Genomic DNA, 57,671 nt, shown 5'->3' with positions numbered 1-57,671 from the left:
AAATTATGAAAGCACATAATGAAAATATAAAGCTTATTGCTATACTCAGAGAGCCAATTGATAGAGCATTATCACATCATAATATGAATGTAAGAAGAGGTTACGTTCATGATAACTTCGATAATATAAAGAAAATATTAACTTCTAAAATTGATTCTACACTACCCAATAGGGCCGATAAATCAGAACAGCTACATGAAGTAGAAAATGTTTTTCGGTGGGGATTATACGGAACAATATTAAATGAATATTTAAAATATTTTGAAAAGAAAAATATATTGGTCATAGATTACTCTGAGCTAAGAGATAAACCTGAGCAAGTATTTGAAAACATATGTAAACATATAAATGTAGACACAGATTTTAATCCTAAAAATTTAGGGCGTAAATACCATAAAGGTGGTACGGAAACTATATTACCGAGAGCTGATTATTTTAAGAAGTTTAGGTTCGCTAAGTGGTTATGGCATACTTTACCTAAAAAAACTCGAGAGAAAGTTGGATATTGGTATGAAGTTACAAACGTAAAATCAAAAAAAAGTACTACTCAAGACGTTTTTGTAAAAGATGATTGTTTGGTAAATTTATATAGAGAAGACCTTCAGGGGTGCGAATTAACAAAGCATTTAGTTAGTAAGTGGTACTAAATGCTTAACCCTCTGATAGTAATTTTTATCCCTTATACCCTGGGACTGGTATTATTCTTTTTGCCAAATTCATTATTGAATTTTTGGGTAGGGGAAGATAATCTAGCCCTTTTTAATATTGAATATTTATTTATTTTAACAATGTTTTTTATATCTTATTATTTAGGGTGTAAATCATATTCTTTATTATTGAAAAAAAATGGAAAAAATGGAAAAAATGGAAATCACAGAAGAGGTTCTAAGAAAAATTTAACAATTCTATTCAATGCAATTATAATTTCTTTACTACTTTTTGTACTTATAGATATTTTTACTATTGTAAACTCTTTTTCAATTACAACGATATTAAGTAGTAGAGATTTATTTATAGAAGAATCAAGAGCCCCATCTCTTCTATTTTTGTGCCACCCTTTTATTGTTTATCTATATCTTAATCAAAGTGTTGAAATAAAAAAAAGTAAAGTCATTTTCATTTCGCCATGGTTTTACATATCAATATATATAGTTATTTCTTTTTTGTTAATGCAAAGAACAAATTTATTTTTTCTAGTGCTAAACATAGCAATAATCTATTTTTGGAAAAACTCTCGAGCTGTAGAACTTAGGTTGTTTGTAAAATATGCTTTTTTAGCTGTTTTTGCTTTAGCTGTTTTCAATTTAATTAGTGACTTAAGGGATGATGGTTATACTGAGGAAAATAAACTTATAGGTTATACATTAGGTTCATATAATAGATTTGCAGCAGTTATTGATACCTCTCTAAAATATGAAAGTAGTGGCACTGGTTATTATTCCTTAAGAGCATTGCTCTATCCTCCTATTATAAAAAATAGTGAACCTTTTAAATCTTTGAGAGATTATTTGAATTTTCCTGATGACTTAACCAAACAATGGCAATCACAGTTTCAAAGTGTGAAGAAGATCAACTTAAATCCAAAGTTTGTGTGGGTTACAAGTTTTGGCGCGTTCTGGATTGATTTGGGGCCATTTGCTTTTTTAGTCTTTTTTGTATTAGGTTTTATTTTACAAAGCTTATATATAAAAACAGTATTTCGAAATGATTCTAACTTTCAAATATTCACTTATTCTGCTTTAGTATCTGCCGTTATTTTAGGCTTTGGTCCAAATTTTATTACATTTCCAGGAATTATGTATACATACTATTTCATAATTACTTGGTTTTTTCTTCGTAGGGTGAAAATTAAATGATTGCTTCAGTAACTATACTATATCATCCAAGTGAGCAAATGCTTCCGAACTTTGATACGTATATTCGAAATGTTGATATTGCTATTTTTGTCGATAATAGTGAAAGTGAATACAATGTTAACTTGGTAAAAAGACTAAATGAGCTTGGCGCTATATATTTAAAACAAAACGGTAATCTTGGTATTGCTAAAGGGCTTAATATAGGAATTGAAAAGGCTAAGGTTCTAGGTGCTACTGCTGTATTAACAATGGATCAAGATAGTCGGTTTGAAACATCAATAGATGAGTATATTAAAGCATTTATATCTAACCCCAATGTAGCATTGATGGCACCCTCTTATAAATTAATTACTAATAAGAAAGAAGTTTCAGAATTAGTAAATGGTTTTGTGATGACTTCTGGAAATATTATCAATATATCTGATTTTTATGAGGTAGGAGGTTTCAGCTCCGAGCTCTTTATCGATTTGGTGGATACAGATTTTTGTCACAAACTCTTAATAAATCATAAGACAATAAAGATCAATAAAGAAACTTATCTGAATCATTCCTTAGGTACGCAAGATACTTTTTTCGGGATACCATTTGTAAAGCACCCTCCGATTAGAAATTATTATTTTTGTAGGAATAGTTTTATGCTTTTTAAGCGTTTTCCAAGACTTAAAAGTTATTTAATTAATGAAAATATAAAGAGAATTGTTAAAGCTCTTTTAAAACTTGAATTTAAGAGTATCTATTTTATTTTAAAGGGTTTATGCCATGGTCTCTCTGGAAAGTTTGGTAAATATAACGAGCAGAGTAACTAATTTAAACCGGACTTTGAATTTAAAATTATAGACTATTGTGATAAATAACAGGCTAGAGAGATTTAAATATGATTAGTGTTGTGATGGCAACATATAATGGCGAAAAATACATTAAGATGCAATTGAGCTCGATTTTGGAGCAAATTGGCTCTAGGGATGAGTTAATTATTGTTGACGACTGTTCACAGGATAACACTGCTAAATTAGTTCGATCCCTGAATGATGAGAGAATTAAGTTTATTCAGAATGAAAATAATTTAGGGGTCGTAGCTAATTTTTATAAAGGTTTAACAGAAGCTAAAGGGGATTTTATATTTCTTTCTGATCAAGATGATTATTGGGAAGAAAATAAAGTTAGTCTAATTTCAGAAAGTTTAAAGAACTATGACTTAGTTTGTCATGATTGCAGAGTAACAGATATGAAACTAAACGTTACTGGTGAGAGCTATTTTGAATTTAGAAAATCAGGTAAGGGGCTTTTAAAAAATTTTTTCAAAAATGGTTACATTGGTTGTTGCATGGCATTTAAAAAAGAGGTTTTTGAAGCAGCGCATAAAGGTTTTTTAAATGCTCCAATGCATGATGTCTGGTTAGGGTTAGTTGCTGAGATAAAAGGCTTCAAAGTCAATTTCATTAATGAGAAATTAATTAAATATCGCAGACATGAGAATGTTGTGTCTGAAACAGGAAGAAATACTCAATATATACCAACTCATAAAGCTTTGCGCTCAAGGCTTACATTATTAAAATTAATAATTAATATTTTATATAAAAAGTAGGGAAAACAATGGATATAAGCGCGGAAGAATTAGCAAGTTTAATATATGATAAAATTGAAAAAAATTTAACAAACCTCAAGGCTCAGTTCGAACAATCTAATGATGTAATTAAGTATTTTTATTTAGATGACTTATTACCTATAGAAATAGTCCAAAGAATAAGAAAAGCATTTCCTGATGAATCGGATATGATGCAGAAAAAAAGTTTGCGTGAATTTAAATACATTGCAGCTCAAATGGATCGGTATGATCCTATTTTAGAGAGTGCTATATATGCTTTTCAAGATAAACGAATTATTCAGTTAGTAGAAGAAATTGTTGGAAAGACTAATTTAGTTGCTGATGAGTACTTATATGCGGGTGGTATCTCGTACATGGGTGAGGGAAACTTTTTGAATCCTCATCTAGATAATTCACACGATAGAAACCGTAATTTGTGGCGTGCTTTTAACTTATTGTACTATGTATCTCCAGACTGGAAGTTAAAAGATGGTGGAAATTTGGAGTTATGGCCAGAGGGGCCTAAAGCAAAACAGATCACCATTGAAAGCAAGTTTAATCGGTTAGTTGTCATGATCACTCATAACGAAAGCTGGCATTCAGTAAGCAAAGTAAATAGCTCAGCAGGTCGTTGTTGTGTATCAAACTACTATTTTTGTAAGAATCCTATGAAGGACTCAGACAAGTTTCACGTAACCTCTTTTCGCGGTAGACCAGAACAACCTATTCGAGATGCTTTATTGAATTTTGATATCACACTGAGACAGGGAATTCGAAAAATTTTTAAGAAAGGGGTAGTGAAAAACCCTCATGTTTATAAGAAGTAGAGAAAAATTTTGAAAATATTAGTTACAGGAGGCGCAGGCTTTATTGGCAGTGCCGTAGTAAGACATGTCTTACAAAATACAAATAATAATGTTGTTAACCTAGATGCATTAACTTATGCGGGTAATTTAGAATCTATTCCAGCTGAGCTTCAAACAGAGCGTCATGTATTTGAACAGGTGAATATTTGTGACTTTTCTGAGGTTTATCGCGTATTTAATGAGCACAAACCTGATGCGGTTATGCACTTAGCTGCTGAGTCTCACGTTGACCGCTCGATTGATGGCCCAGCTGAATTTATCAATACCAATGTGGTTGGTACCTTTAATATGCTAGAGTGTGCGCGTGAGTATTGGAATACCTTAGATGATGCTGAAAAATCAGCGTTTCGCTTCCACCACATTTCAACCGATGAAGTATACGGTGACTTAGAAGGTACAGATGACTTATTTACGGAAACGACACCATATGCACCAAGTAGCCCATACTCTGCGTCAAAAGCAGGTTCAGATCACCTAGTTCGAGCTTGGGGTAGAACATACGGTTTCCCAGTTATTGTTACTAATTGTTCAAACAACTATGGTCCATACCACTTTCCTGAGAAACTCATTCCACATGTAATATTAAACGCCCTGCATGGTAAAACATTACCTGTATACGGTGATGGTAGCCAAATTCGTGATTGGTTGTATGTTGAAGATCATGCCAAAGCTTTATATAAAGTGGTTACTGAAGGTGAAGTGGGTGAAACCTACAATATTGGTGGTCATAACGAGAAGAAAAACATTGAAGTTGTGCATACCATTTGTGATTTATTAGAAGAACTTGTACCCAATAAACCTGAAGGCGTTACTAACTACCGCGACTTAATTGAGTTTGTTAAAGACAGACCAGGCCACGATGTACGTTATGCCATTGATGCCGCCAAGATTGATAGAGAACTTGGATGGGTGCCTGAAGAGTCATTTGAAACCGGTATTCGCAAAACAGTACAGTGGTACTTAAACAATAAAACATGGTGGCAACGTGTATTATCGGGTGATTACCAATTAAATCGTTTAGGTGATAAATAAAACCATTAAAAATAAGGGCAGTATTGTGAAAAAGTACAAGGGAATTATCTTAGCAGGAGGCTCTGGCAGTCGCCTTCACCCTATTACCATGGGGGTTTCAAAGCAGCTTTTACCTATTTATGACAAACCAATGATTTATTACCCGCTATCGGTATTAATGTTGGCGGGCATTAAAGATGTTTTGGTTATATCAACACCTAACGACTTACCTGGTTTTCAGCGCCTACTCGGGGATGGTTCTCAATTTGGCGTAAATATTGATTATGCCGAGCAGCCATCACCAGATGGTTTAGCGCAAGCCTTTATTATTGGTGAAGAGTTTATTGGCAATGATAATGTCTGTTTAGTGCTAGGCGATAATATTTTTTATGGCCAAAGCTTCTCTCAACAGTTATCCATAGCAACTCAAAGAGATCAAGGCGCGACGGTATTTGGTTACCATGTGTCAGACCCTGAGCGCTTTGGTGTAGTTGACTTTAATGAAGATGGTATAGCAACCTCTATTGAAGAAAAGCCTGCTCAGCCAAAATCAAACTATGCGGTAACCGGATTATACTTTTACGATAATGACGTTGTTGAAATTGCTAAAAACATTAAGCCATCACCGCGTGGCGAGCTTGAAATTACCGATGTAAATAACGTGTATTTAAAACGAGGTGAGTTAAATGTAAATCTTCTCGGGCGTGGTTTTGCCTGGTTAGATACGGGTACGCACGACTCGTTAATGGAAGCCGGTCACTTTGTTCAAACTATTGAACATCGCCAAGGTTTAAAGGTCGCTTGCCTTGAAGAAATTGCCTATAAAAATGGCTGGTTAAACAAAAAGCAGGTGAAGGAAAGTGCTACAAATCTTGCTAAAACCGGTTATGGTCAGTATTTAAAACGTTTAATTAAAGAATAATTATGAAAATCATCGATACAAAAATTCCAGAAGTAAAAATTATTGAACCAAAAGTGTTTGGTGATGAAAGAGGCTTTTTCTTAGAAACATTTCAAGCAGATCGTTACCAAAGCATTATTGGTGAAGGGCTTAGCTTTGTACAAGATAATCACTCTCGTTCAGCGAGAGGCGTCTTGCGCGGTTTACATTTTCAAAAAACCAAACCACAAGGTAAATTGGTACGTGTTGTGCGCGGTGAAGTGTTTGATGTGGCTGTAGATATTCGTAAAGACTCACCAACATATGGACAGTGGGAAGGTGTTATTTTATCTGAAGAAAACAAGCGCCAATTCTGGGTACCACCAGGGTTTGCTCACGGCTTTGTTGTACTTTCAGATACGGCAGACTTTGAATATAAATGTACTGACTATTATGACCCGTCTGATGAAGGTAGCTTAATTTGGAATGACCAAGACATTGGCATTGAATGGCCAATAACGGACGTTCAGTTATCTGAAAAAGATAAAGTTGCTACCGCATTTAAAGATTTATAAGGGAAAACGATGAACGTTGTTGTTTTTGGCTGCAAAGGCCAGTTAGGGCGCTGTTTGCAAGATAGAGCAAAAGGCTATGTAGAAAAACATGGTTTTAACTTTTTTTTCTTTGACCGAGCACAAGCTGATATTTCTAACTTTGAGCAAGTAAACAAATCCATTGTTGAATCGAACGCTAATATTGTAATTAACGCCGCAGCGTATACTGCCGTAGATAAAGCTGAAACTGAAGTTGAATTAGCATATGCAATTAATGCAACCGGGCCTGAAAATATGGCCAAGGTTTGTAACAAGCTAGACATACCATTAATTCATGTTTCAACCGATTATGTCTTTGACGGTGAAGCAACAAAGCCTTATACGCCAGAGTCCCCAACCAACCCGCAAAGTGTGTACGGTAAAAGTAAACTTGCAGGTGAGCTTGCCATTGAAGACATTCTTAACAAGCATGTGATCATTCGCACCGCTTGGGTATTTAGTGAGTATGGAAATAATTTTGTTAAAACCATGCTTAGACTTGGGCAAGAACGAGATGAGTTAGGGATTGTTGCTGATCAGGTTGGTTGCCCGACTTATGCGGGTGATTTGGCTAATAACATTTTGAATGTTTTACTAGAGATTACAGAGGGTTGTGAAAACTGGGGTGTTTTTCACTATTCTAGCAAAGAAAAAATGTCTTGGTATGATTTTGCACAAACAGTTTTTGATACATCAATGGATTTAGGATTGTATGGTAAAAGCCCAATTGTAAAGCCTATCACTACACAAATGTTTCTGACACCAGCTAAACGACCCAATTATTCAGTTATGGATATTAGTCGTTTTGAAATTAGCTGGAAGGCCTGTGACTTTGATTTTAAACAGTCTTTAAGTTTTGTTTTAAAAGCACTTTGATCTATGAACCAACAAAAGGAATTTTTAAAAAGTTCTTTAGTTGCATTTATAGTTAGAATTTTAGGTGCATTATCAGGTTTCTTGATGAACTTGATAATAGCTCGCAACTTATCTGTCGAACAGTCGGGTTTGTTTTTTCTAGGTTATGCTGTATGCACCTTTTTTTCTACTGTTTGTATGCTAGGGCTTCCGAATGCTTTAATTCGGTTTATTGGTAGTTACTCGACAGAAAATAATTTATCTGTTGTCAAAGGGGTTTTTAATAAGGGCGTTCGTACCAGTTTCTTCTTCACGTTACTTTTTACCATCCTTTTGTATTCTTTTAGTGGTGAAATTTCAAATCAAGTATTTGGAAAAGAAAGCTTTAAAAGTACCTTACAGTTGTTCCTACTTGCTTTACCATTTTATGTGGTTATACAGCTTTTAGGCTTCTCTTTTCAAGGGCTTGGGAAAAGTGTTTTAACAATTATATGTCAAAACATTGCAATACAATTCATAGTTATTCTTTGTATTCTCTTAGCTTGTTTATTATCACCCAATTTAAGCGCTGAAAATATAACTGTATTTTTTCTCTGTTCATGTGTGATGGTTTGTGGAATAGCATTTTATAAATGGCTACGCACATTCAATAATGCTATTAAACCAGATTATTCTGAAACAAAAAATTTAATCGAAAGTGCAAAACCCTTGTGGGTAATGATGCTGGTTTCGGCTTTGGTCGAATGGTCAGGCCAAATAGTGACAGGCATTTATGTTTCTTCTGAACAGGTAGCTTTTTTTTCTGTGGCACAACGAGTGGCAATGCTAACCAGTTTTGTTCTTATTGCTGTGAACTTGGTTGCTGCACCTAGGTTTGCCGCTATTTCTAAAAAAGGTGATCATTCTGAACTTCGCTCACTTTCATTACTTTGTAGTCGTTTAATGATATTTTTGGCTACACCAGTTTTATTGTTTATGCTCTTTTTTCCTGAATTTATATTAGGTTTTTTTGGTGAGGATTATAAGCAGGCTTCAAATATACTTCGGATTCTTGTTTTAGGACAGTTTGTCAATGTTATAACCGGTTCTGTTGGTTATTTACTCAATATGAGTGGTCATGAAAGGGAGATGCGCAATGTCGTATTGTTTTCAGGGCCTTTGGCCTTGATCTTGGCATTTGTTTTAACACCTTTATATGGAACGCTTGGTGCAGCCATTGCGACGGCCGTAGCATTAGCTTGCCAAAACCTTATAGCTGTTTACATTGTTAAAAAACGCCTTGGTTTTAATACATTAAATATAATTGGATAAAAAAATATGAGAATAGGATTAGCCATTCCCACGTACAATGGTGGAAGTCTGTTTAGGCAATGTTTAAAGGCGTTGTCGCAACAAAGTTTGCACATAGATGAGAAGTTGGTTGTAGATTCGTCATCAACCGATGACACTAGAGAGCTTGCAAAAGAGTTTGGTTTTAATGTTATTACAATACGCAAAGATGAGTTTGATCATGGTGGAACCAGAAATTTTGCAATGTCAAAGCTAGATGTTGATATTGTAATTTTTTTAACTCAAGATTCAGTTTTAGCCGATTGCAATGCATTATCTAGCTTAATTAAAAATTTTGAAAAACAACATGTTTCTGCTGCATATGGAAGACAGCTCCCACATCATGATGCAAATTTATTAGCAATTAGTACTCGACTACAAAATTATCCAAATGAAAGCTATGTAACCAACTTAAACTCTGATTACCCTAAAGGCTTCAAGAAAGCTTTCATTTCTAATTCGTTCGCCGCATATGTTAAAAAAGATGTCATGGCATGTGGTGGGTTCCCGAAGAAATTAATTTTAGGTGAGGATTCATATATTGCTGCCAAGTTATTATTAAATAATAAATCTGTAGCATATTGCTCTAATTCTAGGGTTCATCATTCACATAATTACACTATAAAGCAAGAGTTTAAACGTTACTTTGATATAGGGGTTTTTCATCAAACACAAAATTGGATGCTCAAAGAATTGGGATCAATTGAAGGTGAAGGTTTAAAGTTTGCTTTGATACAAATTAAATTTACATTAAATAACAAAAAACTAAATGAAACTATTCGCTCAGTATTTACAACAATAGCTAAGTTTATTGGTTATAAGGCTGGTAAAAAACATCAGTATTTACCATTAATCGTTCGTAAACGATTTGCGATGCATAAAGGCTATTTTGGGAGTTAAAAATGGATATAAAAGAATTAAAACAGGAACACAAAAGTTTTGTATGGCTTTTTCATAAAGCATCAGACTTATTTGCTATTCTAGGAGCTTGGGTTTTAGTCATTTATTTGTATTCAGATTACAGCCTTTTTGATAAAAATATTCAACTATTAATGTTTTCAGGGCTTGCGCTTTCTTTAGCATACTTTGAATTCTTTAAAGTCTATAGACATTGGCGCGGTGAGTCCGCTTTTAAAGAGCTTATCACTGTTTTAATTGCATGGATCAGTACAGTCTTTTCATTGGAATTACTTAGTTATTATTTTGTACAGTCTGTTTTTCAAGAATTAATTTTATATTGGGGAGTTACAGCTGGTTTAACTTTAATGTTCATACGTTTTAGTGTGCGTACTTTTTTAAAGTATGTTCGCTCCCATGGACGTAACCTACGACATGTTGTTCTTATAGGTGATAATGCCGCAGCGGTAAGAGCTTATAAAACCATAAAGCAAGCACCATGGAATGGTTATTCTTTAATTGGTTATTTTTCTTCGAGTAATTCGCTTGGTGAAGGGTTTTTGGGGTCAATAGATAAAATAAATGAATGGTTTGAGCAGAATGGCAAAAATGTTGACCAAATTTGGTTATCAGAGCTTCCATCTCATAATAAAACAAATGAGGTGCTAGAAAGTTTGCAGATACATACTACGAGTGATATTCGCTACTTGCCAGACTTAACATCGTTTAATTTAATAAACCATTCTTTTAGCTCTATAGAGGGGTTAGCTGTTATTAATGTTTGTACTTCGCCATTAAATGGGGTGAATAGGCTTCTTAAATCAATTGAAGACAAGGTTATAGCTGCCATTATTTTACTTTTGATATCGCCTATTATGTTGTTTTTAGCTTTAGGGGTTAAACTTTCTTCCCCAGGCCCTATTTTCTACCGTCAAGAGCGGGTTGGTTTGAATGGTAAAACATTTCAAATGTTAAAGTTTCGCTCTATGGGGGTCGATTCAGAAAAGAATGGTGTTCAGTGGGGGGGGGCAGCAACAATGAGCGTAACACCCTTTGGAAGATTTATTCGTTCAACCAGTTTGGATGAACTGCCTCAATTCATAAATGTATTGAAAGGAGATATGTCTATTGTTGGGCCGCGACCAGAAAGGACCGTGTTTGTAGAGCAGTTTAAGCATGAAATACCTAATTATATGCAAAAACATATGGTAAAAGCAGGTATTACAGGCCTTGCTCAAATTCAAGGTTGGCGTGGTGATACCGATTTAAATAAACGTATCGAAAGTGATATAGAGTACATTAGAAATTGGAGTGTTCTTCTCGACCTAAAAATCATATTCTTAACGATTTTTAAAGGGTTTATAAACCCAAATGCGAAATAACTTTAATAATTTTGTTTTCCTTCCATTTATTAGTCATTAATTAAAAAAGATAAAATCATGAACTTAACACACCTTAAACAGCTAGAAGCTGAATCTATTCATATCATCAGGGAAGTGGCTGCCGAGTTTGACAACCCGGTTATGCTTTATTCAATTGGTAAAGATTCTGCCGTTATGCTTCATTTAGCCATGAAAGCATTTTTCCCTGCAAAACCACCATTTCCATTAATGCACGTGAACACCACGTGGAAATTTAAAGAAATGATCGAATTTCGTGACCAAATCGCTGAAAAATATGGCATGGACTTGATTTCTTATACCAATGAAGAAGGTGTAGCGGCAGGTATTAACCCGTTTGATCACGGTAGTGCTAAGTATACTGACATCATGAAAACTCAAGCACTTAAACAAGCATTAGACAAATACCAGTTTGATGCAGCATTTGGTGGTGCTCGTCGTGATGAAGAAAAGTCTCGTGCAAAAGAGCGTGTATATTCATTTCGTGATAAAAACCATCGCTGGGATCCTAAATCACAACGTCCAGAGTTATGGGATACCTACAACGGTAAGGTGAATAAAGGCGAAAGTATTCGTGTTTTCCCATTATCAAACTGGACCGAGTTAGATATTTGGCAATACATCTACCTAGAGAACATTGATATTGTTCCTTTATACCTATCTGCAGAGCGCCCTGTTGTAGAGCGTGATGGTACTTTAATTATGGTTGATGATGACCGTATGCCACTTCGCGAGGGCGAAGTACCAGAAATGAAGAGTGTGCGTTTTAGAACATTAGGCTGTTACCCATTAACTGGTGCGGTTGAGTCTGAAGCGAAAACGCTACCTGAGGTTATTCAGGAAATGCTACTAACAAAAACATCAGAACGCCAAGGCCGAGTAATTGACCATGATTCTTCAGGCTCTATGGAGAAGAAGAAGATGGAAGGTTATTTCTAAAAATCGAATATTTTTAGAAGAAGTTATTAGCTTTAGGCTGCAAGCTACAAAATTGAGAATTAAGCCTCAAAATTTGCTCAGCAAGAGAGTTGTGATTATTAAACGTGGATACTAGGCTTTTAATTCATTAGTAAACAAAAGGATTTGTTATGAATTATGAAAAACTTAACGTTTGGCAACAGTCTGTTCATTTATCTGCGGTATTATATAAATATTTAAAGCCATTGAAGGATTATGGTTTTAAAGATCAAATCACTCGCTCGGGCCTGTCGGTTGCAAGTAACATTGCTGAAGGCATGGCCAGGTACTCAATTAAAGAAAAAGCTCACTTTTTAGCAATAGCAAAAGGCTCCTGTGCAGAACTTCGCACTCAGATTTATATTGGTATTGAAATAGGTTATATCGAACAGGCTATTGGCCTGACTTGGCTGCAAAATGCAAGCTCTATCGATGCCATGTTAACCGGATTAAGAAATAAAATATTAAAGCAGAATTTAGCTTCAAAGTAGCTGCAATAAATTTCAGCAGACAGGCTTTACCTTGTAGCATGAAGCTTTTAGCACATTTTGCTTTTAAAGGAATAAACAATGATTTCAGAACAAGTATTATTAGAAAACGATATTGAAGAATATTTAAAAGTGCATGAGCACAAAGACATGCTGCGTTTTTTAACCTGCGGTAACGTGGATGATGGTAAATCAACCTTAATTGGCCGTTTATTACACGACTCAAAATTAATTTTTGAAGATCACATGGCGGCAATTAAATCAGACTCAAAAAAGTTTAACACCACCAACGAAGAGTTTGACTTAGCATTATTGGTAGACGGCTTACAGTCTGAACGTGAACAAGGTATTACCATTGATGTAGCTTACCGTTACTTTGCTACCGAAAAGCGTAAGTTTATTATTGCTGACTGTCCAGGCCATGAACAATACACTCGCAACATGGCAACGGGTGCATCTAACTGTGACCTAGCAATTGTAATGATTGATGCGCGTTACGGCGTGCAAACTCAAACTAAACGTCATAGCTATATTGCATCACTTCTAGGTATTAAACACATTATTGTTGCGGTAAATAAAATGGACTTGGTCAACTACAGCCAAGACGAATACCGCAAAATTAAAGAAGAATACCGTGCCTTTGCTGACGAGTTAAACATTCCTGATGTGCGCTTTGTGCCTATTTCAGCACTTAAAGGTGATAATGTTGTAAATCGCTCTGAAGCGATGGACTGGTACCCAGGTGCTACCCTAATGGGTCTTTTAGATACGGTTAAAATTGACGACGACAAAAACGTTGATACTTTCCGTATGCCAGTACAATACGTTACTCGCCCTAACCTAGATTTTCGTGGGTTCTGCGGTACTGTTGCTGGTGGTGTAATTAACATTGGTGATGTGATCACCGCCTTACCTTCAGGTAAAACATCAACGGTAAAATCTATAGTTACGGCAGATGGCGATTTAGAGTCTGCACACGTTGGTCAAGCCATTACCATTACTTTAAACGATGAAATAGATGTTTCGCGTGGTGATGTGATTGTTCGCTCTAACCAACCTGCAGATGTATCTGACAACTTTGAAGCGACCATTGTTTGGATGAGCGAAGCCGCTATGCAGCCAGGCAAAGAATACGAATTTAAAATTGGTGCTAAAAACACTTACGGTCGTATCAACCAAATCAATCACCGAATTGATGTAAACACCCTTGAGCATATTGCCGAAGATGAAATGAAGTTAAATGAAATTTCATCATGTAATATTGCTACTACCTCGCCAGTTGTGATTGACACCTATGCCAATATTCAAGGCACAGGTTCGTTTATTATTATTGACCGTTTAACTAACATTACTGTTGGTGCGGGGATGATCAGCAAAACTAAGGTAGTAGACGCTACCGATCTTCCTGAGCGTGAATACAGTGCAACGGATATCGCTTTAAATGCGTTTATTCGTGAAAACTACCCAGAGTGGAACTGTAAAGCCATTTAATGGATGTTAATAACACCCCAAACAAGCTTTGCTTGTTTGGGGTTTCTTTGTGCCGCTAAGATTTAACTCAACCTATGTTATTAACGACCATGCTATCGGTGCTCTTTTCTGAGCAAGGGATAATGATAGGCATTTTTATCGCCACCTTGTTTGGCTTAATTAAGTTTCAGCAATACCCTGAACGGGTGTTTGCTTTTTCTATTTTGGCCTGCTTAGTGACCTCATTAGTCAATACCGATGAGTTCTTAAATAATGCGGTAAATCCAGGGCTTGTTACCCTACTCTTATTAATCACGTGTTCTTTTGCCTTAGAGCGCACCAGTTTTTTGCGCAATGTGTCAACTAAGTTGATAACCCAAGGTAAAAAACGATCTTATATAAGAGTTTTATTAAGCAGTGCCTTTGCTTCGGCGATATTAAATAATACCGCCGTTGTCGCTACCTTAATTACGCCCATAAAAAACAATAAGTTTATTAACCCAGGTAAACTGCTTTTACCCTTATCGTACGCGGCTATTTTAGGGGGTACATTAACGCTTGTTGGCACATCAACCAACTTAATTGTTAATTCGATGGTGATTGACAATGGCATGCCAAGCTTACAGTTTTTTGACTTTACCCTTATTGGGCTAGCCGCGCTGTTTGCTTGTTTATTGGTGCTGATTTTACAATTAAAAGCGCTACCTAAGTCAGAAATTAAAAACCAAGATAATGCCGACTACTTTGTTGAAGCTGAAGTACAAGCCGACTCAAAGTTAATTGGCAAAACCATTGAAGAAAATGGTCTTCGTAATCTTGAGTCGTTTTTCTTGGTTGAAATTATTCGAAGTGGTTATTTAATCTCACCCGTTGCTCGCGATGAGCACTTACAAGCTGGCGATAAGCTCATATTCACTGGTGATATTTCAAAGGTACTGGTGTTACAGCAATTTGATGGTTTAACCTTGTATGCTGAAAAAGACGGCTTGCTTCGAGATAACTTAACCGAAGTTTTGGTAAAGCCTGGTGCCACAATTATTGGTTTAAACTTAAAACAAGCAAGTTTTAGAGCGCGTTTTGACGCCGCCGTTGTAGCCATTCGCCGTGAAGGTTCAACCATTTCTGGTAAGTTAGGTGATCTGGTATTGCAATCGGGGGATTTTTTAGTATTAGCGGTGGGTAACGACTTTGCTTCACGTTCAAACCTAACCAAAAACTTTTTTGTGCTTTCAGGGGTAAAGCCAGAAAACATGTTATCGGGTGGGCGAAATAACTATAGTCTTTTCGGGTTTTTAGCGGCCATTGGTTGTTCGATTGCTTTTAACATTACATTGTTAAAGGCGTTGATGTTTTACCTTGCCGGTTTGTTTGTCTTTAAGTGTTTGTCGCTTAATGAAGTAAAACGCCGTTTTCCACTAGAGCTTTGGTTAATTGTTGCAGGCGCATTAACCCTATCGACGGGGCTTGAAAATTCGGGCGTTGCTCAACTAATTGCCAGTGGAGTACAAAATGGTTTAAATGGCCATTCCGTATTTGTTGCCTTTGTGGCGATTTATTTAATCACTTTGTTATTAACCGAAATTATTACCAACAATGCAGCTGCCGCGCTTATATTCCCTATTGCGTATAACATGGCATTGGGTTTAGGCGTAGATCCCCTACCCTTTATTATGGCGGTGGCTTTTGCAGCCAGCGGCAGCTTTATAAGCCCTTATGGTTATCAAACCAATATAATGGTGTATAACGCTGGTAATTATAAATTAAAAGACTTTTTACGAGTAGGCACGCCAGTATCAATTACTTACAGCTTGGTTGTGATAAGCATGATACCTATGGTGTTTCCGTTCTGATTTGTTGGGTCATAACGCTATAAGGCTTTAAGGCTGTAATGCTCTAGGGATTAAAGGCAAAAAGCTGTAAGCTGCCCTCCTCGTCATTCCGAACTTGATTCGGAATCTTCTTGGGGTTCGAGGTGAGTTTATGTTGCAAGGATTGAAAGTTGCAATGATAGAAGGCTTCAACGTTTCAAGGTTACAACGATGTTGAGCATCTAAACATAATACCGTCATCCAAAACTAGCCCGTCATTCCGAACTTGTTTCGGAATCTGGTTTGGAATAAGAAGTGGCTGTGCCGGTCGTTCAACTTCCTCGTCATGCTAAGCCATCTCGTCATCCTGAACTTGTTTCAGGATCTAGTTGCAAAGTCATTAAATCGAATTTTACAAATTATACAAAAAGAAAGAATCAAACATGAAAACAGAAAATACAGTATGGCATCCGCATCAGGTTTCTAAGGCTGAGCGTGCGGCGTTAAAAGGACAAAAACCCTGTTTATTATGGTTCACGGGCCTAAGCGGTTCGGGTAAGTCAACCGTTGCCAATGCCGTTGACGATTTATTATTTGAAAAGCAAAAGCACACATACCTTTTAGACGGTGACAATGTTCGTCATGGTTTAAATGGCGATTTAGGCTTTTCAGATGAAGACCGCATTGAAAACATCCGTCGTATCAGCCAGGTAGCAAAATTGTTTGTTGACTCAGGCATGATTGTCTCAACTGCTTTTATTTCACCGTTCCAGTCAGACAGAGATATGGCGCGTAATTTACTTGAACAAGGTGAATTTATAGAAGTGTTCATAGACACACCTATTGAGGTTTGTGAACAGCGTGATCCGAAAGGCTTATATAAAAAAGCTCGCGCGGGCGAAATTAAAGACTTTACCGGTATTAGTTCTGGCTATGACATACCAGAAAACCCTGAAATTCACGTAAAAACGGCAGAAAAAAGCATTAAAGAATGTGCTGAGCAGATTGTGAATTTTTTGGAAGAGAAGGGATATTTGAATTAGGCGGTAAGGCTGTAATGCTTTAGGGCTGTAAGCTACTAGTACTAGTCTAAGAGTTAGCTTTGAAATTTGTCAGGACCTTTAAATAGTTAAAAGTTGGCAGGTTTTGAGCTATTAAAGCTGACAATCTAGATGCTAGGATATAACTCCAATATTTAGCAGTATTTTATTCGACTCTTTTTGTTTTCATAACTAGTATTAAAATTCGTTAAGTAACAAAAGGAATTGTTATGAATTTTGAAAAGTTGGTTGTATGGCAACAAGCAGTCGATTTATCCTCCAGTCTTTATATTTATTTGAAACCATTAAAAGATTACGGTTTCAAAGATCAAATAACACGTTCTGGTTTATCTATTCCTAGCAATATTGCTGAAGGAATGGCTAGGAAGTCAAATAAAGAAAAATCTCACTTTATTAACATAGCTCTTGGATCTTGTGCCGAGTTAAGAACACAGATCTATATAGGCACAAAAATACATTACATTGATGATCAAACTAGTGAGCAATGGCTTAAAACAACCCGTTATATCAGTGCTATGTTGGTAGGTTTACGAAAAAAGTTAACTGATAGTATTTAAAAAAGCGGAACAACTCTATAGCTTTACAGCTCCAAAGCCCTGTAGCTTTTATTCATAGGAATTTTTAAAAATGTACTACGACGTATTTAATGGTGATGCAGATGGCATTATCTCTTTATTACAACTTCGTTTAGCGAACCCTGTAGAAAGTGAGTTAGTCACAGGTGTTAAACGTGATATTCAATTATTAGAAAAAGTATCTGCAAACGCCGGTGATGTGGTTACCGTTTTAGATATCTCGATGGAAAAAAACCAAGCGGGATTGAACGCTTGTTTAGACGCTGGTGCTACAGTGTTTTATGCTGATCATCACAGAGCTGGTAATATTCCTAAACATGAAAATTTAACCGCTAAAATCGATTTAGATCCAAACGTATGTACAGCATTAATTGTAGATGAGCATTTACATGGTCAGTATCACTTGTGGGCGATAACTGCAGCATATGGTGACAACTTAATAGCAAAAGCAGACAGCCTTGCAACGGAAGCGGGTTTAACAAATGAGCAACGCGAGCTGTTAAAAGATCTAGGTACGCTAATTAACTACAATGGCTATGGTGCAAAGGTAGATGATTTACACTTTCACCCTGCGGATTTATTTAAAGCTTTACTACCTTACAAATCTCCTTTTGATGCAATAAACGATAAAAACTCACCGTTTTACACTTTACAAGCTGCATACAACGAAGATATGGCAAAAGCCCAAGCGGTTAAACCACAACATGAAAGTAAAGAACTTAGTTTGATTGAGCTTCCAAATGAAGCATGGGCAAGAAGAATTAGTGGTGTTTACGGTAACTTGTTAGCAAACTTAAACCCTAATAAAGCGCATGGTATATTAACCGAAAATGCTGATGGTACTTATACCCTTTCACTTCGTGCGCCACTTAATAACAAACAAGGTGCTGGCGATATTTGTAGTCAATTTGCCACTGGTGGTGGCCGAGCAGCAGCTGCTGGCATTAATGCATTACCTAAAGAATATGTTGCTAAGTTTGTCGAAGTGGTTGAAGGTTACTACACACTAGAGGCTATAACGCCATAGGGCTGTAGTGCTTTAATGCTGACAGCAACAAGCTTCAGAGCTAATTGCGTCATCCTTGGTAATCAGTGTAATCCTAGGCAATCAGCGTCATCCCATCATCCTAGGGCATGATCGTCATCCCATCATGCTGTAAGATGGGTTCTCGTTCAGAGTCCAAAAGCCGAAAAGATAAAAGGCTGCAATGAATTAAGGCTTCAAGGTTTCTTTAACCACTGTCGTCATGCTAAGGAGCGAAGCGAGCTCAGTATCTATGCTTTTCATAAGTTGAGATACCTGCCTTCGCAGGTATGACGGTTGGGGTGAGGCATGAATGAAGAGGCTATAACGCCATAGGGCTGTAGTGCTTTAATGCTGACAGCAACAAGCTTCAGAGCTGATAGCATATAACTCTGCTTTGCTTTATACCTGTTAATTGCATTAGTTTTAAGGCAATGCTTTAACTCTTAGCCTAAATGAAAGCCAACAAATTAGGCGATATCCAATAGTTGAAGAACAAACTCAACTTATTTAACATTATTCCAAAAATAATAATTCGAGAAATTCATGAAAAAAGCCATTTACATTTTATCTTTGGTTAGCGCATCTGCCCTTTTACCTTTTAGCCTTGTTGCTGAAGAGCAAGCAGATAATGACGAAAAAGCGTTAGGAGCATTGTCGTTTTTATCTTCTTCAGGTAACGTAACCAATAGTTTTTCTATGCAAGGGTATACGGGTGTTTTTAACACACCAACTACCCAAGTGGTGGATTACGGCAATTTTGAATTTAGTTATAGTAATAACTTTTTTGATCAGGGTGCAAAGTTTGAGAAAAGTGAAGGTTTTTTAAAAGCGGACGATTTAAAGTTTTCTGTTGGAATATTACCAAATATTGAAGTCGTTGGGCGGTTAGCTACAAAATACTGGAGTATGAATCAATTTTATGATGAAAATCGTAAAGATTTTGGCTTTCGTGATTTATCAGGATCAGTAAAATGGAAACTCCCATATATACCCGAAGATTGGTTTTTAGTCTCTGTAGGTGGACAGGATGTGGGTGGATCTGTAGTTAAATCAGAGGTGTATTATATAAATGCGTCAAAAGAATTTTCTTTAAATGACTTTGGCAGTTTGCGTACAACGATTGGTTTAGCAACTTCTGATAATGCTATAGGGTATATGGATGGTGTGTTTGGCTCTTTTGAATATCAACCAGTTGATTACTTACAGCTATCGGCTGAATATGATGCTAATGCGGTAAATGTTGGTGTTAAAGCCTTTACACCTGATTCTTGGTTACCTGAAGGTTGGAAAGTTTCCCTTTCAGCCCAGCTTTATTCAAGCAACAAAGAACATAATGAAAAAGATAAGTGGTGGTCAGTAGGTATTCAAATTCCATTAGGCGATGAGCCTCGGGAAAGGTATAAAAATTCCTTTACTCATAATGAAAACACATCGTTAAATGAAACAATAAAAGAGCCAAGATCATTAAATCCAGACTTACCTAAAAAACAAGGTTTAGCTCATGGTTCTAAAAAAATTGAGGCGCAAACAGCCAAACCTACTAACGAACAATTAATTGAACTTTCGAGTATTTTAACCAAATATGGTTTTGAGTCGGTAAGTATTGGTACAAACCCCTTTGGTTATGTTGTTATTCAGTTTGAAAACAACTTATATAATCGAAACGAAAACCAGGCTCTTTTAAAGGTGTCAGAGCTGGTTAACGCACACTTAGGCGATTTAGCCCAGAACGCCATCTTAGAGCTAACCAACCAAGGGGTTGTGGTATATCGTCAGCATGTTGGTGCCAATACCGCTAAAAATTTAAACAGCAACTCAGCATTATTTAAAAACCAGTACTTTTCAAACGTAGACTGGGTAACAAATAATGAAAGCAGTGCTCATTTCACCCCAAGGTTAATTTTATCACCAGGTCTTAGTACTCTTGTTGGCACAGAATATGGCGCCTTTGACTACCAAGTCGTTTTAAGTTCTAACCTACAGATGTCATTATGGGATGGTGCTGTATTAGATATTCGCCATATGTCAGACACTCTAGTTAATACTGGTGACCTTGAAGATAATAAATACATTTATAAACGATTTGGTATTAAAGAAGGTGTTGATCGTCGCTTAATTCATCAGACCGTATCTTTGCCTTTTAATGTGTTTACTAAATTAAGTTATGGTCGTATTTATGGCAACGCCGATGGTTGGTTAAATGAAACGCGCTGGGCATCACCCAATAATACCCATCGTTTTTCAGTATTAACAGGCGATTTTGAAAACCAAGACATAGTACTTTGGGGCGGTAAAAAGTTTTACCATAAGCCGAGCTTATTTAAATACCGTTATCGTTATGAACCACTCAATTGGGATGTGGAGCTTACCGCCGGTGAATATTGGCAGGGTGATAAAGGCTTTACGCTTCGTTCACTTCATTGGTTTGGCGATGTACAAGTTGGTATTCGCTATCGAAAAACCAAGTTTGATGACCGCTTTGGTGGTGAAGAAGAAGACTTTTTGGCCTTAGGTTTTTCTATTCCACTGACTTTGGGTAAATCGATGAAATCTAACTATGGTTTCCAAGTAAGAGGAATAGAACAATTTAATTATTACGTTGAAACCTCGTTAACTGAGAAAAATACCGGAAATCATATAAAAACAGGCTTTGGTCAAGAGCCTTTGTTGTACCATAACTTGAATCAGAGTTATTTTAATCGCGATAGAAACTAATAACTTACCTAACATGGTATAACAAAGTGCTTGTTTCACTTTTAAAACGTGTACTGTTATTTAAAAATAACAGTACAAATGAATTTTATTCATACATTCACGCTTGTTGTGAAAAGATATGTTAGGTATGATGCTGTAAGGTTGTAATAACTAATTTACAATTTTTCAGGGGGGAAACACTCTGCTTTGAGTGTTAAATGGAGTTTTAGAGTTAGCAAACGGAGATAAAAATGTTCAATTCTAAATATAATAAAATTACCAGCATACTGCTGTTAGGTGCCAGTTTAACACTAACTGGGTGTGACTTATTTGACGATGACAACGATAAAAAAATCGATCCACCTGTCGAAGACAATTCGCTTTTTAAAGGTGATGTGTTAAAAGGCGATGTTATTAAGGGTGATGTAAACCTATACGCTGCCACTGACTTAAATACTTCGATTTTTAAAACAGTAACAGATGAAAATGGTAACTTCTCAACAGGTGGCTTTGTAATGCAGTCTGGCATTTACATGATTAAAGTTACAAGTAATGGTGAAACCACCATGGTTTGTGATACCACCAATTGTGGTACTGAAGAAAGCCCAATCGGTTTTGGTGCAACTGTACCTGCTAGTCAGTTAACCGACCTAGAGTTGTCGACCGTTACCTATATTGATGCAGAAAAGCAACCACTTGTGATTGACGAGCAAATCAGTGCAATGAGTACTGTTGGTGCAGAAATGTTAATTGCGAGTTTAGAAAAATCTGGGAAAGATATTTCAAGCATCACAGAAGCTGGTTTTAAAAACTTAGAAAAGAAAACGACTAAGTTAACATTTGACTTATTTGGTATTACAGCACCAGAAGGTGCTAATTTATTTGATCTTTCATTACCAAGTTTGAATAAGCAAGGTGAAATTTCAATTTCTAATGAACTAGCCGCAACCGTTTCTATGTTTAACGCATCTATTATTGGTGCATCTGGTGATGGTGTTAGTATTTCTGATGCAATTAACAATACTGCTGTTCTAGCGACTTCTTTCATTTTAGATGATACACCAGCAAATAATAATGCTTGGTTAGCCCTACAAAAGAATGTGGCTAATAAGGCTGCTGCAGTAGGTGAAGCGCAGGCTGGTAACATTCCTGCTTCAGCAGTTTCTGCTGTTGAAAGCAATGTTAACAATGGTATTAGTCTTGATGAAATCAAAGACTCGGTAACCGATATTGATAATTGTGCTTCTCAAGATAGCTGTTTAACAGGTGGTACTGGTGGTACTGGTATTACTAGCACTGGCGGTTAATACTACACGTTGTAAGCAATAAAAAATCAGCGCAATGCGCTGATTTTTTGTTTTGAAATACTGATTTTACCCTGTCATAATCAGCATTTAGGGCTTTAGGGCTTTAGGGCTTTAGGGCTTTAGGGCTTTAGGGCTTTAAGGCTGAAAACATACGCCGTCATTGCGGCATGTTGTTGGCCGCAATCTCCCATAAATAGATAGTCGTTTTAAGGCTTCAAGCTTTAATACTTTAAAAAACTCACGTTGTTATAAAAAATATAAATTCAAGGATGCAAACTCATTTATGTCTTCAGCCATTAAAAAAGTAAAAAAAGCCGTGATCCCCGTAGCAGGCCTAGGGACGCGCATGCTACCAGCAACCAAGGCTATTCCTAAAGAAATGCTACCAGTTGTTGACAAACCACTTATTCAATACATTGTTAACGAATGTGTGGCTGCGGGAATTAAAGAAATTGTACTTGTTACACATTCTTCTAAAAACGCCATTGAGAACCATTTTGACACTTCGTTTGAGTTAGAAACTACGCTTGAAAACCGCGTTAAACGTAGTTTGTTAGCCGAGGTACAAGCCATTTGTCCACCAGGGGTTACCATTATGCACGTTCGCCAAGGTGAGGCAAAAGGTTTAGGCCATGCCGTATTAAAAGCTCGCCCATTAGTTGGTGATGCACCATTTGCGGTTGTTTTGCCTGATGTGATTTTAGACGATTACCTGTCTAATTTAAAAACCGAAAACATGGCTGCTATGTTAAAACGTTTTGCAGAAACTAATGTAAGTCAAATTATGGTTGAGCCAGTACCAAAAGAGCTTGTAAGTAGTTATGGCGTTGTCGACTGTAATGGGCATGAATTGACACCTGGTGACTCTAAACCTATGACAGCAGTTGTTGAAAAACCAGAGGTAGATGAGGCCCCTTCAAACTTAGCAGTTGTTGGCCGTTACATACTTTCTGAGCAAATTTGGGATTTACTTGAATATACCCCACCAGGTGCAGGTAATGAAATTCAGCTTACTGATGCCATAGCTTCCCTAATGAAAGTCGAGCCGGTAGAAGCCTTTCATATGAGCGGAAAATCACACGATTGTGGTTCTAAACTTGGTTATATGAAAGCAAATGTCGAATATGGTTTAAGACATGACCACATAGCTCAAGATTTTAAAAATTATCTGAGTCGTTTAATAAATGGTGAAAATACCCCTTAGTAGTCGTATTTGACCCGTCCTAAATAAGGTTGACACTTTTCAACTAAATAATTGGAGAGAGTAATTAAAACATATATTAATAGAAGTCAACGAAACTACTCACTATCTTTTAAATTAGCTCTTGTTGATCAAATTGAAAGTGGTGACATGACTTATTTAGAGGCTCAAAAGCGATTTGGCATTCACGGCTATTCAACTGTATTAACTTACTTTCTAGTGGTATAACAGTTGCCGTTTGCACTCTTACTTGAGATACTAAAGCCTAAACAACTTTGAAATACTAGGCAGTAAATTAGAAATGGTTGCTTAACTTAATTGATGAGACTGAATTTGATTGACCAGGTCAGGGATAATGGGATCCTTAAAAAGAATATCTATTGAAAAAGCTTTATGATTTGTAGGAAGCTAGGAAGATGGTGAAAGCGACAGTAGCAATTTACAGTCACAGAAGACCGAAAATGTCGTTAAAATATAAAACGCCCGATGAAATTCATCAGACGTTTTGAGGAAAAGTGTAACCTATATCAGGTCAACACAATTAAGGAATTTAAGTAAACTTTATGACCCAAACATTAAACCTTTCGCGAGCGCATTAATCCAAACAAGCCAAGTATGAATAATATTAGTCCCGTTGGCTCAGGTACATTTTTTGTATCGACAGAAACATTGTTTACAGGCTCTGAAAGTTGTCTATAGACCCATAAACCAATACTTCCATTTGTAGTATCTTTCGTCCATGTAGTTCCATTCGAGTTTACGGCAAAGGAACCTTCTCCTGTTACTGAAGCATCAAACCTAGCAAGTGATAAATTTGTAGGGCTCCCTATGTCAATGTAACCATGTACCCATCGGTTGCCATTAGTCTTGGTATAAGGTGCTTCATGCTCCATAAGAGAGGCTAATAATATAGCAGCATCTTCATTACCAGAACTGTAACCAAAGCCATTACCATTAATAACTACTTCAGCACCAGCACTAAAAAAGAAATCATATACTTCCGAAGCATTTGCAAGATTAAACCCTAGAGTTGCGTATGGACTGGTGCTGAAAAACTCATTTACAGATAGGCCTACAGTTTGAGTTACATCTAACCATTCTTTATTTGTTGTAGTGTCTTTGATGAGAAACCCATCTCCAGTAGTAAATAAGTCATCTTCTATTAATGCGGCATTAACTGTTGCAGTTAATAAAAATACACAAGCTATAGTAAATTTACTGATTAATTTCACAACCTTTCTCCAATTTGTCGGCTTATCTTTAGTTATTTACCTCGTTTAAGAGTTTGGCAAACACTAAGTTTGAATTTCATAACTTACTTAACAGCATATAGCGTGCCAATAATAAAAAGTATGTTAAATCAATGGCTTATCTTTTTTGGTTGTTGGCGTTTTATTTGGTTGTAAATAAAGCTGACACCAAAGAAAAGCTGTAAGGTTTTAACGAAAAAAGGTTACAAGGCTAAAAGGTTGCAATGCAGTCTGCTTATAAGCCAACTCTAGTTTGTTAAGTTTAGTATGAATTTTTAAAGTGGACTGTAGGAGGGAAAGTTTAAACGCTACAAGGTTAAAAGGTTGCCTGTGCCCCAGTGGCAAGTTCGCGTTTTTAACTTGTGTTTGTTGCTATGAGTAATAGTTTTAACGTATTTAAGTTTATTTACATTTGGTATTAGTCACTTAGGAATCTATGAAAATACGACCAACAACATGTTGTAGTGACGATGTATTTTAAACGCTATCTAATGAAGGTTTATCGCAAAAAATATCATCTTGCAAAAGCCATTAATTGCAAGGCCCACCTTTATCTTTATACAATTCAGGCTTTTTACCTTTAATCGTTCTATATCAATTTTTAACTGTAAACGACTCTGGAATAAAACATACAAATTCGTTATAATCCCGCGCCAATTAATTGCTAAATGGCTATTGTTTTATAGCAAATTCAAGCTTAATTAATGGCAAACAAGGATGTATAAGGTCAGTCATAAAAACACATTGTTACTGTTTAAATCATAATGCTTATGCTTTAAATTACGAGATGTATAAAGTATCTATGGGTTCTTGCGATTTTATTCAATTCAAAAAGCACGAAATGAAAGAATTTATTGGTTATTGTTTTCTCTTTAACCGACATGTTTTTTGATTATGCTTTAACGTATTTACTCTAAAATTACTTTGCTTTTTGGGGCTAGACCAAAGGGCGGAAGCGTGCCTGTTTTTTAATTGATTTAGCGTGGGAACAATAGCTTCTTCGTTCAAATACAATGTGTTAATCTGACCTTTATTATATTGTGTACAAGCATCAATAATTTTACACCTACTTAAAAGAGAATCTGCACCAATGTCGTTCAAAAATGTGTTTTTAAAATGTATTTTGCTAATGGTTTTTATTAGCTCAACCGTTGCTGCCGCAGTACCTTCTGCAGCTCAAATCGAGCAATTTAAGCGCTTACCAAAAGCGCAACAAGAAGCATTAGCCAAAAGCATGGGCATAGACTTAAAGTCACTAAATATAGGAGCAACAACTCAACCAGAGGTTGAAGAGTTAACTCCAATTGTTGAGCGACCTGAGCAAGAGCTGCTACCTTTTGAGTTTGAGCTTGAAGAAGACGACGAATTAAAACCTTTTGGCTATGATGTATTTGCCAATGCGCCTACCACATTTACCCCAAATTTAGATGTTGCTGTGCCAAATGGGTACCTTGTTGGGCCGGGCGATCAAGTGTCAGTGCAAATATTTGGTAAAGAAAACTTAGAGTATACCTTACCTGTTACCCGAGAAGGTGCTGTTGTGGTGCCAAATTTAGGGCCATTTAAGGTGGCGGGTTTAACTTATGCCGAATTAAAGCAATTTTTAAAAGCGAAAATCGAACAACGCATTTTAGGTGTAAATGCGGTAGTCAGTTTGTCGTCTTTACGTTCTATGCGGGTGTTTGTGTTAGGTGATGCTTACAAACCTGGTCCATATATTTTAAATTCACTGGCTTCTGTTACTCATGCACTCTTTGCTGCAGGTGGTATTAGCGATATTGGCTCTTTGCGTAATATTCAAGTTAAACGCAGTGGTCAGCTGATTAAGCAGGTAGATTTATATGACTTGTTAATATCGGGTGATTCATCAAACGATGTTTTATTACAAGCGGGCGATGTGGTCTTTGTCGCCCCTATTGGTCAGCGCGTGAGTGTTGATGGTGAAGTTCGTCGCCCTGCTATTTATGAAATAAAACCAGGTGAAACCTTTGGTCAAATAATGGCTATGGCTGGTGGGGCCTTACCTTCGGCATTCCCTAAGGCAACAAGAGTTGAGCGTTTTGGTGGCAATAACTTACGCAGTGTTATTAACGTTGATTTAAATAGTCCAAGCGACCTTAAAAAGATGGTTAAAAACGGCGATTTGATTTTTGTTAATAAGACCTCAGAGTTATTAGAGCAATCTATTGAAGTGATTGGTGCGGCAACACGTCCAGGTTCGTATCAATGGGTGCCAGGACAAAAAATTGCGGATGTTTTTCCAAGTTTCAATGCGTATTTATTGGAAGATGCCGACTTAAATTACAGCTTGATTGTGCGAGAAATTGACAATGCTCGCAATATTGAAATTTTGCAATTTAAGCTTGCTAATGCCATTAAAGATCCTTTCTCAGAAGATAACATCACCTTAAAAGCACAAGATAAAATCATCATTTTTTCAAATACCGAAACAACGTTGAGTTTGAACAAAAAGACAGATGACAGCCAAAATCATAACCAAGACGGTTATGTCGGCAAGCGCAACGTAAAGTTTGAACAACAAAATTCGGTTGAAGACGAAGAAACAAAATTACTTACCGAACTTCGAAATAAGAGCATTGAAGAGCTCACTGACGGCAAAGATGGTGAACCAACTTTGGTTGAAGAGTTAACCGATAATGCCCGCTTTAAACTGCTTGCCCCAATTATTCAGAAATTAAAACAGCAAGGTGCATCTGGTAAGCCAATGCAGCTAGTAGAAGTTGACGGCCAAGTTAAGACGCCAGGTATTTACCCTCTAGCTCGAAATGCAAGTGTGTCAGATTTAATTGCCGCCGCTGGCGGGGTGACAGAATCAGCTTATTTAGCTCGTGCAGAAATCACTCGAAATGTTATTGAGCAACAAAAAGCCGGTAAGCTATCGATTAATGTTAACTTAGAAAATGCGTTAAATGGCATTACAGCAGACAATATTAAGTTACTTTCAAAAGATCGATTAAACGTTCACCAAATACCTGCTTGGACAGAAAATCACGTTATAACGTTAAAAGGTGAATTTGTATTTCCTGGTAAATACACTATTCGTCGCGGCGAAACGTTATCTGATGTGATCAAAAAAGCAGGTGGTTTTACCGAGTATGCGTTTGTTGAAGGTAGCGTTTTTACCCGTGAAAAACTAAAAGAGCTTGAGTATGAAAATTTAAAAAAACTAGCTGCCGACTTACGCATGGAAATAGCTTCAAAGACCTTAACAGAAGGCTCAGATGTCGCTTACGCTGAAGCTCAACAACTGCTTGATGACTTAACAAGTATTGATGCTGTAGGGCGCTTGGTTGTTGATTTACCCAAATTAGTATCGGATGTTAACTACGATGTATTGCTTGAAAATGGTGATACCCTGTATGTGCCAACAAAGAACAATTCGATTAATGTCATTGGTCAAGTCAATGTATCAACATCGCATATGTTTGATGACAACTTAACCGTACAAGATTACATCACTAAAAGTGGTGGTACCAAACAACGTGCTGAAGAAGATGACATTTTTGTTATTGCTGCTAATGGCGATATTAAAGTTATTGAAGATGCTAATTGGTTTTCAGATGGTGACCTAGACTTAAAAGCTGGCGATACCATAGTCGTACCGCTTGATAGCGATTATACGAACAACTTAACTCTTTGGTCTGCAGGTACACAAATTATGTATAACCTAGCAGTCGCTATTGCCGCAATTAGTGGTTTGTAACTCATAGTAATTAAATAAATCTAATTTTTCGGTAATAAGAAAGTTATGACTCATAAAAAAACAGAACAACGTCAAGATGATCGTCCTATACAAATAACACCTCAGGTGTTACAAGAATTGACGTTGAACAGACCTGTACAGACTTTGGATACTCCTATTGAACTTGCCGATTTGTGCCATTATATATGGCAAAGAAAGTTAGTTGTTTTTTTTACCATCGTTATATTTGCGTTTACTGCAATCGTTTATACTTTGTCTCTACCTAATATTTATAAGTCTGAAGTTTTGTTAGCGCCTGTGACAGAGCAATCAGGAGGGATGGCTGCAATTGCTTCTAAATTTGGAGGATTAGCAAGTCTTGCGGGGGTTAATCTAGGAAGCGGGAGTGTCGATAAAACAGGACTTGCCATCGAAATTATCAAATCACGTCAATTTATCTCTAAGTTCATTAATGAAAACGATTTATTAGTTCCTCTAATGGCCTCTGTCGACTGGAATCAAACTAATGATGAGTTGGTTTTGGACCCGAGCCTATATAATAAAGAGGATGATCTGTGGTTGCGAGACGTGGCTCCCCCGTTTACCCCTACTCCTTCTGAACAAGAAGCTTATAATGAATTTAAAGACATTCTTTCTGTTAGTCAGGATAAAGATACTTCCTTAGTGAAGATTTCTTTAAAGCATTACTCCCCTAAGTTGGCAAAAATTTGGGTTGATAAAATTGTAACCCAAATAAATCTTGAGATGAAAGAGCGAGACTTAGTTGAAGCAGAGAAAAGCATAAATTACATTGAGCGCCAGCTTGAGCAAGTTCAGCTGGCAGAAATTAAAAACGTTCTTTACAACATAATGGAAGAACAAACTAAGACAATAATGTTCGCCAAAGTCAGGGATGAGTATGTTTTTAAAACTATAGACCCAGCAATAGTTCCTGAAGTCAAAGAAAGCCCGAAAAGAGCTCTCATAGTTGTGTTAATAACATTACTAGGTGTTGTTTTTGCGTTAGTTTTTTTACTCATTGCATACTTAAACTCGAACAGAAATAATATTCGGCAATGTTAATTTTTTGTCGCTTCTTCAAAACCTTGTTTAGAACATATTACATGGTCTGCCATGTGAGAAAAAATTCGAAATTGCTTATAAATAATCACTACTTTTACGATACCTTATGATAAATAAATTTTTTAAATACGCATTTATTCGAGTATACGGTGTGAAGGCCTATGCTACTCGCTTAGGTGTGAAAGTTGGGAAGAGAGGTCGAATATATATTACTGATTGGGGTACAGAACCATACCTTATTACAATAGGTGACGATGTAACCATAACTCAAGGTGTAAGGCTTTTAACACATGATGGTTCCACAGAGTTAGTTAAGAACTTGAATGGTGACAGGTACTATCGATATGGCAAGATAGTTATTGGAAATAATGTATTTATAGGTATGAATAGTATTATTTTACCAGGGATTTCCATAGGTGATAATGTTATTGTCGGTACTGGTAGTGTTGTTACTAAAGATCTTGATTCAAACTCTGTGTATGCTGGAAATCCTGCTAAGAAAATTACAGAAATAACAACATATTCAGAAAAAATTCGTTCTAATTGCTGCACTATGAGCGATTTGGTCGGGGATACAAAAAGACAAAAAGTTTTAGATTACATCAATCGGTACTAATATATGTTTAAAAATTTAGGTGTTATGGTTGGTGGTTCTATTGCTTCTCAGTTACTGCTATTGCTCACGATCCCTATTATAACAAGAATGTTTGGCCAACAAGCATATGGAGAGTACGGCCAATTCATGTCGCTATTAAATATAGTCACTCCAGTAGCCGCGTTGTGTTTACCTATTGCAATTTTGATTCAAAATAATACTTTTTCGGTAGTGAAAATTATTAATGTGGCATCTTGCCTTTATTTTATCACCTCTTCTTTTTTATTATTCGCTGTATTGATTACCAATTTGCTATACCCTAGTCTTCCAGCACTTTTTTATATGTTGCCGTTTTCAGTCTTTCTGAGTGGTTTATATGAGATATCTAGACAGCAAAATATCAAAATTTCTAAGTTTGCTAAGATATCTTTAGCAGGTGTTTTAAGTTCATTTTTTGCGACAGTAATAAAAGTTTTAAGTGGTCTGTTTACACAAAACCCTTTATTTTTGATTGTTGGTAATATACTGGGGTTATTTGTAAATATTAACCAACTTGGTTTGCCAATTAAAAAGATAAATTTACCTAGTATTAAATTAATTATCCATACGATAAAAAAAAATAAAGACATTACTAAATATCGCACTATGCAAACACTTTTAAGTGCATCCGCCATCAATATTCCGATATTTATTTATTCTAGTTTTTTTTCTACAGACATTATCGGTCAATATTATATAGCTTTATCCTTAGCCGGCTTACCAATTGTGTTAATTGGTAAGTCGATTACAGATGTTTTCTACCCTAAATGGTTGGCGGCAATTGAAAACAATGAAAATCTAAGTAGCGCACTAGTAAAAAGTTGTTTTACCATTTTAAGTATTTCTATTTTTTTATATTTACCAATTTATTTTATTTCTGAATTTGCCTTTAAAATATATTTAGGGGAGGGATGGGATTTAGTTTCAGATTTTTTCAATTTTATGCTTATTTCCTCGATTGGTGTGATTGTTACTAGACCACTGGTTGCTCTTATTCCCTTACTACAAATGCAAAAACAATTTTTTATTTATGAGTTGATATCTTTTAGTGTGAAAATTTGCACATTATTCTTACTTGTCAATGTTTTTACTAGTAGCGTGCTCGTTGTTCTGGGTTATTCATTAATGTCATTTTTGTTATCTCTAGCGTTATTTTATTTTGTTTCTTTGATTTCTAGTGGGGCTAAGCCATGAAAAAAATAGCCATTGTTTTACCTGATTTGCGTGGAGGCGGAGCTGAAAGAATGCATATTAATTTAGCGTCTGAATGGATCGCTTTAGGTTATCAGGTAGACTTTATATTATTGTCCCAAACAGGAGAATTACTAAAGCTAGTTCCAGAAAAAAGTAGAATAATAAGTTTAGACTGTAAAAATATTTTTAAAGCTTGCCCTCGTTTAATTAAGGTATTTAAAGAAGAAGCTTATGACATAGTCATAGGGGTTATGTGGCCCATCTCAATTATAACTATTTTAGCTGGGAAATGTGTAGATACAAAGATTGTAGTTAGTGACCATAATACCTTGTCTAAATCTTATAAGGCACTCAATAAACTTAAATTCACGTTCCTGAGGCTTTCTGTTCGCTTTATTTATCCTCTAGCTAATTTAAGAAGAGTGGTTTCAAAAGGAATAGGAGAAGATTTAGCCAACTTGTCAGGCCTTGATAAGCAATCTTTTGAGGTGGTTTATAATCCCGCATTTAAAGACGATGGCGTTTCTACAAAAAAACTTTGTTCTAATAACTCAAAAAAATTGAAAATTATTGCGGTTGGATCTTTAAAGCACCAAAAGAACTTTGCACTCTTAATTGATGCTGTAGCAGGCTTACCAAGCAACTTCCCATATGAATTAAGTATTCTGGGTGAAGGTAGTTTAAGGAAGGAACTTGAATCTAAAATAGACGCACTAGCCTTGAATGAAAAAGTTAAGCTTTTAGGGTTTGTAAAGGATCCTAAACCTTTTTACGAACAGTCAGATTTGTTCATATTAAGTTCTGACTACGAAGGCTTTGGAAATGTAATTGTAGAAGCGATGTCCCTAGGTTGCCAGGTTATTTCAAGTGATTGTAAAAGTGGGCCTCGAGAAATCTTAAGCGATGGGGAGTATGGTCAGCTTTTTCCAGTTGGAGATAAGAAGGCTTTAACAGATCTAATTTTAAGCTATCAACAAAATGTTATCAGTATAGATAAGCTTTATCAAAGAGCTAAATGCTTTTCAGCAAAGCATATCGCAAAAGTATATATCGAAAAAATCTTAAAGGCATAATTTTGAAAAGTATATTATATGTATCTTACACAGGCTTGTGTGAGCCTCTTGGTCTGTCCCAAGTTCTAAACTATATGGAAAGATTGTCCGATAGATACGAGGTAACAATTGTGTCTTTTGAAAAAACAGAGGATATTGATGGACCAGAATTCGAATATATCAATAAGCGCTGCCAAGAATATGGTATCACTTGGTTGCCGAAGAAGTATCACAAAAGACCTAGAACATTAGCGACGTTATTAGATATTTTTACTATGTTACTAGAGATTCGTAAATTTATAGTAAAAAAAGAGAAGGTTTTAGTACATTGTCGAGGCTATGTTCCCGCTGTTGCAGGGTTGATTGCTAATAAGTTGTTTAAAGTACCTTATATTTTTGATATGCGAGCTTTATGGATTGATGAAATAATTGAAAACGGTACCTTAAATAAAAAGAGTTTGCTAGCAAAGAGTCTTTATAAGTTAGAAGGTTGGATGTTGCGCTCAGCGTCTCATATTGTAAGTCTTACAGAATCCGCTATTCCCTATTTACTCTTGAAACATAAAGGTATATCTGCTGATAAATTTGACGTTATCCCTACATGTGCTGCGGTTGAAAAGTTCTCATACAACAAAAAAGATACCAAAGCTCCTGTCATCGGAACAATGGGAACATTGATTAGTGGTCGAATTGCGACAAGTCTTATTTTTGATGTTATGAATGCTTTCAAAAATAACATTGAAAATTGTGGGTTTAAATTTATAACTCGAGATTGTCCCAAAACGATTTTAATGCAGAACACAGCTAATTTGGATGTAGATATAACCTCCGCGACCAAAGAAACGATTAATGATGAACTAGCAGATTTGTCATTAGCTTTAGTTTTCTTTACTCCTGGTGTTGGTACATTAGGAACGTCACCTACACGCCTAGGTGAAATGTTTGCTGCTGGAATTCCCGTTATTGTTAATGATGGAGTTGGAGACGTATCAAAAATTGTTGACAAATATAGGGTCGGGATTGTATTGAAAAGCGAAAAACCTGAAGCTATAAATCAAGCCGTTCAAGAAGCATTAAATCTTCTTAAGGAACCTGATATTGTCAGCCGGTGTTTATATGCCGCAAAGGACTATTACTCTTTAGATGCTGGTGTTAGCAAATTAGAGACATTGTATAATCGAGAATATCAATAACTATAATCTACAAGTATTTTTAAATAAACATAGAAGGATTTAAAACTTTGACCTTCCTATTTGTATTTTTTACGATATGGGGATTTAAAATAAGTGTCCTAGATTTATCTATATTGGTTCCGTTAATTATTTTAATTATTAAAGGGCACTATCAGATACCTCCTAAAGCTCTGTTCCTATCTATCATCGGTTTGTCTATTATTGCATATCAGATTATTATTCAGGTTGTTTATACCAATTTTGATTTTGTTGCTGTAGGTCGTTTGATCAGAGCCTTATTAAATTTAGTATTTATAGGGATGTTTCTTCACAACATGGCTAATAACAAGATGAAAGATGTATATCATTGTTTGATACTTGTCTTACTCTGTAATTCGATCCTAGTGATCGTATCGGCTTTCGTTGTTGATATTAGCTATTATTTATCTTTTCTAACTGGAAACGACCGATACAAGTTACTGCGTTCTTCAGGCTTAGCTTCTGGATTTGACTTTGCAGGCTTTGGTGCATTAGCTGGTCTTATATTAGTGTATTTTAACCCTTTTAAGTCTATTTCATTTTATAAGCAACTTGCCTTTTATCTTCTTTTTATTGTGTCGACACTTTTTATGTCTAGAGTTAGTATGGCTTTAGGTATTGCCATTGGTGGCTGGGCGATAGCAAGCCTTCCTTTTAATCGTGAAGTCCCTAAAGCATTAAAACTCATAATAATAATAACAGTTGCTCCTTTGGCGTACTTGGTTATTGATTATTTTATTTTGATAGTGAAAGTGACTTATGGCTTGGCAGAAGTGAGTAACACAATTGTTGAAAGATATGCCAGTCAAAGTAAAGGTGCGCTGGGGTGGGAATATATGTTCTTTTTACCATCAACGTTAAATGAAATTGTATGGGGCACTGGGCAAGAAACTCTCGAATCCGATGTTGGATACATTAAAGATATATTTCGGTTTGGAATTGTTGGGGTGCTCGTCGTTCTTATATTTCACATCTTACCTTTTATCGTTAGCGAACCTAATAAACCGCTTAAAAGAATATCCATTTGTATTTTAGGGTTACTTATTTTGCTGTCGTTTAAGAATAACTATTTTCTGGCAAGAACGAGCTTCCCTATTTTTATTTTTACTATAATGCTTTTTCTAAACTACAAGGTAAGAAATGAAACTACTTTGCTTAACTCGATACGAGAGTAATGGCGCAAGCAGTAGGCTACGCTTTTATCAATATCTTTCTACAAATACATTCTCAAAATATGACATAACGGTTAGTCCTTTTTCTACTAATAAATACCTCGCTAATCTTTACAGTGGTAAAAAGCTAGATAAATTAGATCTTTTGAAAAGCTATTTTCGTCGCTTTAAAATCCTATTTACTGCCCGAAGATATGATGTTATTTGGATAGAAAAAGAATTATTGCCTTTTTTCCCTCCTTTTGCTGAAAGGGCCTTAAAAAAATTAAATATAAAATTTATTGTTGATTATGATGATGCGGTTTTTCATAACTATGATATGTCGGAAAACGCTCTTGTAAAGCTACTGCTAAAGAATAAGATAGCTAGCGTTATGAAGTATGCCAGTTGCTGTGTTGTAGGAAATGATTATATATATAAAAAGGCTATAGATTCGGGGTGTGATAATGTAGTGAAAATTCCTACAGTAATTGATACCGGAGAATACCTAAAGCGAACTGATAAAGTAGAATTTGGGAGTAAACCCATTATTGGTTGGATGGGCACACCTTCAACTCAGAAATACATCGTACACATAAAAGACCAACTTAATTCTGTTTGTTCGAGTTTAGATTGTAAGTTAGTCCTAGTGGGCGCTACTAAAGAGATTATAAAGCACTTTCCAAATATAGATGTTCAAGTGGTCGCTTGGCATAAAGCAAAGGAAGTTGAAATCATTAGAGGGTTTACTGTAGGTATCATGCCGTTAGAAGATGGAATCTGGGAAAGAGGTAAGTGTGGGTACAAACTCATCCAATATCTAGGCTGTGGTATTCCTTGTGTGGCATCAGATGTTGGAGTAAATAGGGAAATTATAACGAATACTAAAGGCGGGATTGTTGTTGAAGGCGAGCGAGGTTGGGAGATTGCTTTGAAGAAATTATTACAGAACCAAGAATTGCAAAAAGAAATTAACTCAGAGTGCATTCATCTGGTTGAAAAGCACTACTCACTGAATACAACCAAGATCAAAATAGCTGAGATTATTGATGAAATCTAATAAAAGGTTGCTTATAGTGACAACCGTTCCATTAACACTAAAAAGCATCTTGGCTGGGCAGCCAAAATATCTATCAAACACTTTTAACGTTGAGTTAGCTACAAGCCCTGGACCAGAGATGGAGGATGTAGCAACTTTAGAAGGGCTACCTATTCATCAAATTAAAATGGAGCGAGGGATAAGCATAATCAAAGACATTAAATCATTGATTAAAATGATTATTCTTTTGCGTTCAATTAAACCTGATATGGTTCATTCATTTACACCCAAAGCGGGTTTGATTACTATGCTTTCTTCTTTTTTGTGTAGAATCCCTGTTCGAATTCATACTTTTACAGGGTTGATATTTCCAAGCAAAACAGGTTTTCAACATAAATTATTAGTACTTATGGATAAACTAATTTGTGCCTGTGCAACTAAGATAGTGCCAGAAGGTGAGGGAGTAAAGAAAGATTTAAGAAAGTTTGGTATTACCAAAAAAACACTGAAGGTCATAGGAAAAGGCAATATTGCTGGTGTGGATACAAATTTCTACGACCAAGGGCTTGTCACGGGTACTAAAAGGCAGGTTTTGTTAAAAAAGCAATTAAACTTACCCAGTGATGCTTTTGTTTTCGTATTTGTCGGCAGGTTTACTGAAGAGAAGGGAATAATTGAGTTGGTCAATGCTTTTGAAAAGTTACCTGAAAGGGCGCATTTGCTTCTGGTGGGTGAATTAGATAGCCGTATACCACTTCCTGAGCACATTCAAACAACAATATCTCAGCACCGGAGAATTCATGATCTGGGGTGGAAATCTGATATTCGTCATGCATTGAGCCTTAGTAACGTTTTAGTTTTACCAAGTTATCGCGAGGGGTTTCCCAATACGCCTCTGCAGGCTGGGGCAATGTCATTACCTTCCATAGTTACTGACATTAACGGTTGTAATGAAATCATTACACAAGGCGTTAATGGTTGGTTAGTTCCTAAGCAAGATACGGAACAGCTAGCTCTGATTATGCTAGAAAGTATGCATAGTAATAATTTATCTCTAATGGGGGAAGATGCTAGAAAGTATATTATTGACAACTTTGAAAGAAAAAAGCATTGGCAGAAAATGCAATTATTTTATCTTGAACAAGTATAGAATAATTGAAGTTCATCTCATTTTAGAAATATATTTTTTATGAAAAGATTTTTTGATTTTATTATTACACTTATCGCTTTAATTTTATTGAGCCCAATCATCCTCGTTACTGCGTTATTAGTAAAGCTCAAGTTAGGGAGCCCAATAATATTTCGACAAGCACGACCAGGTTTACATGGTAGAATATTTAACATGTACAAATTTAGAAGTATGCTTGATCAAGTAGATTCCAATGGAAGTATATTACCAGATGAAGAAAGGTTAACAAACTTTGGAAAAAAACTGAGATCTACTAGTTTAGATGAGTTACCTGGGCTTTGGAATGTACTAAAAGGTGATATGAGTTTGGTTGGTCCGCGACCTCTTTTAGTTGAATACTTGCCATTATACAATAAAGAGCAATCTCGTCGTCACGATCTAAAGCCAGGATTAACGGGGTGGGCACAAATTAATGGTAGAAATGCTATTTCATGGCAAGATAAATTTAAACTGGATATTTGGTATGTAGATAACCAATCTTTTCTCTTAGATTTGAAAATCCTTTGCCTGACAGTAAAAAAAGTATTTATCAAAGAAGGTATTTCTGCAAAAGGCGAAGTTACAATGAGTAAATTTACTGGTAACAAAGATTGATGAAAAACAAAGTTAAATTAGCGATTTTTGGTGCCGGGGGTCATGGAAAAATTTGCGGAGCTATTGCAGAAGAATTGGGGTATGAATTTCTATTCTTTGACGATTCCTACCCTGCTTTAAATCAATGTGGTCAATGGCCGGTTATTGGTGGTAAACAAGAATTACTTGATAGCAAAAATAGCTTTGACTTCGCTTTCTTGGCAATAGGCAACTGCAATGTTCGAGCTAAAATGCAAAAGTCATTAGAAGAAAGTGGTTTAATCTTTTGTAATTTAATAGCCAAAGGAGCCCAAGTTCACTCTTCAGTAGCATTAGGTAAAGGTATTTTGGTTGTTGGTAACGCTTGTATTAATATTGATGCAAGAATTGATGATGGTGTAATTGTTAATACGAATGCTACTGTTGATCATGACTGCATTTTAGAAGAATACAGCCATATCTGCCCAGGAGTAAATTTAGCTGGAGAAGTAATTGTAGGTGCCAGAGCTTGGGTTGGTATTGGAAGTTCCATCATTCAAAAAATCCATATAGGTGAGGCTGCAACCATAGGTGCAGGATCTGTAGTTATTCGTCACGTTCAGGAAAATACAAAGGTCGCTGGTTCTCCAGCACAAATATTGAATGGTCTGTAAGCCTACAATATAGGCTATGCTATTGGCTAACTAATCTTTAAATTGTAATAAATAAAGTTTATTACCTTTATTTTCTATTAATTGATAATCAAAAATTATGTTAAATACTAAGTTTTCCCCATGGCCTTCCTTCACTAAAGAGGAAGCCAATAAAGTAAAAGAGATTCTATTATCTAATAAAGTTAATTATTGGACAGGAGCTGAAGGTCGAAAATTTGAAAAAGAGTTCGCTAAATTTTCAGATGTTAAATATGCCATAGCCTTGGGTAATGGTACTTTGGCGCTAGATTTAGCCCTTGTCGCATTAGGTATTGGAGCTCGCAATGGTGGTAGTGAAAGCGATGAGGTTATTGTAACACCTCGTACATTTTTAGCATCAGCTTCTTCAATAGTTACAGCGGGGGCTCGGCCTGTATTTGCTGATGTAGATTTGAATTCTCAAAATATAACAGCTGACACTATTTCAGCCGTTATGACAAATAATACGCGTGGGATTATCGCTGTACACTTGGCTGGTCATCCGTGTGAGATGGACGAGATTATGGAACTCGCAGAATCTCGAGGAGTTTATGTAATAGAAGACTGTGCACAAGCCCATGGTGCAAAGTACAAAGGACGCTCGGTAGGCTCCATTGGTCACATAGGGTGTTGGTCATTTTGTCAAGATAAAATAATGACAACCGGTGGTGAAGGTGGCATGGTGACTTGTAATGACGAAATTCTTTGGCGAAAAATGTGGGCATATAAGGACCACGGGAAGTCTTATGAAGCGGTTTATGAGCGAGAACATCAACCTGGTTTTCGATGGTTACATGAGTCTTTCGGCACGAATTGGCGCTTAACCGAGATGCAATCTTCTATCGGCCGTATCCAGCTTTCAAAAATGCCAGAGTGGTTTGAAAAAAGGAAGCTACATGCTGACTTGCTAGCTCAGGAATGCCAAAGATTTAGTTGCGTAAGAGTTCCTTCAACACCAGATTACATGGAACATGCAAACTATAAATTCTATGTTTTTATTGAACCCGAAAATTTAGCTGAAGGTTTCAATCGAGATAAAATTGTTGAATTGATTAATGCATTAGGTGCTCCATGTATGCAAGGCTCGTGCTCTGAAGTATATTTAGAGAAAGCTTTTGACGGGAAAGATTTTAAACCTAAAGAACGGTTACCTATGGCAAAGGAGTTAGGAGAAACAAGTTTAATGTTCTTGGTCCACCCTAGTTTGACTGAAACCGATATGCAACATTATGTGCATGCAATAGGTAGCGTATTATCTCAAGCTCAAAAATAAATTTATAGTAGTTATAGTTAGTTAGGTGCACCTTTGGAAAGAATCTTTCAGTATAATCGATTAACAAAACGTGTTATCAGTGTCTCGATAGACTCTGCGTTTATTTTAGCATCCTTTTGGTTGGCTTTTTTTATTCGCTTAGGCGAAGAGGTTAACTTTGGGGAACCTAGGTACTGGGGCTTGGTGGCGCTTCTTTGGCCTTTAACAATCCTTGCTAATATCAAGCTAGGTTTATACAGCGCCGTTATTCGTTATTTAAACTCGACGGCATTAACAGCTATTATTTCTAGTGTTGCTATTTCAACCACAATTTTAGTTTTTTCTTCTGTTTTTTTGAGCATTAGCATCCCTCGTTCGGTCCCCATTATTTACTGTGCTTATTTATTGATGTTAGTTGGCGGTAGTCGTTTGCTATTAAGAAGCTTTGCATCTTCCATAGAGTCAAAAGGTAAAGCGAAAGTCCTTATTTATGGTGCTGGAAATTCTGGAATGCAATTGGTTAATGCGTTAAAAAATTCAGGAGAATATAAACCGGTTGCTTTTACCGATGACAATAACAAATTGCACAAACTAACCATTAATGGCTTGAGGGTATATAAGCCTCATGAGTTAGAAAAAGTTATTAGACGAGAAAATATTGAAAGAATTCTATTGGCGATACCCAGCGCCACAAGAGCACAACGTTCTGATATTATTCACCGTTTAGAGCCGTTGTCAATTGAGGTTTTAGCAGTACCAAGTTTAGCGGATATCGTTTCAGGTAAAGCGAAAATTGATGATTTAGTTGAAGTGTCGATAGAAGATTTACTGGGTCGAGATCAAGTTCCCCCGAATCCAGATTTAATGCATGCCGATATTAAAAATAAAGTGGTTATGGTTACCGGCGCAGGTGGTTCCATAGGTTCTGAGCTATGTCGCCAAATCATAAATCAATCACCTAAGTCATTGGTTTTGCTGGAGCTGTCAGAGTTTGCGCTTTACTCCATTCACAGAGAATTAGAGATATTTATTCAAGATAAGAACTTAAATATTGAGCTATATCCGATGATGGGCTCTGTAATAAAAAAAGCTCGCATGACTAAAATCATGGAAACCTTTAAAGTACAAACCGTTTATCATGCCGCTGCCTATAAACACGTACCGCTTGTTGAACATAATGTAATTGAAGGAATTAGAAACAATATTTTTGGCACCCTGCATAGTGCTCAGGCTGCAATTGCAGCTAAGGTCGAAACCTTTGTTTTGATTTCAACAGATAAAGCAGTACGCCCAACCAACGTCATGGGTACGACTAAGCGGATGGCTGAACTTTGTTTACAGGCCTTAGCTTTTGAAAATAGTCATTCTACTCGTTTTTGTATGGTACGATTTGGTAACGTACTTGGTTCAAGTGGTTCAGTAGTGCCGTTATTTAAGTCACAGATTGCTAAAGGCGGACCAATTACCTTAACTCATAAAGACATTACCCGTTATTTTATGACCATTCCAGAAGCGGCACAGCTGGTGATTCAGGCTGGTGCTATGGGAATGGGGGGCGATGTATTTGTTCTGGATATGGGCGAGCCTGTAAAAATATATGATTTGGCTTATAAAATGATTCATTTATCAGGGCTTCATTTAAAGCATGAAAGTAACCCATTGGGTGATATTGAAATCGTTGAAACTGGCTTAAGGCCGGGAGAAAAGCTGTACGAAGAGTTATTAATTGGTGATGGTGTTGAAAAGACCGGCCATGAACGTATTATGACGGCGAGTGAAGTCTTTTTAAGTTGGGATAAGCTTTCTGTTATTCTCGATGGACTTGAAAAGGGCAGTAAAAACTTTGATCAAGAAAAAATTCGAGAACTATTGTTAACCGCGCCAACCGACTTTAAACCAACGGATTCTATTTGTGATTTGTTGTATGTTAATCAGCATAAATAATATTTGATAGATAGATTTTTTGTCTTTTATAACCATAGATTAAGACTCAAATATCACTAATTATGCTTTAATTTTTTATTTATTTTAAGAATACTAAATATGAAAATTGCGATTGCCGGTACCGGCTATGTTGGCTTGTCCAACGCTATGCTACTTGCACAACATAACCATGTTGTAGCGGTAGATATTCTTCAAGAAAAAGTTGAATTACTTAACCAAGGAAAGTCGCCTATTGTCGATGCAGAAATTGAAGATTTTCTTACTAATAGAAAGTTGAGCTTCTCTGCAACTATCGATAAAAACAAAGCATATAAAGATGCTGACTTTGTGGTTATCGCAACCCCTACTGACTACGATCCTGCTACCAATTATTTTAATACTGATTCGGTTGAGGCGGTAATTAAAGATGTTATAGCTATCAACCCAAGTGCTGTGATGGTTATTAAATCGACTGTGCCGGTTGGTTACACAAAAGAAATCAAAGAAAAAATGGGCTCGGAAAACATTATTTTTTCACCTGAATTTTTGCGTGAAGGCAAAGCTCTTTATGACAACTTGTATCCATCTCGTATTATTGTTGGTGAACAGTCTGAGCGCGCTAAGACCTTTGCAAATTTATTAGTGCAAGGAGCGATGAAAGAAAACATTAATGTGCTTTTCACTAATTCGACCGAAGCGGAAGCGGTGAAACTATTTTCCAATACCTATTTGGCTCTGCGCGTGGCGTATTTTAATGAACTTGATTCTTATGCTGAAACACATGGATTAGACACCCGTCAAATAATTGAAGGTGTTGGTTTGGACCCTCGTATTGGTCATCATTATAACAATCCATCGTTTGGCTACGGGGGTTATTGCTTACCTAAAGATACCAAGCAGCTTCGTGCTAACTATCAAGATGTGCCAAACAATATTATCAGTGCTATTGTTGATGCTAATACAACTCGAAAAGACTTTATTGCAGAATCAATTTTGGCCAAAAAACCAGAGGTGGTTGGTATTTATCGCCTAATTATGAAGTCAGGCTCCGATAACTTTAGAGCATCTTCTATTCAAGGCATCATGAAGCGCATTAAAGCCAAAGGCATTAAAGTTGTGGTCTATGAGCCGGTTTTCCAAGAAGATGAATTTTTTCATTCAGAAGTGATTAAAAATATCACAGATTTTAAGAAACAAAGTGATTTAATCGTTTCTAATAGAATGACAGCTGAGTTAGAGGATGTAAGAAGCAAAGTTTACACTCGCGATTTATTTGGTTCAGATTAAGCTTGAAGTTATTTAACGAAAAATAAATTAAAAGTTATTTTTCATGCAGGGTTTTATACTTAAATAAAGGACTTCATTTAGAAGTCCTTTATATTTTATTGCAAAAGAGAAATTATGAAATATTTAGTAACCGGAGCCGCTGGCTTTATTGGGCACTTTGTTGCGATTCGACTTTGTGAAATGGGTCATCAAGTAGTCGGTATTGATAATTTAAATGACTACTATGACGTTAATCTAAAGCAGGCTCGTCTGGAACAGCTTGCTAAGTATTCTTTAGATGCTAAGAGTTCGAATGAACCAAGCTTTAAGTTTGTTTTATTAGATCTTGCTGACAGGAATGGAGTAGAAAACTTATTTTCAAAGCATAATTTTGATCGAGTTATTCATTTAGGCGCTCAAGCGGGCGTGCGTTACTCTATAGACAATCCTCACACTTATGCGGATGCAAATTTAGTCGGACACCTTAATATCTTAGAGGCTTGTCGACACCATAATATTGAGCATCTAGTTTATGCCTCATCGTCTTCTGTTTATGGTTTAAATAACAAGGTTCCTTTTGCCACATCTGATAGTGTTGATCATCCAATATCTCTTTATGCTGCAACCAAAAAGTCAAATGAATTAATGTCTCATTCATATTCACATTTATATGGACTTCCGACTACAGGCTTAAGGTTTTTTACAGTATATGGTCCATGGGGACGACCCGATATGGCTTTATTTAAATTTACCAAAAAAATATTAGCTGGTGAAGTTATCGATATCTATAACTACGGTGAAATGTGGCGAGATTTTACTTACATTGATGATATTGTTGAAGGTATCATACGTATTCAAGATGTCGTACCAAAAACAGATACTAATTGGAAGGTTGAGTCTGGAAATGCAGCCACTAGCTCTGCACCTTATAGGGTTTTTAATATTGGGCATGGTAATCCAGTCAAGTTACTGGATTTTGTTGAGTCTTTAGAAAAGTCTTTAGGGGTAAAAGCAAAGAAAAATATGTTACCTATTCAACCGGGTGATGTTTATCAAACTTATGCTGATGTTGACGATTTATTCAAGGCAGTGAGTTATAGACCTCTCATGGGAGTTTCAGAAGGAGTCGAGTTATTTGTAAAGTGGTATCGAACATTCTATAACTCTTAAAAGATAAATATGATGCTTAAAACAACTCACTTATCAGCTGGAATCATTGGTTTTATACTTGCAACAGCACCTGTTTCAGCTTTTGCCGAACCTTGGATTAATCCATCCAATGTTTTTCTTAGGGCCGATCTGCAATTACTGGCGGATAACGGTCATATTGATATCCCACTAACCACATTCCCATTAATGTGGGCGGATGTTGGCACTGCATTAAGAAAAGTTGATGAAAGTGAGCTTGATCAAGCCAGCAAAAATGCTTACTGGCACGTAAAGCAAAAATTCGACTTCTCTCGTCGTAACAGTCAAATTGTTGAGCTGAATGCTGCAAATGAGGAAAATCGATTTACCAGTTTTGGTGATGAATATCGTGACGTTGCATTTAGTCAATGGCATTTTACTTATATGGGGGATAGCTGGGCAGTTAAATTTGCTCCTAGTGTGTCAACAGATGATCGTAGAAGTAAAAATGTGCGCGTCGATGACAGTTACCTTGCAAAGTTTTGGGGTAACTGGGTGTTTGCCATCGGTTTGCAAGACCGATGGTATGGGCCGGGCTGGGATACCAATTTGGCATTAACAAATAATGCCCGACCAATGCCAACATTATCTATTACTAGAAAAACATCCCATCCGTTTAAGCTACCTTATACTGATCTGAAAATTCCTTGGAATCTGACCACCACAATGGGGCAGTTAGAAACGGATAGGCATATACCTAATGCTTTATTGTGGACGATGCGTTTTAACTTTAAGCCAACGCAAAATCTTGAGCTTGGCATTACTCGTCTTGCCCAATGGGAAGGTGAGAATCGCCCAGGTGGCTTAAGCACTTTTTGGGATGTGATGAAGGGGAATGATAATTGCGGTACAATAGATTCAAATGAAGATGAGTGTTTAGCAGGGTTAGAGCCAGGAAACCAACTCGCCGGTTATGATATTCGCTACTCTTTAAATGGATTTAATGTACCATTAACTGTGCATATGCAAATGATCGCTGAAGATAGTGATTCAAAAGGCGGTTTAAGCATTTTTGGTGAAGAGCGTTACATGTACGGCTTGGAATCTCGCCTCAATATGTTTGATACCCATTGGTTAGCTTATGTCGAATACGCAGATACATTTGCAGATTGCTCCGATGGCATCAATGTTGGAGATGGTTCAGGGGTAGGCGTTGGTGATTGTTATTACGAGCATCATATTTACAAAACCGGTATGCGCTATCGAGGTAGAGTCCTAGGTAGTGTGTATGAGAACGATACAACTTCCCTAGTGTTTGGCTTGGTCTCACAACTTAATCAGCTTGAAAGTTGGGAAATTAAAGCCAAATATTTGGATTTGAATCATGATAATTCAGATAGACATCCAACTGATCCAGATAAAGGTAATACCGTTACTAAAGTTGCGGAAGAATTGATTAGCCTGAGTGTTAAGTATCAATTTCACCAAGGAAAGTTTAAATATACCTTAGGTGGTAGTGCAAATTATTCTCGCTTTGAAAGCGATAAAAATAATAGTTTTGACCCGACGTTTTACTTTAACGTGCAATACTCGCTTTAACGCTAGCATCAAAACAGGAACAAAGGTCATCAGGATTCAGCAAATATTATTGTTGACCTTGCCTTTGTTCCTAACCTAATTTGTCTACAGCCCTACAGCCCTACAGCCCTACAGCCTTACGACTCTTACATCCAATTACGTTTACTTTTTTCCAAATTATATAAACAGTCGTCAATAATATCTCGACCGATGTTAGCATCTATATAAGGAACTTTTAACATACCAGATGCTAAAATCAATTCCACTGAACATAGATTTTTGCGTTTTAAAAACCAGCTTTGTAAAAACTTAGTTTGTTGTAATTTATATTTTTTAGCTAAGTAGTAATTGACGCCAAAGCACCCCTTACGTACATAAATATGCTCATCATCAATAGCATAGCCCCAGCGTAGATAACGACATACGATGATTGTGGTTAATATGGCTAATACCGCAGAAAAAACCATTGTTGGCCTAAAATCTTGATGGTAAAACATTAAACCAAAACCTAAACTGGCAATAGGCAAAACAATCAACAGGATATTTCTTAACAGTAATCGAATGTGCACTCGTTTGAATGCTATTTGGTTTAATTGATTGTTTGGATACAAATCGTTTATAAGAAATGTACACTCTTTGTTGGTAACCGATGGTACCAATATTTTATTACTCAACCCTCCAGGTTCAATGGATTTAAAGTTAGCATTGCTTTGCTCAAGCCTTAAATTCATTCGTCGCAAAATAACATCTAACCAGTCTTGTTGGCGTACGATCATTTGTAAGCGCGATAAGCGCATGGTGACTTCGTTTCGGGTAAACAAACCGCTTCGGCGAATGTATCTGTCGCCAACTTTGCTTAAAGTGAAATTATGAAACGCGATGATCGAGCCTAAAATAGAAAATATGGTCATTGGGATTATGATCATTAACGCCAAGGACAACGCTGTCGTGGCTATTTGCCAACCGGATTTGCCATCAAATTCAAAATACTGTTCTACATTTACCCCAAATTGCAATAACCATTGACCAAGCTTGTCACTGATATTGTCGATAAAAGGCAACAAGCCACCGACGAAAATCCATACTCTATTATTGGTTATCCCATGGATCACCAGATCATCTAAGTTACGCCTATCTAGAACTTCCTCTTTTTCAATATCAAGTGACTCTTGCCCTTCTCTTGACGCGCCCTGTTCATTTACCGGATGTTGCCTTGCATGCGCAAATAAGATTTGCTGTTTAAGCTCTATGGCAAAGTCTTTTTTTAAAGCAACCACTTTGGCTTCTTGCTTTATTGAGCCTGCGGTGTCGAGCTTCATACAAGTATAACCAAAAGGACGGTAATATAAGGGTTCGGTTAGTTCGATATTTTGAATCTTAGTAAATGGTAAGTTCAGGCTTTTCTTGGCGAACACCCCCTGTCTAATTTCCAAACTTTTATTGGTAAGGCGGTATTGAAAAAAATAAAAACTTAATCCGGCATAAACCAAGGCGAGCGCTAAAAAACCGTACAAGAAGGGTAACCAAAAATTAGGGTTTTCATTGATTTTATTGTAAAAAAGCAATAACGCGGGCGCCAAATAGACGATATTGCCAAAAACATTACGAAAAAATGCCACTAAAAAATAGGCGATGCCGATGATAGAAATGCGTTGCCATTGCTCGGTTTTACGAATACTGCTAACAGCCTTTTGAATATTCTCTGTCGACTTACCATGCGTTTCTGCATTCACATAGATGGTAGAATCAGTCGATGAGGGCTGATCTGATTTTGGGTTAATATTTTCAATATTCTTTGAAGGTTCACCGACACTCATAAACTATCCTTGTTCATTGACATCTTTGTGACTCAAAATAAATTGGCGAATATCTTCGGCGGTCTGATATTCAAGGCCTGGAATTTCAAAGGTATGTAACGCCCCTCCCGCGCTGAATACTTGCAAATTTGCTAACCCTATTTTTCGATCTATCGGTCCGCGACGCAATTCTACGTGCTGTACCCGTAAAATCGGTTGGCTAACTGTTTTCTCAAAAATTAAGCCACTGCGAAAGCTAATGTCTTGTTCGCGCAGAGCATAAGATTTTTTCAAATCGGCTAAGTACAATAAATAGGTGAACAAGATGCCCAGAGAACACAATAACCACAAAATCCAATGTAATATATTGTCGATACCCTTGGCTATAGGGATTATCGGTTGGTATAAAAGACCTAATATCGCCACGGCAATCAACAGTATGCTGATAAGATTAAGCAGTCTATTGGTCGGCGCGAACTTTTTTGACAGGGGCTGAAAATCCAGTTGTTCTATTTTGGGTAACTGACGAGTATCTATAGGCTGGTTCGAAAATTCGGTATTTGCTTGAGCTGTTTGTTGTTCTATCATAACCCTTTCCTTGGCGTAATCTAATCAACTTGTGCCAGTAACATTCCGCTTTTTATCAAAAAGTATGTAAGCGAAATTCTACCTATTTGACCGATACTTACCTAAAATCGTTTGGATATTTTTTCACTTTTATTAGCTTATCTTAATTCCATTTACATTCCCATCATAAAAAATTTCACTGAGTACCTTTAATCTCTGCATGTATGTGGCGGTGTAACACCAAATATAACCAGACGTATAGCGCCAGCCTAATCTGGCCAATTTTTATATGCGGTGATGCCCTCTTTCACAATGCTACATTCAGAATTTAGCTTAGCAGCAGAATAAGTGATTATTGGGTCTATACTTTTAGTTTGATTAAATCACTCTGCTTTTAAACTTGAAGGGATCATATTTATAATGCCAGCAACCAGTGTAAAGTCACTCACAGCGCAACAATTCAAAGAGCACGTTCAACATCATTTAAATTTTACCTCCAAAGGAGCTGTTGACCGTGCCCAACCCTCGGCGATTATGCGAGCAGTATGTTTGACCGTAAATGAGGTCATTTTTGCCAAAATGACTGAAACAGATCACTATCATCATGAACATAAAAGCCGGTCTATCAATTACTTATCGTTAGAATATTTAATGGGACGAATGCTGTCGAATAATTTACATAACTTAGGTTTGTTTGACGTGGCAGAGCAAGCGGTCACGAGCTTAGGCTATGACATAGAAGATATTTTTGAACAAGGTAGCGATCTTGCCTTAGGCAATGGCGGTTTGGGGCGTTTAGCCGCTTGCTTTCTCGACTCATTGGCCACCCTTGACTTCAATGCGATTGGCTACGGGATTCATTATGAAAATGGTTTATTTAAACAGCAATTTCATGACTGTCGACAAATAGAAACACCAGATGAATGGCGTGTTTATGGTAATGCTTGGGAAGTGTGTCGACCTGAATTAATTCAACAAGTGAAACTCTTTGGTCGGGTCGAAACCATCACTCAAGCCGATGGTAGACTTAAAAAAGAATGGCATCCAGGACAAACCATTAAAGGCGTGCCTTGGGATGTACCCATTGTGGGGTATCATTCAAAGTCGGTTAATACCTTAAGATTATGGGAGTCACGTGCATCGGCTCATTTTGACTGGTCACAATTTAATGCTGGTGATTATCAAAATGCATCCAGCGCACAGAATCGCGCCCAAGATATTTCCCGTGTTTTGTATCCCAATGATGAAACCACTGCAGGTAAAGAGTTGCGGTTTATTCAGCAATATTTTTTCTGTGCGTGCTCTATTGCCGACATTATCGTGCGGTTTAAACAGCAATTTAACGGTGATTGGCGCGAGTTTCCCAAACAGGTGGTTATACAATTAAATGATACCCACCCTACCATCGCCATATTAGAGCTCATGCGAGTGCTAATTGACGAGCAAGACTTTAGTTTTAGTGATGCTTTTGCGCTTTGTCGAAAAGTATTCGCCTACACCAACCATACGTTGTTACCCGAAGCATTAGAAAAGTGGGCGGTACATTTATTTGAAAAAGTTCTACCTCGACACCTTGAGATTTTATATTTAATTAATGCTTACTTTTTAGATCATGAAGTCGAGGCTCTTTGGCCTCAAGATGTGGGGGTTCGCCATCGTTTGTCACTCATTGAAGAAGGCCCCACAAAAATGGTACGAATGGCGCATTTGTGTGTGATTTCATCGTTTAAAGTCAATGGCGTGGCTAAACTACATTCGGACTTGGTTAAAGCAGATTTATTTCCTGAATTTGATCAGCTCTACCCTGGAAAATTAACCAATGTGACCAATGGTATTACGCCTAGACGTTGGTTAAAAGCGTGCAATCCGGCCTTGTCCAAATTAATTAACTCGAAAATAGAGGTTGATTGGGCAAAACATTTAGATGCCTTAACTGCGCTTAAAGAGTTCGCCGACGATCCACAATTTCAACAGCAGTACATGGCAATAAAACACCAAAATAAGATAAAACTGGCGCAGGAAATTAAAAAATTAATAGGCGTTGAAGTCAGTGCTGATGCCATCTTTGATGTGCAAATTAAGCGCTTACATGAATACAAACGTCAGCACTTAAATTTCTTACATATTTTAGCGTTATATCGACGTTTATTAGATAACCCTGATTACGATATCCACCCCCGGGTGTTCATCTTTGGTGCAAAAGCCGCACCAGGGTATTACCTAGCGAAGGAAATTATTTACGCAATTAATAAAGCCGCCGAAAAAATTAATAGTGATGCTCGAATAAAAGACAAAATAAAAATAGTTTTTTTGCCTAATTATCGCGTAACGCTGGCTGAGAAGATAATCCCTGCCGCCGATGTTTCAGAGCAGATTTCTACCGCAGGTAAAGAGGCATCTGGTACGGGTAATATGAAGTTAGCGCTTAATGGTGCGGCCACCTTGGGTACCCTAGATGGCGCAAATATTGAAATAGCTGAAGAAGTTGGCGCGGAAAATGTATTTATTTTTGGCCATGATGTTGATCAAATAAAACATCTGGCAAAAAATGGTTATAACCCTTGGGATTATTATAATTCGAACTCCGAAATTAAAGCGGTGTTAGATTGGTTGCAGTCAGATTATTTCACCCCAGGACGACCGGGTGAGCTATCAGCCATTCCATACAGTTTGCTCGAAGGGGGCGACCCTTATCGGGTGTTGGCGGACTTTGATGATTATTGTCGCGCCAATAACGAGCTCGATAAGGCATATAAAGATAAAGCACGATGGGCAAAAATGATGATTATAAACACGGCCAGTATGGGTAAATTTACCTCAGATCGTTCTATACAGGACTATTCTGAACACATCTGGAACTTAACCCCTAGAACTTAGGTATCGTTAGTAGACAAAGGTTAGGTGCTAAAGCTTTCTTTTTATTATCAGCAGCAAGGAGCTGGCGTAGATGCAAGATCAAATACAGGCGATAAAGAGTGCTCGTCATCATGATCCCTTTGGCTTTTTAGGGTTACATCAAAATGACGACGGTTTTTGGCAAATTAATTGCTTTTTACCGGAGGCGACTAAGGTGTTTTTACTCGATAGCCAAGGTAAAGACATTGTCGCATTAGACCAACTTGATGCCAGCGGTTTTTTCAGTCAAGTAACGTCGCATCAACACTATTTTGATTACCAACTTAAAGTGGAAAGTCATACGGGTGAACGGTGCTTTATTGACCCTTTTTCTTGCTCGACCATCTTAGGTGAAATGGATATTTATTTGTTGGCCGAAGGTAAGCACCAAACACCCTATAAAAAACTGGGCGCTCACTGTGTTAATCATGATGGCGTCGAGGGCGTATCCTTTGCTGTTTGGGCGCCTAATGCCAGCCACGTTGCAGTCGTTGGCGATTTTAATCAGTGGGATGGTCGAGTCCATCCTTTAAGGCGTCGCATTGGATGCGGGATCTGGGAAATATTCATCCCTTTTGGCTCTACCGCAAATGAACTCAAAGCTGGCTGTAATTATAAGTTTGAAATCAAAGACGGCAACGGTCATCTTCTTCCTTTAAAGGCCGATCCTTATGCCGTGCAGGCGCAGTATCGTCCTGAAACCTCTTCGGTAATAAACGCCGAACAACCCTTTCACTGGCAAGACCGCGACTGGATGGATACTCGAGTACTACGAAATTCACATAAAAGTGCGATCAGCATTTATGAATTGCATCTAGGTTCTTGGCAACGGGACCATGAGAATAATTTTTTAAACTATCGTGACATTGCCAATCGTTTGATCCCTTATGTTATTGAAATGGGCTTTACGCATGTGCAATTAATGCCAATTAGCGAGTATCCATTTGATGGTTCATGGGGATATCAACCTGTTGGACTTTTTGCCCCTACGGCGCGCTATGGTTCGCCAGAGGACTTTAAATATTTTGTCGACACATGCCATCAGGCCAACTTAGGGCTATTAATTGATTGGGTACCTGGGCATTTTCCTGTTGATCAGCATGGTCTTGCCAAATTTGATGGTACCTGTTTATACGAACATCAAGATACCCGAAAAGGCTTTCACCCAGACTGGAATACACTGATTTACAATTATGGCCGAACCGAAGTTGCCAATTTTTTGCGCGCCAGTGCTTTTCATTGGTTAGACACCTACCACGTTGATGGGGTGCGGGTTGATGCTGTCGCGTCGATGCTTTATTTGGATTACAGTCGTGAGCACGGTCAATGGGTGCCAAATGAGCACGGTGGTAATGAAAATTTAGAAGCGGTGCAATTTCTACAGCAATTTAACGCCGAGTTGTACGCAAACTACCCAGGGGCGTTTTCGGTAGCCGAAGAGTCCACCTCTTGGCCTGGCGTATCACGCCCAACTGACTCTGGTGGCTTGGGGTTTGGTTTTAAATGGAACATGGGGTGGATGAATGACACTCTAGAGTATATAAAACGTGACCCTATTTATCGTCAGCATCATCATAATGAAATTAGTTTTGGTTTGGTGTACGCTTTTGATGAAAACTTTGTTTTGCCTCTATCCCATGATGAAGTCGTGCATGGTAAAGGTTCTATCTTAGGGCGGATGCCGGGTGATGAATGGCAGCGGTTTGCTAATTTACGAGCCTATTATGGTTTTATGTGGACCCACCCAGGAAAAAAATTGTTGTTTATGGGCTGTGAATTTGCCCAAGCGAAAGAGTGGGATCATCAGCAAGGTTTGGACTGGCATCTGCTGGAATATGATAATCACCGAGGTGTACAACAGTTGGTGAAAGACTTGAACCATATTTATCGTACCTACCCCGCATTACATCAATTAGATTGCGAGCCCGGAGGCTTTCAATGGATAGATTATGAAAATGCGGCACAATCGATTTATAGTTATATACGTTTCGGTGATGCAGGCACCAATCCCATGTTGGTGGTGTGTAACTTTACTCCCACTCTGCATCATAATTTTAGAGTGGGGACGCCAAGAACAGGATTACACCGAGAAATTTTTAATTCTGATGCGGCTATTTATGGTGGCAGTGATCAAGGCAATATTCACGGTGCTTACGCCCAGTCGATCGTTTGGCAAGGGTTTGAGCAATCCATTGAAATTACCGTCCCGCCACTTGCTACGATGGTTTTTGAATTGCAAGGTTAATGTTTAATGACGGTAACTTCACCAGGTAAGCCCTATCCACTTGGCGCAACATTTGATGGTAACGGCACCAATTTTGCCATCTTTTCGGCGCATGCGAGCAAGGTTGAATTGTGTTTATTTGACGCTGACACCGAAGAAGAAATCGAACGCATTACCTTTACGGAATACACCGACGAAGTCTGGCATGCTTACATCGCAAATATAAAGCCTGGTACTTTATATGGTTATCGAGTCTATGGCCCTTATGATCCTCACCATGGCCATCGCTTTAATCCACATAAACTTTTGCTCGACCCTTATGCCAAACAACTTAACCGCAGCTTTGGCTATTCTAAAAAACATTATGGCTTTGATACGCGTGCAAGCCAGCGAGATCTGATTTTAGATACCAGTGATAACGCAGATGTCATGCCTAAGTGTGTGGTCACCGAAAAACTTGCAGGCTTAAATAGTCGCGTTGATATTGCCGATAACGAAACCATTATTTACGAAGCGCATGTAAAAGGATTCACTCAGTTAAACCCCGAGGTGCCAGTGCAAATGCGAGGCACATTTAAAGCCTTAAGCCAACCTTCGGTGATTCAATATCTACAAGATTTAGCCATCACCAGTATTGAACTGTTACCAGTACAAGCTTTTTTTGACGAATCGTTTGTTTTGGAAAAAGGTCTTAAAAATTATTGGGGCTACAACTCAATTGGCTTTTTTGCGCCCGAACCTAGATACTGCCACACCCAAGATTTAAGCGAATTTCAACAAATGGTGCAGGCTTTTCATCAGGCAGGCATTCAAGTTATTTTAGATGTGGTTTATAACCATACTGCAGAGGGCAATCATTTAGGGCCAACGTATAGTTTTAAGGGTATAGATAATAAAAGCTATTATCGCCTCGATCCTGTAGATAACCGCTTCTATCTGAATTTTTCTGGCTGTGGCAATACCTTAAACCTGGGTCACCCAAGGGTTTTACAATTGGTCATGGACAGCTTGCGCTATTGGGTTGATGTCATGGGGGTTGATGGTTTTCGTTTTGATTTAGCCACCATTTTAGGGCGCAAAGATTATTACGGTAACGACAGTTTCTTTTCGCACTCGTCTTTTTTTGCCGCTTTAAAACAAGATCCAACTCTTGCGGGCGTTAAATTAATCGCAGAACCTTGGGACATCGGAACAGATGGCTATAAATTGGGGCAATTCCCCGGTGGTTGGTCGGAATGGAATGATCGATTTCGCGATGCGGTTAGGCGCTTTTGGCGTGGTGATGAGAACATGCTCCCCGAATTAGCAAGTCGCCTCCATGGCAGTGCTGATTTATTTGAACATGGCGGACGACGTCCATTTGCCAGTATTAATTACGTAACAGCCCACGATGGCTACACCTTACATGATTTGGTTACCTATGAAAAACGTCACAATGAGGCCAATGGTGAAGGTAATCATGATGGCCATGATGGCAACTTTAGTTGCAATTATGGGGTAGAAGGTGAAACCTCTGATCCAACCATCAATCGAATACGCACGCAACAAAAGCGTAATATCTTAGCCACCTTGTTTTTATCCCAAGGTTCACCGATGCTGCTTGCCGGCGATGAGCGCAATCATTCACAACGCGGAAACAATAACGCTTATTGTCAAGACAATGAGCTCACTTGGTTCAATTGGCAAACAGAGAGCAATGAACAGGTTGAGTTTGTTAAGCAACTTATCCAGTTTCGTAAGAACCACCCTTTATTAAACCGTTTACAATATCAGCATGGCCATACCGTATCTAAAAAAACAGGTTTAAAAGATTTGAGCTGGTTTAATTGTCATGGCGAGCCGATGAACGAAAACAATTGGGTTAATCGTTCTTTAAAGTGCTTTGCTCTTTTACTCGCCGATACTGAGCATTCACCATCAAAGCAACAGGAGCATCAAGATGATGCCTTGATGATCATTTTTAATGCTCATGACCATGAATGTAAATTTCAGCTACCAGAGATAGGTGGTGATTGGAGTTTATTATTGAACACGGCTGATGACAAAGCTGAAATGACCGCAACACCAATGACAAGTACAATGCTCACCATAGACCCATATAGCTGCACAGTATACGTATACAACCAGAAATAAATCGATAACACCTAATTAAGCCGGCCGTTAAAGGTGTTTTGAATGCTTAATTGTTCGCTTTTTGAGCGAACGTTCGCTATTTTCAATAAACCTGAAAAAAACAGTTGACGGGGACGGGAAAATCCCTAAAATGCGCATCCACTTCCACGGGGTTAGGCAACAAGGTTGACAAGCCAAGTGTGAAGGGAGTTTTAAGCAAATTCTGGTTTAAAAACTTTTTCAAAAAAGATTTTAAAAACGGTTGACATTAAACTTCAGATGCGTAGAATGCGCATCCGCTTTCAACGAAAAGCAACGGCAAAAACGAATGCGATTTTTGCTCTTTAGATGAGTATTCATCTAAGTTCTTTAACAATTAGTTATCATGCAATTTGTGTGGGCACTCACATTAAGATTGATTTACAAAGCTACTAAGTATTTATACCGGTAGCACATTAACTTAATGATGATGACACACAAAATATATACATATGTTTTATGTAAAGTTTGTTTTTACTTTTCAAGTGAAAACAACCAGCAAATTCATTGAGTCGATTCTTCGGAATCAAAAAACAACTTTTTAATTGAAGAGTTTGATCATGGCTCAGATTGAACGCTGGCGGCAGGCTTAACACATGCAAGTCGAGCGGTAACATTTCTAGCTTGCTAGAAGATGACGAGCGGCGGACGGGTGAGTAATGCTTGGGAATATGCCTTGAGGTGGGGGACAACAGTTGGAAACGACTGCTAATACCGCATAATGTCTACGGACCAAAGGAGGGGATCTTCGGACCTTTCGCCTTTAGATTAGCCCAAGTGAGATTAGCTAGATGGTGGGGTAAAGGCCTACCATGGCGACGATCTCTAGCTGGTTTGAGAGGATGATCAGCCACACTGGGACTGAGACACGGCCCAGACTCCTACGGGAGGCAGCAGTGGGGAATATTGCACAATGGGGGAAACCCTGATGCAGCCATGCCGCGTGTGTGAAGAAGGCCTTCGGGTTGTAAAGCACTTTCAGCGAGGAGGAAAGGTTAGTAGCTAATATCTGCTAGCTGTGACGTTACTCGCAGAAGAAGCACCGGCTAACTCCGTGCCAGCAGCCGCGGTAATACGGAGGGTGCGAGCGTTAATCGGAATTACTGGGCGTAAAGCGTGCGTAGGCGGATTGTTAAGCGAGATGTGAAAGCCCAGGGCTCAACCTTGGAACTGCATTTCGAACTGGCTGTCTAGAGTATTGTAGAGGGTGGTGGAATTTCCAGTGTAGCGGTGAAATGCGTAGAGATTGGAAGGAACATCAGTGGCGAAGGCGGCCACCTGGACAAATACTGACGCTGAGGCACGAAAGCGTGGGGAGCAAACAGGATTAGATACCCTGGTAGTCCACGCCGTAAACGATGTCAACTAGCTGTTTGTGTCTTTAAGACGTGGGTAGCGCAGCTAACGCGATAAGTTGACCGCCTGGGGAGTACGGCCGCAAGGTTAAAACTCAAATGAATTGACGGGGGCCCGCACAAGCGGTGGAGCATGTGGTTTAATTCGATGCAACGCGAAGAACCTTACCATCCCTTGACATCCAGAGAAGTCGCTAGAGATAGCTTCGTGCCTTCGGGAGCTCTGAGACAGGTGCTGCATGGCTGTCGTCAGCTCGTGTTGTGAAATGTTGGGTTAAGTCCCGCAACGAGCGCAACCCTTATCCTTATTTGCCAGCACTTCGGGTGGGAACTTTAAGGAGACTGCCGGTGATAAACCGGAGGAAGGTGGGGACGACGTCAAGTCATCATGGCCCTTACGGGATGGGCTACACACGTGCTACAATGGCAGATACAAAGGGCAGCAAGACCGCGAGGTGGAGCGAATCCCATAAAGTCTGTCGTAGTCCGGATTGGAGTCTGCAACTCGACTCCATGAAGTCGGAATCGCTAGTAATCGTGGATCAGAATGCCGCGGTGAATACGTTCCCGGGCCTTGTACACACCGCCCGTCACACCATGGGAGTGGGTTGCAAAAGAAGTAGCTAGTTTAACCTTCGGGAGGACGGTTACCACTTTGTGATTCATGACTGGGGTGAAGTCGTAACAAGGTAACCCTAGGGGAACCTGGGGTTGGATCACCTCCTTACCTTAAGTAGACAACTTAATGAGTACGAAAGTACTGCGAGTGTTCACACAAATAGCATGATAACAATTGATGAAAACTTAAAGATAAGCACCGATGCTTATCTTTGAGTTTTCACTCACATAACTGCCGAATGTGCGCAGATATGACATCTTTAACAATTTGGAAAGCTGATATTAAACCCGGTGTTTGTATCGATAAC

44 protein-coding genes, 1 rRNA gene and 1 pseudogene (1 of these 46 only partly in view) are annotated in these 57,671 nt (G+C 37.6%); 43 read left to right on the top strand and 3 right to left on the bottom strand.

Translation table 11 applies throughout. The features are described from left to right. The 23 genes and pseudogenes from ACAY00_RS14755 to ACAY00_RS14645 form a co-directional block, all read left to right on the top strand. Window positions 1-647, top strand: the 3' portion of a protein-coding gene (locus ACAY00_RS14755) for a sulfotransferase domain-containing protein (RefSeq protein ID WP_371375395.1). Its footprint begins 223 nt before the window's first position; the window shows 647 of its 870 coding nt (coding positions 224-870); the start codon falls outside the window, past its left edge; it ends in the stop codon at window positions 645-647. Next, entirely contained in the window at window positions 648-1,856 is a 1,209-nt protein-coding gene (locus tag ACAY00_RS14750) for an O-antigen polymerase (protein ID WP_371375392.1), read from the top strand. Next, the gene (locus tag ACAY00_RS14745) at window positions 1,853-2,662 is read left to right on the top strand and encodes a hypothetical protein (protein WP_371375389.1); all 810 of its coding nucleotides are present in this window, start codon (window positions 1,853-1,855) and stop codon (window positions 2,660-2,662) included. The genes ACAY00_RS14750 and ACAY00_RS14745 overlap by 4 nt, the downstream gene beginning before the upstream one ends. 83 nt (window positions 2,663-2,745) lie before the next feature. Next, window positions 2,746-3,441: a glycosyltransferase family 2 protein gene (locus tag ACAY00_RS14740; protein WP_371375386.1), complete on the top strand. Its 696-nt coding sequence runs from the start codon at window positions 2,746-2,748 to the stop codon at window positions 3,439-3,441. 8 nt (window positions 3,442-3,449) lie between these two features. Further along, on the top strand, window positions 3,450-4,268 hold the full coding sequence (locus tag ACAY00_RS14735) for a 2OG-Fe(II) oxygenase (RefSeq protein WP_371375383.1): 819 nt from the start codon (window positions 3,450-3,452) through the stop codon (window positions 4,266-4,268). A gap of 9 nt (window positions 4,269-4,277) precedes the next feature. Then, on the top strand, window positions 4,278-5,339 hold the full coding sequence (gene rfbB / locus ACAY00_RS14730; RefSeq protein WP_371375380.1) for a dTDP-glucose 4,6-dehydratase: 1,062 nt from the start codon (window positions 4,278-4,280) through the stop codon (window positions 5,337-5,339). 25 nt (window positions 5,340-5,364) lie between these two features. Continuing rightward, the gene (rfbA, locus tag ACAY00_RS14725; protein ID WP_371375377.1) at window positions 5,365-6,240 is read left to right on the top strand and encodes a glucose-1-phosphate thymidylyltransferase RfbA; all 876 of its coding nucleotides are present in this window, start codon (window positions 5,365-5,367) and stop codon (window positions 6,238-6,240) included. 2 nt (window positions 6,241-6,242) lie between these two features. Beyond that, window positions 6,243-6,773 (top strand): dTDP-4-dehydrorhamnose 3,5-epimerase, encoded by a 531-nt coding sequence (rfbC, locus tag ACAY00_RS14720; RefSeq protein ID WP_371375375.1) that lies wholly within the window; start codon window positions 6,243-6,245, stop codon window positions 6,771-6,773. 9 nt (window positions 6,774-6,782) lie between these two features. Next, window positions 6,783-7,667, top strand: a complete 885-nt coding sequence (rfbD, locus tag ACAY00_RS14715) for a dTDP-4-dehydrorhamnose reductase (protein WP_371375372.1) — start codon at window positions 6,783-6,785, stop codon at window positions 7,665-7,667. Between the two features lie 3 nt (window positions 7,668-7,670). After that, a complete protein-coding gene (locus tag ACAY00_RS14710; protein WP_371375369.1) occupies window positions 7,671-8,957 on the top strand; it encodes an oligosaccharide flippase family protein in 1,287 nt (428 codons plus the stop codon). Window positions 8,958-8,963: 6 nt separating this feature from the next. Further along, entirely contained in the window at window positions 8,964-9,875 is a 912-nt protein-coding gene (locus ACAY00_RS14705) for a glycosyltransferase family 2 protein (protein ID WP_371375367.1), read from the top strand. Between the two features lie 2 nt (window positions 9,876-9,877). Further along, window positions 9,878-11,254 carry an undecaprenyl-phosphate glucose phosphotransferase gene (locus tag ACAY00_RS14700; RefSeq protein ID WP_371375364.1) on the top strand — a complete coding sequence of 459 codons (1,377 nt, stop codon included), beginning with the start codon at window positions 9,878-9,880 and terminating at the stop codon, window positions 11,252-11,254. A gap of 57 nt (window positions 11,255-11,311) precedes the next feature. Beyond that, the gene (cysD, locus tag ACAY00_RS14695; protein WP_371375360.1) at window positions 11,312-12,211 is read left to right on the top strand and encodes a sulfate adenylyltransferase subunit CysD; all 900 of its coding nucleotides are present in this window, start codon (window positions 11,312-11,314) and stop codon (window positions 12,209-12,211) included. A gap of 149 nt (window positions 12,212-12,360) precedes the next feature. Continuing rightward, window positions 12,361-12,720, top strand: coding sequence for a four helix bundle protein (locus ACAY00_RS14690; RefSeq protein WP_371375357.1), 360 nt, complete (start codon window positions 12,361-12,363; stop codon window positions 12,718-12,720). A gap of 78 nt (window positions 12,721-12,798) precedes the next feature. Beyond that, window positions 12,799-14,208: a sulfate adenylyltransferase subunit CysN gene (cysN, locus tag ACAY00_RS14685; RefSeq protein WP_371375354.1), complete on the top strand. Its 1,410-nt coding sequence runs from the start codon at window positions 12,799-12,801 to the stop codon at window positions 14,206-14,208. A gap of 74 nt (window positions 14,209-14,282) precedes the next feature. Beyond that, a complete protein-coding gene (locus ACAY00_RS14680; RefSeq protein ID WP_371375351.1) occupies window positions 14,283-16,037 on the top strand; it encodes an SLC13 family permease in 1,755 nt (584 codons plus the stop codon). Window positions 16,038-16,438: 401 nt separating this feature from the next. After that, a complete protein-coding gene (gene cysC / locus ACAY00_RS14675; RefSeq protein WP_371375348.1) occupies window positions 16,439-17,038 on the top strand; it encodes an adenylyl-sulfate kinase in 600 nt (199 codons plus the stop codon). A 227-nt stretch (window positions 17,039-17,265) separates the two neighbouring features. After that, window positions 17,266-17,613: a four helix bundle protein gene (locus ACAY00_RS14670; protein WP_371375346.1), complete on the top strand. Its 348-nt coding sequence runs from the start codon at window positions 17,266-17,268 to the stop codon at window positions 17,611-17,613. Window positions 17,614-17,683: 70 nt separating this feature from the next. Further along, a complete protein-coding gene (locus tag ACAY00_RS14665; RefSeq protein WP_371375343.1) occupies window positions 17,684-18,658 on the top strand; it encodes a DHH family phosphoesterase in 975 nt (324 codons plus the stop codon). A gap of 543 nt (window positions 18,659-19,201) precedes the next feature. Next, entirely contained in the window at window positions 19,202-21,373 is a 2,172-nt protein-coding gene (locus ACAY00_RS14660) for a YjbH domain-containing protein (RefSeq protein ID WP_371375340.1), read from the top strand. A 230-nt stretch (window positions 21,374-21,603) separates the two neighbouring features. Then, window positions 21,604-22,659 carry a hypothetical protein gene (locus ACAY00_RS14655; protein WP_371375338.1) on the top strand — a complete coding sequence of 352 codons (1,056 nt, stop codon included), beginning with the start codon at window positions 21,604-21,606 and terminating at the stop codon, window positions 22,657-22,659. Between the two features lie 283 nt (window positions 22,660-22,942). Then, window positions 22,943-23,863, top strand: coding sequence for a UTP--glucose-1-phosphate uridylyltransferase GalU (gene galU / locus ACAY00_RS14650; protein ID WP_371375334.1), 921 nt, complete (start codon window positions 22,943-22,945; stop codon window positions 23,861-23,863). 63 nt (window positions 23,864-23,926) lie between these two features. After that, window positions 23,927-24,073: pseudogene (locus ACAY00_RS14645) on the top strand (IS3 family transposase); the annotation flags it as partial. Window positions 24,074-24,435: 362 nt separating this feature from the next. Here ACAY00_RS14645 and ACAY00_RS14640 read toward each other — a convergent pair. Continuing rightward, window positions 24,436-25,092 carry a PEP-CTERM sorting domain-containing protein gene (locus tag ACAY00_RS14640; protein ID WP_371375331.1) on the bottom strand — a complete coding sequence of 219 codons (657 nt, stop codon included), beginning with the start codon at window positions 25,090-25,092 and terminating at the stop codon, window positions 24,436-24,438. Window positions 25,093-26,200: 1,108 nt separating this feature from the next. On the opposite strand from ACAY00_RS14640, the gene ACAY00_RS14635 reads away from it, so the two are divergent. The 16 genes from ACAY00_RS14635 to ACAY00_RS14560 all read left to right on the top strand — a co-directional run bounded on the left by ACAY00_RS14635 (window position 26,201) and on the right by ACAY00_RS14560 (window position 45,778). Next, complete coding sequence (locus tag ACAY00_RS14635) at window positions 26,201-28,834, top strand: SLBB domain-containing protein (protein WP_371375328.1); 2,634 nt, start codon at window positions 26,201-26,203, stop codon at window positions 28,832-28,834. A 45-nt stretch (window positions 28,835-28,879) separates the two neighbouring features. Beyond that, on the top strand, window positions 28,880-29,896 hold the full coding sequence (locus tag ACAY00_RS14630) for a Wzz/FepE/Etk N-terminal domain-containing protein (RefSeq protein WP_371375326.1): 1,017 nt from the start codon (window positions 28,880-28,882) through the stop codon (window positions 29,894-29,896). Window positions 29,897-30,002: 106 nt separating this feature from the next. Further along, the gene (locus ACAY00_RS14625; RefSeq protein WP_371375323.1) at window positions 30,003-30,512 is read left to right on the top strand and encodes a DapH/DapD/GlmU-related protein; all 510 of its coding nucleotides are present in this window, start codon (window positions 30,003-30,005) and stop codon (window positions 30,510-30,512) included. Window positions 30,513-30,515: 3 nt separating this feature from the next. Beyond that, entirely contained in the window at window positions 30,516-31,724 is a 1,209-nt protein-coding gene (locus tag ACAY00_RS14620; protein ID WP_371375320.1) for a lipopolysaccharide biosynthesis protein, read from the top strand. Beyond that, window positions 31,721-32,797 carry a glycosyltransferase gene (locus tag ACAY00_RS14615; protein WP_371375317.1) on the top strand — a complete coding sequence of 359 codons (1,077 nt, stop codon included), beginning with the start codon at window positions 31,721-31,723 and terminating at the stop codon, window positions 32,795-32,797. Before ACAY00_RS14620 ends, ACAY00_RS14615 begins: the two co-directional genes overlap by 4 nt. Before the next feature lie 110 nt (window positions 32,798-32,907). Further along, the gene (locus ACAY00_RS14610) at window positions 32,908-33,969 is read left to right on the top strand and encodes a glycosyltransferase (RefSeq protein ID WP_371375315.1); all 1,062 of its coding nucleotides are present in this window, start codon (window positions 32,908-32,910) and stop codon (window positions 33,967-33,969) included. Between the two features lie 47 nt (window positions 33,970-34,016). Continuing rightward, window positions 34,017-35,162, top strand: coding sequence for a hypothetical protein (locus ACAY00_RS14605; protein WP_371375312.1), 1,146 nt, complete (start codon window positions 34,017-34,019; stop codon window positions 35,160-35,162). Then, complete coding sequence (locus tag ACAY00_RS14600) at window positions 35,128-36,198, top strand: glycosyltransferase family 4 protein (RefSeq protein WP_371375309.1); 1,071 nt, start codon at window positions 35,128-35,130, stop codon at window positions 36,196-36,198. The genes ACAY00_RS14605 and ACAY00_RS14600 overlap by 35 nt, the downstream gene beginning before the upstream one ends. Then, complete coding sequence (locus tag ACAY00_RS14595; RefSeq protein WP_371375306.1) at window positions 36,188-37,327, top strand: glycosyltransferase family 4 protein; 1,140 nt, start codon at window positions 36,188-36,190, stop codon at window positions 37,325-37,327. The genes ACAY00_RS14600 and ACAY00_RS14595 overlap by 11 nt, the downstream gene beginning before the upstream one ends. A 39-nt stretch (window positions 37,328-37,366) precedes the next feature. Then, window positions 37,367-37,960: a sugar transferase gene (locus tag ACAY00_RS14590; protein WP_371375303.1), complete on the top strand. Its 594-nt coding sequence runs from the start codon at window positions 37,367-37,369 to the stop codon at window positions 37,958-37,960. Then, entirely contained in the window at window positions 37,960-38,592 is a 633-nt protein-coding gene (locus ACAY00_RS14585) for an acetyltransferase (protein WP_371375301.1), read from the top strand. Before ACAY00_RS14590 ends, ACAY00_RS14585 begins: the two co-directional genes overlap by 1 nt. A gap of 97 nt (window positions 38,593-38,689) precedes the next feature. Continuing rightward, window positions 38,690-39,883, top strand: a complete 1,194-nt coding sequence (locus ACAY00_RS14580) for a DegT/DnrJ/EryC1/StrS family aminotransferase (RefSeq protein ID WP_371375298.1) — start codon at window positions 38,690-38,692, stop codon at window positions 39,881-39,883. Between the two features lie 33 nt (window positions 39,884-39,916). Beyond that, window positions 39,917-41,806 (top strand): polysaccharide biosynthesis protein, encoded by a 1,890-nt coding sequence (locus tag ACAY00_RS14575; protein WP_371375295.1) that lies wholly within the window; start codon window positions 39,917-39,919, stop codon window positions 41,804-41,806. Between the two features lie 99 nt (window positions 41,807-41,905). Further along, the gene (locus ACAY00_RS14570; RefSeq protein ID WP_371375292.1) at window positions 41,906-43,072 is read left to right on the top strand and encodes a nucleotide sugar dehydrogenase; all 1,167 of its coding nucleotides are present in this window, start codon (window positions 41,906-41,908) and stop codon (window positions 43,070-43,072) included. A gap of 114 nt (window positions 43,073-43,186) precedes the next feature. Next, window positions 43,187-44,221, top strand: coding sequence for an NAD-dependent epimerase (locus ACAY00_RS14565; RefSeq protein ID WP_371375290.1), 1,035 nt, complete (start codon window positions 43,187-43,189; stop codon window positions 44,219-44,221). Window positions 44,222-44,230: 9 nt separating this feature from the next. Then, window positions 44,231-45,778: a capsule assembly Wzi family protein gene (locus ACAY00_RS14560; RefSeq protein ID WP_371375287.1), complete on the top strand. Its 1,548-nt coding sequence runs from the start codon at window positions 44,231-44,233 to the stop codon at window positions 45,776-45,778. Window positions 45,779-45,903: 125 nt separating this feature from the next. Here the strand turns inward: ACAY00_RS14560 and ACAY00_RS14555 are convergent, their stop codons facing one another. Next, entirely contained in the window at window positions 45,904-47,574 is a 1,671-nt protein-coding gene (locus ACAY00_RS14555) for a PH domain-containing protein (protein WP_371375284.1), read from the bottom strand. A 3-nt stretch (window positions 47,575-47,577) separates the two neighbouring features. Further along, window positions 47,578-48,141, bottom strand: a complete 564-nt coding sequence (locus tag ACAY00_RS14550) for a PH domain-containing protein (RefSeq protein WP_371375282.1) — start codon at window positions 48,139-48,141, stop codon at window positions 47,578-47,580. 399 nt (window positions 48,142-48,540) lie between these two features. Between ACAY00_RS14550 and ACAY00_RS14545 the strand changes: the two genes are divergently transcribed. The 4 genes from ACAY00_RS14545 (at window position 48,541) to ACAY00_RS14530 (ending at window position 57,472) form a co-directional block, all read left to right on the top strand. Next, a complete protein-coding gene (locus ACAY00_RS14545) occupies window positions 48,541-50,997 on the top strand; it encodes a glycogen/starch/alpha-glucan phosphorylase (RefSeq protein ID WP_371375279.1) in 2,457 nt (818 codons plus the stop codon). Between the two features lie 70 nt (window positions 50,998-51,067). Next, entirely contained in the window at window positions 51,068-53,260 is a 2,193-nt protein-coding gene (gene glgB / locus ACAY00_RS14540) for a 1,4-alpha-glucan branching protein GlgB (protein WP_371375276.1), read from the top strand. Between the two features lie 6 nt (window positions 53,261-53,266). Further along, entirely contained in the window at window positions 53,267-55,372 is a 2,106-nt protein-coding gene (gene glgX / locus ACAY00_RS14535; protein WP_371375273.1) for a glycogen debranching protein GlgX, read from the top strand. A 560-nt stretch (window positions 55,373-55,932) separates the two neighbouring features. Beyond that, a 16S ribosomal RNA gene (locus ACAY00_RS14530) occupies window positions 55,933-57,472 on the top strand. Window positions 57,473-57,671: the final 199 nt, after the last annotated feature.

Origin of the sequence: Thalassotalea sp. 273M-4, assembly GCF_041410465.1 — a bacterium.
GTDB lineage: Bacteria > Pseudomonadota > Gammaproteobacteria > Enterobacterales > Alteromonadaceae > Thalassotalea_A > Thalassotalea_A aquiviva.
This window is presented reverse-complemented; position numbering and strand designations above follow the sequence as displayed.

Coding starts and splice junctions, on each gene's coding strand:
- ACAY00_RS14600 (WP_371375309.1), top strand. CDS start 35,128: ATGAAACTACTTTGCTTAACTCGATACGAGAGTAATGGCGCAAGCAGT.
- ACAY00_RS14740 (WP_371375386.1), top strand. CDS start 2,746: ATGGCAACATATAATGGCGAAAAATACATTAAGATGCAATTGAGCTCG.
- ACAY00_RS14625 (WP_371375323.1), top strand. CDS start 30,003: ATGATAAATAAATTTTTTAAATACGCATTTATTCGAGTATACGGTGTG.
- cysC (WP_371375348.1), top strand. CDS start 16,439: ATGAAAACAGAAAATACAGTATGGCATCCGCATCAGGTTTCTAAGGCT.
- ACAY00_RS14620 (WP_371375320.1), top strand. CDS start 30,516: ATGTTTAAAAATTTAGGTGTTATGGTTGGTGGTTCTATTGCTTCTCAG.
- ACAY00_RS14700 (WP_371375364.1), top strand. CDS start 9,878: ATGGATATAAAAGAATTAAAACAGGAACACAAAAGTTTTGTATGGCTT.
- rfbD (WP_371375372.1), top strand. CDS start 6,783: ATGAACGTTGTTGTTTTTGGCTGCAAAGGCCAGTTAGGGCGCTGTTTG.
- ACAY00_RS14680 (WP_371375351.1), top strand. CDS start 14,283: ATGTTATTAACGACCATGCTATCGGTGCTCTTTTCTGAGCAAGGGATA.
- ACAY00_RS14635 (WP_371375328.1), top strand. CDS start 26,201: ATGTCGTTCAAAAATGTGTTTTTAAAATGTATTTTGCTAATGGTTTTT.
- ACAY00_RS14705 (WP_371375367.1), top strand. CDS start 8,964: ATGAGAATAGGATTAGCCATTCCCACGTACAATGGTGGAAGTCTGTTT.
- ACAY00_RS14545 (WP_371375279.1), top strand. CDS start 48,541: ATGCCAGCAACCAGTGTAAAGTCACTCACAGCGCAACAATTCAAAGAG.
- ACAY00_RS14665 (WP_371375343.1), top strand. CDS start 17,684: ATGTACTACGACGTATTTAATGGTGATGCAGATGGCATTATCTCTTTA.
- ACAY00_RS14750 (WP_371375392.1), top strand. CDS start 648: ATGCTTAACCCTCTGATAGTAATTTTTATCCCTTATACCCTGGGACTG.
- cysD (WP_371375360.1), top strand. CDS start 11,312: ATGAACTTAACACACCTTAAACAGCTAGAAGCTGAATCTATTCATATC.
- ACAY00_RS14580 (WP_371375298.1), top strand. CDS start 38,690: ATGTTAAATACTAAGTTTTCCCCATGGCCTTCCTTCACTAAAGAGGAA.
- ACAY00_RS14560 (WP_371375287.1), top strand. CDS start 44,231: ATGATGCTTAAAACAACTCACTTATCAGCTGGAATCATTGGTTTTATA.
- ACAY00_RS14570 (WP_371375292.1), top strand. CDS start 41,906: ATGAAAATTGCGATTGCCGGTACCGGCTATGTTGGCTTGTCCAACGCT.
- cysN (WP_371375354.1), top strand. CDS start 12,799: ATGATTTCAGAACAAGTATTATTAGAAAACGATATTGAAGAATATTTA.
- ACAY00_RS14555 (WP_371375284.1), bottom strand. CDS start 47,574: ATGAGTGTCGGTGAACCTTCAAAGAATATTGAAAATATTAACCCAAAA.
- ACAY00_RS14585 (WP_371375301.1), top strand. CDS start 37,960: ATGAAAAACAAAGTTAAATTAGCGATTTTTGGTGCCGGGGGTCATGGA.
- ACAY00_RS14550 (WP_371375282.1), bottom strand. CDS start 48,141: ATGATAGAACAACAAACAGCTCAAGCAAATACCGAATTTTCGAACCAG.
- ACAY00_RS14565 (WP_371375290.1), top strand. CDS start 43,187: ATGAAATATTTAGTAACCGGAGCCGCTGGCTTTATTGGGCACTTTGTT.
- glgX (WP_371375273.1), top strand. CDS start 53,267: ATGACGGTAACTTCACCAGGTAAGCCCTATCCACTTGGCGCAACATTT.
- ACAY00_RS14745 (WP_371375389.1), top strand. CDS start 1,853: ATGATTGCTTCAGTAACTATACTATATCATCCAAGTGAGCAAATGCTT.
- galU (WP_371375334.1), top strand. CDS start 22,943: ATGTCTTCAGCCATTAAAAAAGTAAAAAAAGCCGTGATCCCCGTAGCA.
- ACAY00_RS14615 (WP_371375317.1), top strand. CDS start 31,721: ATGAAAAAAATAGCCATTGTTTTACCTGATTTGCGTGGAGGCGGAGCT.
- ACAY00_RS14655 (WP_371375338.1), top strand. CDS start 21,604: ATGTTCAATTCTAAATATAATAAAATTACCAGCATACTGCTGTTAGGT.
- ACAY00_RS14710 (WP_371375369.1), top strand. CDS start 7,671: ATGAACCAACAAAAGGAATTTTTAAAAAGTTCTTTAGTTGCATTTATA.
- ACAY00_RS14735 (WP_371375383.1), top strand. CDS start 3,450: ATGGATATAAGCGCGGAAGAATTAGCAAGTTTAATATATGATAAAATT.
- rfbC (WP_371375375.1), top strand. CDS start 6,243: ATGAAAATCATCGATACAAAAATTCCAGAAGTAAAAATTATTGAACCA.
- ACAY00_RS14630 (WP_371375326.1), top strand. CDS start 28,880: ATGACTCATAAAAAAACAGAACAACGTCAAGATGATCGTCCTATACAA.
- glgB (WP_371375276.1), top strand. CDS start 51,068: ATGCAAGATCAAATACAGGCGATAAAGAGTGCTCGTCATCATGATCCC.
- ACAY00_RS14595 (WP_371375306.1), top strand. CDS start 36,188: ATGAAATCTAATAAAAGGTTGCTTATAGTGACAACCGTTCCATTAACA.
- ACAY00_RS14590 (WP_371375303.1), top strand. CDS start 37,367: ATGAAAAGATTTTTTGATTTTATTATTACACTTATCGCTTTAATTTTA.
- ACAY00_RS14660 (WP_371375340.1), top strand. CDS start 19,202: ATGAAAAAAGCCATTTACATTTTATCTTTGGTTAGCGCATCTGCCCTT.
- ACAY00_RS14690 (WP_371375357.1), top strand. CDS start 12,361: ATGAATTATGAAAAACTTAACGTTTGGCAACAGTCTGTTCATTTATCT.
- ACAY00_RS14670 (WP_371375346.1), top strand. CDS start 17,266: ATGAATTTTGAAAAGTTGGTTGTATGGCAACAAGCAGTCGATTTATCC.